The sequence below is a fragment of the Xanthomonas sp. NCPPB 3959 genome, from assembly GCF_056675575.1.
Genome location: NZ_JBWWVR010000004.1, coordinates 1 through 57,671, shown reverse-complemented (window position 1 = coordinate 57,671; position 57,671 = coordinate 1). Strand labels below are relative to the sequence as shown.

45 protein-coding genes (1 of these 45 running past the window's edge) are annotated in these 57,671 nt (G+C 65.3%); 19 read left to right on the top strand and 26 right to left on the bottom strand.

All coding sequences use genetic code 11. The annotated features are described in order from the left end of the window. On the bottom strand, positions 1-1,797 hold the 5' portion of the coding sequence (gene hrpB, locus AC1KVG_RS06305) for an ATP-dependent helicase HrpB (protein WP_481093816.1). The gene continues 705 nt to the left of window position 1, outside the view; 1,797 of the gene's 2,502 nt are visible here — the first part of the coding sequence; the start codon lies at positions 1,795-1,797; the stop codon falls past the left edge of the window. Between the two features lie 183 nt (positions 1,798-1,980). Between hrpB and AC1KVG_RS06300 the strand changes: the two genes are divergently transcribed. Next, positions 1,981-4,098 carry a methyl-accepting chemotaxis protein gene (locus AC1KVG_RS06300; protein ID WP_481093815.1) on the top strand — a complete coding sequence of 706 codons (2,118 nt, stop codon included), beginning with the start codon at positions 1,981-1,983 and terminating at the stop codon, positions 4,096-4,098. Positions 4,099-4,799: 701 nt separating this feature from the next. On the opposite strand, the gene AC1KVG_RS06295 is transcribed toward AC1KVG_RS06300, so the two are convergent. The 8 genes from AC1KVG_RS06295 to AC1KVG_RS06260 form a co-directional block, all read right to left on the bottom strand. After that, complete coding sequence (locus tag AC1KVG_RS06295) at positions 4,800-5,273, bottom strand: YehS family protein (RefSeq protein WP_023902212.1); 474 nt, start codon at positions 5,271-5,273, stop codon at positions 4,800-4,802. A gap of 103 nt (positions 5,274-5,376) precedes the next feature. Continuing rightward, complete coding sequence (gene uraH / locus AC1KVG_RS06290) at positions 5,377-5,736, bottom strand: hydroxyisourate hydrolase (RefSeq protein ID WP_481093814.1); 360 nt, start codon at positions 5,734-5,736, stop codon at positions 5,377-5,379. After that, complete coding sequence (gene hpyO, locus AC1KVG_RS06285) at positions 5,706-7,127, bottom strand: FAD-dependent urate hydroxylase HpyO (protein ID WP_481093813.1); 1,422 nt, start codon at positions 7,125-7,127, stop codon at positions 5,706-5,708. Before hpyO ends, uraH begins: the two co-directional genes overlap by 31 nt. Next, positions 7,124-7,615, bottom strand: coding sequence for a 2-oxo-4-hydroxy-4-carboxy-5-ureidoimidazoline decarboxylase (gene uraD / locus AC1KVG_RS06280; RefSeq protein WP_168958561.1), 492 nt, complete (start codon positions 7,613-7,615; stop codon positions 7,124-7,126). Before uraD ends, hpyO begins: the two co-directional genes overlap by 4 nt. Next, the gene (hpxZ, locus tag AC1KVG_RS06275) at positions 7,612-8,007 is read right to left on the bottom strand and encodes an oxalurate catabolism protein HpxZ (protein WP_481093812.1); all 396 of its coding nucleotides are present in this window, start codon (positions 8,005-8,007) and stop codon (positions 7,612-7,614) included. Before hpxZ ends, uraD begins: the two co-directional genes overlap by 4 nt. Further along, positions 8,004-8,894, bottom strand: a complete 891-nt coding sequence (gene puuE, locus AC1KVG_RS06270) for an allantoinase PuuE (RefSeq protein ID WP_481093811.1) — start codon at positions 8,892-8,894, stop codon at positions 8,004-8,006. Before puuE ends, hpxZ begins: the two co-directional genes overlap by 4 nt. Then, positions 8,891-10,147, bottom strand: coding sequence for a pyridoxal-phosphate-dependent aminotransferase family protein (locus tag AC1KVG_RS06265; protein WP_481093810.1), 1,257 nt, complete (start codon positions 10,145-10,147; stop codon positions 8,891-8,893). Before AC1KVG_RS06265 ends, puuE begins: the two co-directional genes overlap by 4 nt. Then, entirely contained in the window at positions 10,137-11,411 is a 1,275-nt protein-coding gene (locus AC1KVG_RS06260; protein WP_481093809.1) for an allantoate amidohydrolase, read from the bottom strand. Before AC1KVG_RS06260 ends, AC1KVG_RS06265 begins: the two co-directional genes overlap by 11 nt. 444 nt (positions 11,412-11,855) lie before the next feature. Here AC1KVG_RS06260 and AC1KVG_RS06255 point away from each other — a divergent pair, with 444 nt between their 5' ends. Together AC1KVG_RS06255 and AC1KVG_RS06250 are read left to right on the top strand one after the other, a co-directional pair. Next, the gene (locus AC1KVG_RS06255; protein ID WP_481093808.1) at positions 11,856-12,749 is read left to right on the top strand and encodes a LysR family transcriptional regulator; all 894 of its coding nucleotides are present in this window, start codon (positions 11,856-11,858) and stop codon (positions 12,747-12,749) included. Between the two features lie 319 nt (positions 12,750-13,068). Further along, on the top strand, positions 13,069-14,268 hold the full coding sequence (locus AC1KVG_RS06250) for an MFS transporter (protein WP_481093807.1): 1,200 nt from the start codon (positions 13,069-13,071) through the stop codon (positions 14,266-14,268). A 93-nt stretch (positions 14,269-14,361) separates the two neighbouring features. On the opposite strand, the gene AC1KVG_RS06245 is transcribed toward AC1KVG_RS06250, so the two are convergent. Next, the gene (locus tag AC1KVG_RS06245) at positions 14,362-15,252 is read right to left on the bottom strand and encodes a LysR family transcriptional regulator (protein ID WP_481093806.1); all 891 of its coding nucleotides are present in this window, start codon (positions 15,250-15,252) and stop codon (positions 14,362-14,364) included. A gap of 390 nt (positions 15,253-15,642) precedes the next feature. Here AC1KVG_RS06245 and AC1KVG_RS06240 point away from each other — a divergent pair, with 390 nt between their 5' ends. Then, positions 15,643-16,530: an alpha/beta fold hydrolase gene (locus AC1KVG_RS06240; RefSeq protein WP_481093970.1), complete on the top strand. Its 888-nt coding sequence runs from the start codon at positions 15,643-15,645 to the stop codon at positions 16,528-16,530. A 114-nt stretch (positions 16,531-16,644) separates the two neighbouring features. Continuing rightward, positions 16,645-19,170: a S9 family peptidase gene (locus AC1KVG_RS06235; RefSeq protein WP_481093805.1), complete on the top strand. Its 2,526-nt coding sequence runs from the start codon at positions 16,645-16,647 to the stop codon at positions 19,168-19,170. Between the two features lie 151 nt (positions 19,171-19,321). On the opposite strand, the gene AC1KVG_RS06230 is transcribed toward AC1KVG_RS06235, so the two are convergent. From AC1KVG_RS06230 to AC1KVG_RS06190, 9 genes are all read right to left on the bottom strand, one after another. Next, positions 19,322-20,914 carry a hypothetical protein gene (locus AC1KVG_RS06230; protein WP_481093804.1) on the bottom strand — a complete coding sequence of 531 codons (1,593 nt, stop codon included), beginning with the start codon at positions 20,912-20,914 and terminating at the stop codon, positions 19,322-19,324. A 184-nt stretch (positions 20,915-21,098) separates the two neighbouring features. Next, positions 21,099-21,557, bottom strand: coding sequence for a gas vesicle accessory protein GvpU (gene gvpU / locus AC1KVG_RS06225; RefSeq protein ID WP_481093803.1), 459 nt, complete (start codon positions 21,555-21,557; stop codon positions 21,099-21,101). Between the two features lie 331 nt (positions 21,558-21,888). Continuing rightward, the gene (locus AC1KVG_RS06220; RefSeq protein ID WP_481093802.1) at positions 21,889-23,469 is read right to left on the bottom strand and encodes a gamma-glutamyltransferase family protein; all 1,581 of its coding nucleotides are present in this window, start codon (positions 23,467-23,469) and stop codon (positions 21,889-21,891) included. After that, positions 23,469-24,929, bottom strand: a complete 1,461-nt coding sequence (locus tag AC1KVG_RS06215) for an AtzE family amidohydrolase (protein WP_481093801.1) — start codon at positions 24,927-24,929, stop codon at positions 23,469-23,471. The genes AC1KVG_RS06220 and AC1KVG_RS06215 overlap by 1 nt, the downstream gene beginning before the upstream one ends. A 133-nt stretch (positions 24,930-25,062) precedes the next feature. Further along, a complete protein-coding gene (locus tag AC1KVG_RS06210; RefSeq protein WP_481093800.1) occupies positions 25,063-26,226 on the bottom strand; it encodes a nucleoside hydrolase in 1,164 nt (387 codons plus the stop codon). A gap of 146 nt (positions 26,227-26,372) precedes the next feature. Then, on the bottom strand, positions 26,373-27,941 hold the full coding sequence (locus AC1KVG_RS06205) for an adenosine deaminase family protein (protein ID WP_481093799.1): 1,569 nt from the start codon (positions 27,939-27,941) through the stop codon (positions 26,373-26,375). Between the two features lie 117 nt (positions 27,942-28,058). Continuing rightward, the gene (locus tag AC1KVG_RS06200; protein ID WP_481093798.1) at positions 28,059-29,372 is read right to left on the bottom strand and encodes an NCS2 family permease; all 1,314 of its coding nucleotides are present in this window, start codon (positions 29,370-29,372) and stop codon (positions 28,059-28,061) included. A gap of 398 nt (positions 29,373-29,770) precedes the next feature. Then, positions 29,771-30,730 (bottom strand): PDR/VanB family oxidoreductase, encoded by a 960-nt coding sequence (locus AC1KVG_RS06195; protein WP_481093797.1) that lies wholly within the window; start codon positions 30,728-30,730, stop codon positions 29,771-29,773. 17 nt (positions 30,731-30,747) lie between these two features. Further along, a complete protein-coding gene (locus AC1KVG_RS06190; RefSeq protein WP_481093796.1) occupies positions 30,748-31,800 on the bottom strand; it encodes a Rieske 2Fe-2S domain-containing protein in 1,053 nt (350 codons plus the stop codon). A 127-nt stretch (positions 31,801-31,927) separates the two neighbouring features. Between AC1KVG_RS06190 and AC1KVG_RS06185 the strand changes: the two genes are divergently transcribed. Both AC1KVG_RS06185 and AC1KVG_RS06180 read left to right on the top strand, forming a co-directional pair. After that, complete coding sequence (locus AC1KVG_RS06185) at positions 31,928-32,845, top strand: LysR family transcriptional regulator (protein ID WP_043888849.1); 918 nt, start codon at positions 31,928-31,930, stop codon at positions 32,843-32,845. A 259-nt stretch (positions 32,846-33,104) separates the two neighbouring features. Further along, a complete protein-coding gene (locus AC1KVG_RS06180) occupies positions 33,105-33,911 on the top strand; it encodes a TatD family hydrolase (RefSeq protein WP_481093795.1) in 807 nt (268 codons plus the stop codon). A gap of 16 nt (positions 33,912-33,927) precedes the next feature. Here AC1KVG_RS06180 and AC1KVG_RS06175 read toward each other — a convergent pair whose 3' ends face one another. Together AC1KVG_RS06175 and AC1KVG_RS06170 are read right to left on the bottom strand one after the other, a co-directional pair. Next, complete coding sequence (locus tag AC1KVG_RS06175; protein ID WP_481093794.1) at positions 33,928-34,596, bottom strand: VOC family protein; 669 nt, start codon at positions 34,594-34,596, stop codon at positions 33,928-33,930. A gap of 196 nt (positions 34,597-34,792) precedes the next feature. Beyond that, positions 34,793-35,680, bottom strand: coding sequence for a LysR family transcriptional regulator (locus AC1KVG_RS06170; protein WP_481093793.1), 888 nt, complete (start codon positions 35,678-35,680; stop codon positions 34,793-34,795). A 97-nt stretch (positions 35,681-35,777) separates the two neighbouring features. On the opposite strand from AC1KVG_RS06170, the gene AC1KVG_RS06165 reads away from it, so the two are divergent. Beyond that, positions 35,778-37,067 (top strand): MFS transporter, encoded by a 1,290-nt coding sequence (locus AC1KVG_RS06165; RefSeq protein ID WP_481093792.1) that lies wholly within the window; start codon positions 35,778-35,780, stop codon positions 37,065-37,067. 55 nt (positions 37,068-37,122) lie between these two features. Here AC1KVG_RS06165 and AC1KVG_RS06160 read toward each other — a convergent pair whose 3' ends face one another. Beyond that, positions 37,123-37,560: a MerR family transcriptional regulator gene (locus AC1KVG_RS06160; protein WP_481093791.1), complete on the bottom strand. Its 438-nt coding sequence runs from the start codon at positions 37,558-37,560 to the stop codon at positions 37,123-37,125. An 89-nt stretch (positions 37,561-37,649) separates the two neighbouring features. Between AC1KVG_RS06160 and AC1KVG_RS06155 the strand changes: the two genes are divergently transcribed. Then, entirely contained in the window at positions 37,650-38,585 is a 936-nt protein-coding gene (locus tag AC1KVG_RS06155) for an alpha/beta fold hydrolase (RefSeq protein WP_481093790.1), read from the top strand. 117 nt (positions 38,586-38,702) lie between these two features. Here the strand turns inward: AC1KVG_RS06155 and AC1KVG_RS06150 are convergent, their stop codons facing one another. Then, a complete protein-coding gene (locus AC1KVG_RS06150) occupies positions 38,703-39,713 on the bottom strand; it encodes a phospholipase C/P1 nuclease family protein (RefSeq protein ID WP_481093789.1) in 1,011 nt (336 codons plus the stop codon). Positions 39,714-39,815: 102 nt separating this feature from the next. Beyond that, positions 39,816-42,302: a TonB-dependent receptor gene (locus AC1KVG_RS06145; protein WP_481093788.1), complete on the bottom strand. Its 2,487-nt coding sequence runs from the start codon at positions 42,300-42,302 to the stop codon at positions 39,816-39,818. A gap of 466 nt (positions 42,303-42,768) precedes the next feature. On the opposite strand from AC1KVG_RS06145, the gene AC1KVG_RS06140 reads away from it, so the two are divergent. The 7 genes from AC1KVG_RS06140 (at position 42,769) to AC1KVG_RS06110 (ending at position 49,218) form a co-directional block, all read left to right on the top strand. Then, complete coding sequence (locus tag AC1KVG_RS06140; RefSeq protein ID WP_043889642.1) at positions 42,769-43,389, top strand: TetR/AcrR family transcriptional regulator; 621 nt, start codon at positions 42,769-42,771, stop codon at positions 43,387-43,389. Beyond that, entirely contained in the window at positions 43,386-44,267 is an 882-nt protein-coding gene (locus tag AC1KVG_RS06135; RefSeq protein ID WP_481093787.1) for an NAD-dependent protein deacetylase, read from the top strand. Before AC1KVG_RS06140 ends, AC1KVG_RS06135 begins: the two co-directional genes overlap by 4 nt. Positions 44,268-44,327: 60 nt before the next feature. Next, a complete protein-coding gene (locus tag AC1KVG_RS06130; protein ID WP_481093969.1) occupies positions 44,328-45,446 on the top strand; it encodes an NADH:flavin oxidoreductase/NADH oxidase in 1,119 nt (372 codons plus the stop codon). Between the two features lie 82 nt (positions 45,447-45,528). Then, positions 45,529-46,407, top strand: coding sequence for an NAD(P)-dependent oxidoreductase (locus AC1KVG_RS06125; protein ID WP_481093786.1), 879 nt, complete (start codon positions 45,529-45,531; stop codon positions 46,405-46,407). A 213-nt stretch (positions 46,408-46,620) separates the two neighbouring features. Then, positions 46,621-47,013: an XVIPCD domain-containing protein gene (locus AC1KVG_RS06120; RefSeq protein WP_023902251.1), complete on the top strand. Its 393-nt coding sequence runs from the start codon at positions 46,621-46,623 to the stop codon at positions 47,011-47,013. A 68-nt stretch (positions 47,014-47,081) separates the two neighbouring features. Next, positions 47,082-47,933, top strand: a complete 852-nt coding sequence (purU, locus tag AC1KVG_RS06115; protein WP_317061104.1) for a formyltetrahydrofolate deformylase — start codon at positions 47,082-47,084, stop codon at positions 47,931-47,933. A 145-nt stretch (positions 47,934-48,078) separates the two neighbouring features. Next, complete coding sequence (locus tag AC1KVG_RS06110) at positions 48,079-49,218, top strand: MFS transporter (protein ID WP_481093785.1); 1,140 nt, start codon at positions 48,079-48,081, stop codon at positions 49,216-49,218. An 85-nt stretch (positions 49,219-49,303) separates the two neighbouring features. On the opposite strand, the gene AC1KVG_RS06105 is transcribed toward AC1KVG_RS06110, so the two are convergent. Both AC1KVG_RS06105 and baeS read right to left on the bottom strand, forming a co-directional pair. Further along, positions 49,304-49,996 carry a response regulator gene (locus tag AC1KVG_RS06105; RefSeq protein WP_481093784.1) on the bottom strand — a complete coding sequence of 231 codons (693 nt, stop codon included), beginning with the start codon at positions 49,994-49,996 and terminating at the stop codon, positions 49,304-49,306. Beyond that, complete coding sequence (baeS, locus tag AC1KVG_RS06100) at positions 49,996-51,375, bottom strand: sensor histidine kinase efflux regulator BaeS (RefSeq protein ID WP_481093783.1); 1,380 nt, start codon at positions 51,373-51,375, stop codon at positions 49,996-49,998. Before baeS ends, AC1KVG_RS06105 begins: the two co-directional genes overlap by 1 nt. 250 nt (positions 51,376-51,625) lie before the next feature. Between baeS and AC1KVG_RS06095 the strand changes: the two genes are divergently transcribed. From AC1KVG_RS06095 to AC1KVG_RS06085, 3 genes are read left to right on the top strand one after another with little or no spacing between them, the layout of a single operon-like run. After that, the gene (locus tag AC1KVG_RS06095) at positions 51,626-52,903 is read left to right on the top strand and encodes an efflux RND transporter periplasmic adaptor subunit (protein WP_481093782.1); all 1,278 of its coding nucleotides are present in this window, start codon (positions 51,626-51,628) and stop codon (positions 52,901-52,903) included. Between the two features lie 9 nt (positions 52,904-52,912). Continuing rightward, positions 52,913-56,062: an efflux RND transporter permease subunit gene (locus tag AC1KVG_RS06090; protein WP_481093781.1), complete on the top strand. Its 3,150-nt coding sequence runs from the start codon at positions 52,913-52,915 to the stop codon at positions 56,060-56,062. Next, entirely contained in the window at positions 56,059-57,492 is a 1,434-nt protein-coding gene (locus AC1KVG_RS06085) for an efflux transporter outer membrane subunit (protein WP_481093780.1), read from the top strand. The genes AC1KVG_RS06090 and AC1KVG_RS06085 overlap by 4 nt, the downstream gene beginning before the upstream one ends. Positions 57,493-57,671: the final 179 nt, after the last annotated feature.

The window sequence follows — 57,671 nt, the reverse complement described above, 5'->3', positions numbered from 1 at the left end:
CGCGCGCTTGTCCGCATCCCACTGCACCAGATCCTGCTGCACGAAGCGCTCGGGCACGCTGCGGCGCAGATAGCCTTCGTCCACCGGCGCGGCACGCAGCAGCAGTGCGTCCTTGGCCTCGTAACGCAGTTCGCTGGCGACCAGCCAGGGTTCGCCGCGCAGGTCGCTGTGGTCGAACAGGCGCGCGCTGCGGCCGTTGGCGAGCAGGTAACGCAGCGGGTCGGCAGGATGGCGCGCAGCGATGCGGTCGGGGAAGGCGTGCGAGAGCAGATCACCGAGCGCATGTGCCTCCACGCTGGCGGGCGGTGCGCTGTCGCAACGCAGCCGGCGTCGCCATTGTTTGGCGGCGCTGTCGATCGCGGCCAGAGCGCCGCGGTTCGCGTCGTGCCCACTGCGGCCTTGGCGGAATGCGGCCAGCGCACGCCAGCGCGCAGCCAGCCCATCGCCGCCCTGACGCAGCGGGTCGCGCGCTTCCAGCAAGGCGGCCAGGTCGCAGGCTAGCGCCACGCGCGGGGCATCGCCGGCTTGCGCCAGCATTGCGGCCAGGCGCGGATGCGTGCCCAGCGCGAGCATGCGCCGGCCCACGGTGGTGATACCGCCGCTGTCGGTGAGTGCGCCCAGCCGTTGCAGCAATTCGTGTGCGGAAGCGAGCGCGCCGGCGGGCGGTGCATCGACAAAACGCAGCGCGGCGCTGCCCCAGGCGGCCAGTTCCAGTGCCAGGCCGGCCAGTTCAACCTGGGTGATCTCGGCACGCCGCTGCGGTTCCAGCCGTTGCGATTGCGGCCACAGCCGGTACGCCCAGCCGCTGGCCACGCGCCCGGCGCGGCCGGCGCGTTGGTCGGCCGAGGCTTGCGCAATGGTGGTGATGTCCAGCCGCGAGAAGCCGCTGTTGGGGTCGTAATGCGGCTCGCGCGCCAGCCCGCTGTCGATCACCACGCGCACGCCGGGCAGGGTCACCGAGGACTCGGCCACGTTGGTGGCCAGCACCACGCGCCGGCGCCCTGACGGGTCGGGTTGCAGCACCTGGCTTTGCGCCTCGACCGGCAGTTCGCCATGCAGCGGCAGCACCTGCACCGCCGGGTCCAGCACGTCCTGCAGCGCGCTGTGCACGCGCGCGATCTCGCGCTGTCCGGGCAGGAACACCAGCACATCGCCCGGATGCGTGGACAAGGCATGTTCCACCGCACGGCGTGTCTGCGGCTCCAGCGCTTCGTCGCGCCGCGCAGGAAAGTGCGCGATCTCCACCGGGAAACTGCGCCCGGCGCTGCTCAGGCGCGGTGCGTCGAGAAAGCCGGCCAGGCGCTCGCCATCCAGTGTGGCCGACATCGCCACGATGCGCAGGTCATCGCGTACCTGCGCCTGCACGTCCAGCGCCAGCGCCAGGCCGAGGTCGCCGGCCAGATGGCGTTCGTGGAATTCGTCGAACAGCAGTGCGCCGATGCTCTCTAGCATCGGGTCGTCCTGGATCAGCCGGGTCAGGATGCCCTCGGTGACGACCTCGATGCGGGTACGCGGCGAGGTCTTGTTCTCGAAGCGGATGCGGTAGCCCACGGTCTCGCCGACCGGCTCGCCGAGCTGGCGCGCCATGAACATCGCCGCGCTACGGGCGGCCACGCGGCGCGGTTCGAGCATCACGATCTTGCGACCGGCCAGCCACGGCGCGTCCAGCAGCGCCAGCGGCACCTGGGTGGTCTTGCCGGCGCCGGGCGGGGCTTCCAGCACCAGCCGCGGATGGGCCGCCAGGCTGTTGCGGATGTGTGGCAACAGCGGGGAGATCGGAAAAGCGGGGTCGGTCATGCGCGGGAAGGATACGGGGCGGCCCGAATCGGCGCGATGGTCGGGTTGGTGGGTGAAGGCTGTCAGGGAATGCCGAGTGGCGAAGTGCATGCCTAGGCATACCCGACTGTTTTGAAGGCCGAGCTTGCTTCAGACCCGGGCAGGGGCGTCGATAACCGGTGTAATCCCCTCTCTGGATCCACCATGTCTGCTGTCACCCCGAAGTTCGTCAGCCTGCAAGGCAAACTGCTCGGCGCCCTTGCGCTTGGCTTGGCGGTCATCTTGCTGTGTGCGCTCGGCGGCTTGGGGACGGCGTGGCTGAGCCTGTCGGGCAAGGTGCCGCCAGAAGTGGCGCAGGCCTCCAGCAGCGAGGAGATCAGCCGTGATTTCCGCTTGCAGGTACAGGAGTGGAAGAACGTGCTGATCCGCGGCCGCGATCCGGCGCAGCTGGACAAGCATCTGAGCGCTTTCCGTAAGGACGGCACCAAGGTACAGGCAGGCACCGAAGCGCTGATCAAGGCAACCCAGGACCCGCAGGCACGCACGCTGGCGCAGGACTTCGCCAAGGCGCATCTGGCCTTGCAGGGCAATTACGAAGCGGCGCTGGGCAAGTTCGCGCAGGCCGGCTACGACACCCAGGTGGGCGACCAGCTGGTCAAGGGCATGGACCGTGCGCCCAGCCAGACGCTGGAAGCGCTGGTAACGCGCAGCAAGACCCTGGCCGATGCCGCCGTGCTCGCCAGTTCGCAGTCGGCGCAGCACAAGCTGGTGCTGTCGGCGGTGGCCACGATTGTTGCGGCGCTGTGTCTGGTGGTGGTGTTGGGCTGGTGGATCCGCCGCTCGATCGTGCGCCCGATCGAAACGGTTGCACGTGCGGCACGCTCGGTGGCTGCCGGCGATCTGTCGGCACGCGCGGTGGTCAGCAATCGCGATGAAATCGGCTTGCTCGGTCAGGCGATGGGCCAGGTGGTCACCACATTGACCGACGTCTCCACCGCACAGGCCGACATGGCGCAGCGCCACGAAGCCGGGCAGATGAGTTACCGCATGGACGCGCACGCCTTTCCGGGTGCGTACGGCCGCATGGTCGACGACACCAATGGTTTGATCGGCGCGCAGGTGGAATTGATCGGCGGCATGCTGCAGGTGATGCAGCGCTACGCGGTGGGCGACATGTCGGTGGATATGCCGCGCTTGCCGGGCGAAAAGGCGCAGATCACCGAAGCGATGGACGCCACCAAGCGCAATCTGGCAGCGATCAATGGCGAAATCCGCGGCCTGGTCGAAGCCGCTGCGGCGGGCGACTTCGCCACGCGCGGCAATGCCGAGGCCTACCAGTTCGAATTCCGCGGCATGGTCACCGGCCTCAATGGCTTGATGCAGAATGTGGACCAGAATCTGGCCGAGTTGTCGCAGCTGCTCAAGGCGATTGCCGAGGGCGACCTGACCGCACGCATGCACGGCAACCAGCAAGGCGTGTTCGCACGCATGCGCGACGATGCCAATGCCACCGTGCAGCGCCTGACCGATATCGTCGGCGACATCACCGTGGCCGCGCAGACCATTCGCACCGCCTCGGCAGAGATCGCCGCCGGCAACAACGATCTGGCGCAGCGCACCGAACAGCAGGCCGCCAATCTGGAAGAAACCGCCGCCTCGATGGAAGAACTCACCTCCACGGTGCGGCAGAATTCGGACACCGCACAGCAGGCCAGCCGCGGTGCGCAAGCCGCCGCCGAGATCGCCGGCCGCGGTGGCGAGATGGTGGCCAGCGTGGTCGACACCATGGGCGAGATCGAAGTCTCGTCCAAAAAAATCGCCGAGATCATCAGTGTCATCGACGGCATCGCGTTCCAGACCAATATCCTGGCGCTGAACGCAGCGGTAGAAGCCGCACGTGCGGGCGAACAGGGCCGTGGTTTTGCCGTGGTCGCCTCGGAAGTGCGCGCGCTGGCGCAGCGTTCGGCCGGCGCGGCCAAGGAGGTCAAGCAGTTGATCGACGCCTCGGTGGCCAGCGTGGAGCGCGGCAGCGCACGCGTGGATCAGGCCGGGCAGACGATGCAGCAGATCGTGCAATCGGTGCAGCAGGTGACCACGTTGATCGCGGAAATTTCTTCGGCGTCGCGCGAGCAGTCATCCGGCATCGAGCAGGTCGCCCGCACGGTCAACGACATGGACGAAACCACTCAGCGCAATGCCGCGCTGGTGGAAGAAGCCTCAGCGGCAGCACGTGCGATGGAAGAGCAGGCGGTGGAACTGAGCGAGGCGGTGTCGGTGTTCCGCCTGGATGCACGCCGGCCGCGGCTGGCGGCTGCGGCGTAACACAGGACCACGAGTAGAGATGCCCGCCATGCGTTTAGATGCAACCAAAAGCTAGGTCAAACGCCTAGGTGGTCGCTAGTTGGTCGAGGGCGCGGTGCCCTCACCGCTAGCGGGACACGCCGTGAATCCGTCCGTGGAGGCTCGGTGGCGGTATCCATGCCGCCACACGGTCCCGCAATCGGCGAGGACACCGCACCAGAATGTTGGTCGGTCGCCGGGTAAAAAGCTGAGCGTTTCGCAGGTTGCGTGGGCTTGCTGGTGCGGGTCGCAGAACTACACGATAGCTAGCAAATCAGAAGCACGTCATGCAGTGCTTGCAACCCTGCACACCGACCATCTTGACTGGTCCTTGCCCGCCCACCGTCGCGGGACCTTACGCGGCATGGATGCCGCGTAAGAGCCTACACGGACGTACTTGCGGCGTGTCCCGCGATGGTGGGCGGGCAAGGGCCCTGCAGCCAGGCCGCAGATCAGCTGCTCTGCAACTGATCTATCCGCGCTGTCCAACCAGGTGCGATGACAGCGGGATAAGAGCCAGGAAACAAGGTCGGCTGCTCCGCACTCACACGTTTTTGAAGGATTTCCGGCGCTGCGCCTGTACGACATCATGGATGGCCTGCCGGGCGTCGCCCAGCAGGCCACGCCCAAGTTGCACTTGCCACGCATTGCTCGTGACACACAACAGGCCAGTCACACAGGCATCAACCCGCTTCGCGCATCCGGGCGGTCAGGCCTTTGAGGAAGGCGCGCAGTAACTGGTCCAGGCAGGGGCGGAAATTCTTGTGGCCGGGCTGGCGGAACAGCGCAGACAACTCCGGCTTGGACAGCGGGAAGCCGGCGCTGGCGAAGATCGCGTGCATGTCCACGTCCTTCAGCTCGAACGCCACCCGCAGCTTCTTCAGCACCAAGTTGTTGCCGACCTTGGTCTCCAGCGGGCGCACCGGCTGGCTCTCGTCGCGGCCGCGGAAGCGCAGCACCAGGCCATCGAGAAAGCGCGCCATCATCGCGTCGGGGCAGGGCTCGAAGCCGGGCTCGTCTTCCTTCTTCAGCCAGGCCTGCAACTGCGCCTTGTCGAGCGCGAACTCCGGGTCGGCCAGGTGGGTGATTTCCACCACCTTGTCGTCGCTGAGGTCGAGCATGTAACGGATGCTGCGCAGTACATCGTTGTGGATCATGACAATTCCGGGGCCCCGGCCTGTCGCCGGAAAGGCGCCATTCTACGGGGCCGATGCGCAACGCGGCGTGTGCCGAGCCGATCCCTTGCGGACCTGAAGTCGCTCAGCTGCCGCGATAAGTGGAATACCCGTACGGCGAAAGCAGCAGCGGTACGTGATAGTGGCCCTCGCCGGCGATGCCGAAGGCGATCGGCACCTGCTCCAGAAACGGCGGGTCGGTCAACGCTACGCCGGCTGCGCGCCAATACCCGGCCACCTCGAATTCCAGCCGATACCGGCCGGATTGCAGCGTAAGCACCCCCAGCTCGGGACAGCGTCCATCGGCGTTGGTGACCCCCTCGAAGCGCAGCGTATCGCCGGCGAACAGGCGCAACGCGATACCTGCGGCGGGGCGGCCGCTGGCGGTATCCAGCACATGCGTAGAGAGCGTGCTCATGCCACCGCCTGGGTCGGTTGCGGCCATTGGCCGACGAATTCGGGCTGGTCGTAGGCCAGGTAGCTGTCGACGATGGCCTGGCGATCGTCCAGAAACAGCTGATCGGCCACCGCGCGCGCCAGCCGTGGCAACGCGATCTTTAGCCCGGACAATGCCGCCGCCGAAGGGCCATGATTGATCAGCGCCGAATAGTTGAAGGCGAACAGCCCGTGCAGCAGCGCGGCATCCTCGGGCGTACGCGGCAGCAGTTCGAAGCCCGGCCCCAGGTAGGGGTGCGCATCAAGCACCGCATTGGCCTGGCCCGGTGGCGGCTGGTAGCGGTCGGCCCAGCAGGCGATACGGCCGGACAGCGCGGCCAGTTCCGGGCGCAGCTGCGGGTCGGTGACCAGGCCGGTAGCAACGGCGAGAAAATCGAAGCGATGTTCGCCCTGTGGCGTGCGCACCACCACTTCGCCATCGCGCTCGGCCACCTCCAGCCACGGCGCGCCCAGATGCAATGCAAAGCCGGCATGCGCGCAGGCGCGTTGGAAGGTGTCGTTGGTCGGCGGCTGGTTGTGCGCGAAGAAGCTGGCCATCATCCGGTACTTGTCCGCATCGGGCAGCGTCAGAAAGCGTGGAATGATGCCGGCCTGCTCCATGTGGCGGAACGGATTGATACGCGGCAATTCGCTGCGGCGCACGAACACTTCGGCAGTGGCGACGCCTTGATCCAGCGCGAAACAGGCGTTGTCGAATGCAGAGGCGCCGCCGCCCAGAATGCCAACGCGCTTGCCGGCCAGTGCAGCGAAATCGATATGGCCGGAGGTATGCGCGTAGCGCTGTGCGGGCAGCGCGCTGCTGATCCACTCCGGCACCATCCATTGCCCGCCGCCCTGGATACCGGTGGCCAGGATCAGCTTGCGTGTCAGCAGCGGCGCGCCCATCGCCAGATGCAGGCGGTGGATGCCCGGCGCCACGTCCGGTTCCACCCGCGCCAGTTGCGTGGCGTTACGCACCGGCAGGCGCAGCACTGCGCGGTACCAGCGCAGATAGTCCATCCAGCTGCCGCGCGGAATCTTGTCCAGCGCGTCCCAGCCGGCAGTGCCGTGCTGGGCCTCCCACCAGGCGCGGAAGGTCAGCGATGGTACGCCCAGGTCGATCGAGGTGATCTGCTTGGGCGTGCGCAAGGTCTGCATGCGCGCGTAGGTCACCCACGGGCCTTCCTGGCCGGCGGGGTTCTCGTCGATGACCAGCACGTTGTGCACGCGCTCGCGTTGCAGCGCGAACGCCGCGCCCAGGCCGCTCTGGCCGGCGCCGACAATCACCACGTCATAGACATGTCCGGCCGGATGCACGCGCGGCTGCGTCCATGCGTCGCCGCCGTGGGCCAGGCGTTGCAGATCGTGGTGGAGCTCGCGTTCGAGTTGGGCCAGGCTCATGGCAGTGCCTCCAGGCGCAGGTGAACGATCTTGCCGATCTCGGCGAGAGCGGTGGAAATTTCTTCGCTGCGCGATGCGTCCAGTCGGCGTTCCAGCGCGGCCAGAATGCCGGCCTTGTCGTGCAGCCGCACGCAGATCACGAATGGAAATCCGAAACGATGGCGATACGCCTGATTGAGCGCGTGGAAGCGCTTGAACTCGGCTTCGCTGAGCCGGTCCAGCCCGGCGGAGGCCTGTTCGGCGGCCGAGGCGGCGGTGAGCGTGCGATCGATCGCGGCCTTGCCAGCCAGCTCCGGATGCGCGCGGATCAACGCGACTTGATCTACCTGCGATGCCTCCAGCACCACCTGCATCAGCCCGCGATGTACATCGTCGAACGGACGCCGTTGTGCAGCGCGTTCCACCACCCACGGCGAGTGCTCGAACAACTCGCGGTAGCGCGCCACGAAGGCGGCATTGTCCAGCGCGTTGGCATCGACCACGCTCATGCGTGCGTGCCTTGCAGCGAGACATGCGCGGCCACCACTTTCCAGCCATCGGCAAAGCGCACCCAGCTCTGGCTCTGGCGGCCGCGCGCGCTGCTGCCGTCGCGAATGAATTCCGCATGCGTGGTGGCGAAATCACGGCCGAAGCCGTGCACTTGCACATGCGCGAGCCGGCGCTGCGGCGAACCGCCGCGGCCGATGCGAAACGCGCGGATCGCCTCGATGCCGTACAGCACTTCGCCTACGCCATAGCGCACCGTGCTTGGCGCGGCGTGAAACAGCGCGTCCATTGCGGCGATGTCGTCGCCCATCAAGGCATCCTCGTAGGCATGGAAGGCGGCAGTCACTTGTGCGATCACTTCAGGCAGATCGATGTCGGAGGCGTGGATGCTCATGCCGGGTTTACCTGCAGCCAGTGGCGTGCGATGTCGATGCGGCGCGCTACCCACGCATCGCCGCTGGCCAGCACATGATCGACAAAACGTGCCAGTGCGGCCGCGCGTGCCGGCTTGCCGACGATGCGCCCGTGCAGGCCGATCGACAGCATGCGCCCGCCTTCGCTGCGCAGTTGCTCGAAGCTGTCGCGCAGATAGCGGAAGAACGGCTCGCCATCGGCAAAGCCGTTGTAGGCGACGAATTTCATGTCGTTGGCATCCAGCGTGTACGGCACGATCAACTGTGCGTGGCCGTGGCGCGTGTCGTAATACGGCACATCGTCGGCATAGCTGTCGGCGTCGTAGACAAAGCCGCCTTCTTCGGCTACCAGTCGCGCAGTGTTGGGGCTGGTGCGGCCCTGATACCAGCCCAGCGGGCGGCTGCCGGTGACGCGGGTATGCACGGCGATGGCCTCGGCGATATGCGCCCGTTCGGTGGCCTCATCCATGTGCTGATAATCGATCCAGCGCAGGCCGTGGCTGGCGATTTCCCAGTCTGCCGCACGCATCGCGGCGACTGCCTCGGGATTGGAGGCCAATGCCTGCGCCACGCCGAACACGGTCACCGGCACGTTGCGCGCGGTGAACAGCCGATGCAGCCGCCAGAAGCCGGCGCGGCTGCCGTACTCGTACAGGCTTTCCATCGCCATGGCGCGCGCGCCGGGTTGCGATTGTGTGCCGACCATTTCCGACAGGAACGCTTCCGAGCCGGCATCGCCGTTGAGCACGCAGTTTTCCGCGCCCTCTTCGTAGTTGATGACGAACTGCACCGCGATGCGTGCGCCACCGGGCCACTGCGCCGCAGGCGGGGTGGCGCCATAGCCGACCAGGTCGCGCGTTGTGCTCATGCATGCGGCTCCGCATGCCAGGCCGCCAGTGCGGCTTCCACCGCCAGCCCTGGCGTGCACGCGTAACCTTCGGCGCGCAACACTGCTTCCAGCGCGGCCAAAGTAATCAAAACCTTGTGCTTCATCGCGTTGTAGCCCATCGCGCCGATGCGCCAGATCCTGCCTTGCAACGGACCAAACGCGGTGCCGATCTCGATCTCGAAATCCTCGCGCATGCGCCGCCGCACCGCATCGCTGTCGATGCCTGGCGGAATCACCACGCCGGTGACATTGGTCATGCGGTGCGCATCGTCGCCGAACACCTCCAGCCCCAATGCACGGATGCCGGCACTCACCGCGCGCCCGGCCGCAGCATGGCGGGCGAAGCGGGCATCCAACCCTTCCTGCAGGGCCACGCGCGCACATTCGCGGGCGCCGTAGAGCATGGTGGTGGCTTCGGTGTGGTGGTTGAGGCGTTTGTCGGACCAGTAATCCATGATCATCGCCAGGTCGAAATAATTCGAGGCGATACGCGGGCCGCTGCCATTAACGATGTCCTCGCGCACGATGCCGCGTTCGACATGGCGACGCGCGAAGATCGCTTCGGCCGCCGCGTTGGAGACCGTGATCGGTGCCGAGCCGGACGGCCCGCCCAGACATTTCTGTAGGCCGCCGGTCACCACGTCCACATCCCAGCGATCGCTGGCGATCTCCATCCCGCCGATGGTGGCGGTGGCATCCACGTAACTCAGCGCGCCGGCCGCGCGACACAGCGCGCCGAGGCCATCGAGCGGCTGCGCCATCGTGGTGGAAGTGTCGCCGTGCACGGTGGCGACTAACTTGGGTGCCACGCGCTCGATCGCTTCGGCAATCGCGCTTAGCGGCACCACCTCGCCCCAGGGCGCATCCACGGTGTGCACCTCGGCACCGAGCCGGCCCAGGATTTCGGTGAGCAGCAAGCCGAAGCGCCCGAAGTTGATGACCAGCACGCGATCGCCCGGGGTGACCAGCGAGACCAAGGCAGCTTCGATACCGGCGCGCGCAGTGCCGTCGACCAAAAAGGTCCAGCGGTTCTCGGTGCCGAACAACGGCCGGTACAGCGCCATCACCTCGTTCATGTAGGTGGTCATTTCCGGGTCGAACTGGCCGAGCAGATCGGCCGCCATCGCGCGCAGCACGCGCGGATGCGCATTGACCGGGCCCGGACCCATCAGCAGCCGCTGCGGGGGATCGAGTTCGCCGAAGGTATGCAGGTGACGCAGATCAGGTGACAAGGGGATCTCCCAGGTGTTCGATGAAGTGGCGCATGACCGCCAAGGCAACCTCGGCATCGGCCGGGGCGACGTGTTCGTCCGGATGATGGCTGATGCCGCCGGCGCAGCGCACGAACAGCATCGCGGTGGGGCATAGCGCAGCCATCACCATCGCATCGTGGCCGGCACCGGAGACCAGTTGTCGCGGCGCGATGCCTTGTGCGGCGATTGCGTGTTGCAGGCGCGCGATCAACGCCGGTGCACAGGGGCTGGCGGCGAGTGTCTGCAACGGGTCGATGGCGATGGCGATGCCGCGTTCCTTGCTGATCTGTGCGAGTGCGTGTTCGATCTGTAGCACGGCCGCATCGCGGCTGGCATCGTCGCCTGCGCGCACGTCCAGCGTGCAGTCCACCCGGCCCGGCACCACGTTGGTGGCGCCGGGCGCGACCCGCAGTTTGCCGACGGTGGCGACCAGATCGTCGCTGCCGGCGCGGGCGATGCGCTCGATCGCCAGGAGTGCTTCGGCCGCTGCGCTCAACGCGTCGCGGCGCAAGCCCATCGTGTTGGTGCCGGCATGGCCGGCGCGGCCGTCGAAGCGCAGGGCGAAGCGTCGTTGCGCGGCAATGGCGGTGACGATGCCGACCGGCAGACCTTCTGCTTCCAGCACCGGGCCTTGTTCAATATGGGTTTCCAGATAGGCCAGCACGCTGCCCGGGGCGCGTGCGGCGTGGCCGATCGCTGCGATATCCAGGCCCCAGTTGGTGAGTGCCGCCGCCACCTCGACGCCGTCGGCATCGACCACGGCCAGTGTGGTGGGATCGAGTGTGCCGGCTACGGCGCGGCTGCAGAACATCGATGCCGGGAAACGCGAACCTTCTTCGTCGCCGAAGGCGATGACTTGGATCGCAAACGGTAGGCGCCGACCCTGTGCATGCAGCGCGGCCACGCATTCGATGCCGAGCATGATGCCGAGCGGGCCGTCGTAGCGGCCGGCATCGCGCACGCTGTCCAGATGGCTGCCGATCAGCAGCACCGGTGCATCTGCATGTGCGCCGTCGTAGCGGCCGATCAGATTGGCCGCTGCGTCCAGTCGCACCTGCATGCCGGCCTGGCGCATCCACTCGCTCACCTGCGCGGTGGCCGCGCGATGCGCCGGGCTGAGCCAGGCGCGGAACAGGCCGCCGGGTGTGTCGCTGTACGGTGCCACGCCCAGTGCATCGCAGCGCGCCACCGCGCGTGCGCCGGAGCAATGGTCGGTAGTTGCGGTGATTGAAGCGCTCAGCATGTTGCGCCGTGCAGGTACTTTGTTTCACAGGCGCTGCGCGGACCGCAAGGCGAAAGATGCTGACGCATGGAACCTCCGCAGGCGGCGTGGAAAGGGGGCGCGCCGACAGTTGGTCGCCCTTGCAGCGATGGCGACAGGAGCGTGCACGGCAGTCGGCAGCCGTCCAATCGACTATACGAACCGCCCCCGTCACCCCAAAGCGGTTTTTTTAGGGTCAGGCGTTGCAAAAAATGCGACGGACGGTGGCGGCTGCGTTTTGTTCCTTCTCCCATAGGGAAAAGGTGCCCCGAAGGGGCGGATGAGGGTACGGCAGCGTCGAGAATGCTGGGCGGCCGTACCCTCACCCCAACCCCTCTGCCGAAAAAAGGAGAGCGGCAGAAGCGCCGCCGCCTCGCATCCGAACGGCTGCTACAGTCGCCTACATTCCATGAATCGGATTCACCAATGGCCCGCGACAGTTTCAAGGACCTGCTGGCGCTGATCGCCATCGTTCGCGAGGGCAGCTTCACGCGTGCTGCAGCCAAGTTGGGTGTCTCGCAATCGGCGTTGAGTCACACCATTCGTGGGCTGGAAGCCAGCCTCGGGCTGCGGTTACTGACCCGCACCACGCGTAGCGTGGCACCGACCGAAGCCGGCGAGCGCCTGATCCAGACGGTGGCGCCGCGCTTTGCAGAAATCGAAGAGGCGCTGTCTGCACTCAGCGAAATGCGCGACACGCCCGCAGGCACGGTGCGCATCACCGCCACCGACTACGCCGCGCGCGCGATCCTGTGGCCCAAGTTGTCCAAGCTGCTGCGTCAATACCCCGACATCAAGGTCGAGATCGTGGTCGACAACGGTCTGACCGACATCGTGGCCGACCGCTACGACCTGGGCGTGCGCCTGGGCGATCAGGTGGAAAAAGACATGATCGCCGCGCGCATCGCGCCGGACATGCGCATGGCGATCGTCGCGGCACCGTCCTATCTTGCGCGCCGGCCCATCCCCAAGACGCCACAGGATCTCACCGCGCACAACTGCATCAACCTGCGCATGAAAACCGCCGGCGGCATCTACGCCTGGGAACTGGAAAAAGACGGCCGCGAGGTCATTGTGCGCGTGGATGGTCAGCTGACCTTCAACGGCACCTACGAAGCATTGGACGCGGCGGTGGATGGTTTCGGCATTGCGTTCGTGCAGGAAGATCTGGCGCGCCCGCATCTCAAGGCCGGGCGCCTGCGCTGGGTGATGAAGGATTGGTCGCCCACCTGGCCGGGCTTGCACGCGTTCTATCCCAGTCGCCGGCATTCCTCGCCGGCGTTCAACCTGGTGGTCGATGCGTTGCGCTACAAAGGCTGATAGATGCGCGGCTTGGATAGGCGTTCGATGCAAACACGCCGTTGATGAGCGGGCTTCATAAGCCCGTGCGGATCAGCCATCTTTATCGCCGCCCGCTGCCTGCGTAAGCTGCAGCACCTCCAGACACGCGCACGCCCGAGCCGCAGCATCCGTTGCTGCATTGCGCCCGTCGTGCGTCGCTGCAGTGGCATGTCGATGCGTCGCATCGCTGTCTGCAGCGCATCCCTCTCGAACGCCAGGTTCGCTCTCGAGCGGCGCTACATCGCGCGTTTGCGGCGTGGCGTTCTTACCGCATCCACTCTTCGCGCAAGGCCCCCACATGCCAGCCAGTTCGCTCGCCACAGACACACCATCCCGTGCCGCACCTGCAGCAACACGCCAGACCTGGAGCGCGGTCGGTTCGATGTCGCTATGCGTTGCGCTGTTGATCGCCTCCGAATTCATGCCGGTGAGCCTGCTCACGCCGATCGCTGCGGATCTGCACGCAAGCGCTGGCATGGCCGGACAGGCGATTTCGATCTCCGGCCTGTTCGCCGTGGTCGCCAGCTTGCTGATCGCACCGCTGTCGTCGCGCTTCAATCGGCGCCATGTGCTGCTCACGCTGACCACGATGATGTTGGTGTCGCTGTTGTTGATCGCCAACGCGCACAGCTTCGGCATGTTGATGGCCGCGCGTGCGCTGCTCGGCGTCGTCATTGGTGGGTTCTGGGCGCTGTCCACCGCCACGGTGATGCGCATCATGCCCGAGCATGCGGTACCCAAGGCCTTGGGCATCATATTTATCGGTAACGCGGTCGCTGCCGCATTCGCCGCGCCGTTGGGCAGTTATCTGGGTGCAACCATCGGCTGGCGCGGTGTGTTCTGGGGCATGCTGCCGCTGGTTGCGCTCACCATCGTCTGGCAGTGGCGCAGCCTGCCGTCGATGCCAGCGCAAGGCGCCACTTCGCTGAGCGGTATCGTCACCTTGTTGAAGCGTCGTTATGTTGCGCGCGCCATGCTGGCGGTGATGCTGGGGTTTGCCGGTGCGTTCTCTGCGTTCACTTATTTCCGCCCTTTTCTGGAAACCATTGCGCAGGTCGACGTCTCGCAACTGTCGTTGTTGCTGCTTGGCCTGGGTTTGGCTGGGTTCGTCGGGACCTATGCCGCCACCGCGTTGGTGCCCAAGCGCTTGTTCACCCTGCTCACTGTGCTGCCGGTCGCGCTGGGTGTGGCGACCATGTGCATGCTGCTCGCCGGCCATGTGGTGTGGGCTGTGGCAATTGCGATGATCGCCTGGGGCACGCTCAATTCGGCGATGCCGGTGGCCTGGTCCACCTGGCTGAGCCGCTGCATCAAGGATGCACCGGAAAGTGGTGGCGGCTTGATGGTTGCCGCGATCCAGCTCTCCATCATGCTGGGCGGCGCCGCAGGCGGTGTCCTGCTGGATCATGTCTCCATTGGTGCCACGTTCGTGGGTGCCAGCGTGTTGCTGCTGGCATCGTCCTTGGTGGCAGGGCGGGGCGATCGTTTGCAGCCCTGAGTGCTGGTGATTGCACGATGCAGCGCTCATCGCATGGAAGGCAGCTCGCGCCACGCTATGCCGCCAGAGCAAGGGTTCGATCAAGTCATCAGCTCAAACGCCAGCGTAAAAACCCAGATCCTGCCGCAGGGCATCCACGCAATAATCGACAAACGTGTGCACCTTGGATGAGCCCCGGCGTCCTTCCACGTAGACCACGTGCACCGGCTCTGGTGCGATCTCGAACGTGTCGAGGATGCACGTGAGCTTGCCGCTCTGCAGGTGTTCGCGGATCTGGTAAGACGGCACCTGCGTCAATCCCCAGCCCTGCACTGCGGCGATGATGGCGGCGTTGAACGAGGTCACATTGAGGCGTGAGGCGACCTCTACCAGATGCTCATGGCCATCGATGCGGAACGGCCATTTGGGTGGACGCTCGGAAGATGCGGTGGAGATGGTGGCGTGCTGCAACAAATCGTCCGGCCGCTGCGCAGTGCCGTGCTCTGCCAGATAGCCGGGCGAGGCGCAGACCATGCGACGCACGCTGCCGACCGGGATGGCAGTCAGCGACGAGTCGGGCAGTACGCCGATGCGTACCGCGACATCGATGCCTTCGTCCAGTAGCGGCAGAACGCGGTCGACCAGCACGGCGCGCGCAGTCATCGATGGGTATTGACTCAGAAAGCGCGTCAATAGCGGTGTGACATGCAATGCGCCGAACATCTGCGGCGCGGTCACCGTCAGCAAGCCGTTGGGAAGTGCATGCAATCCGGCCGCTCTATTTTCGATGTCGTCCAAATCGGCAAGCAGGCGACGGCAATCGATGGCGTACTGCTGCCCGGCTTCGGTGAGCCGCATGTTGCGTGTGGTGCGCACGACCAGCAGCACGCCCAGGCGGTTTTCCAGCTGCGCGATGGTGCGGGTGACCGTTGCGGTGGAAATGCCAAGACGCCGCGCAACGCCGGCAAAGCTTGTTTGCTCTGCAAGCGCGGCAAACAGTGTCATTTCCTGGATGCGGTCCACGGGCGTCCCAAAGTCGGAGGTGGCGGGAGGGTAGCAGCCTGCCGATGCGCGCTACGCGACCCACGCAATGACTGGCGATCGCACGCAGTGCGCATCTGCGCGCAGCATTGCAGCAACGGCAATGGTGAATTGACACCCTTGGCGGTTCTCGACAGCTGCCTGTGCACCTAGCATGGCCGCCACCTCATCGATCTGGAAATTTCCATGGCGCATACCGATGCGCTCATCGCAGCCACTACCGACAACGCCACAACAGGGATCAGCCGCCGCGCCCCGCTGCTGGCATCGTGCATAGGCACCGCGTACGCACTTGGCGCCGGCGCGCTCGGCGCTGCCGAACCTTCCAACACGATGACACTCAAGGAGAACACCATGCCGAACGACGAAGCGTGCCGCGTCACTTTCCACACGCAACAGGTCGGCGATGTCGAGGTGTTCTATCGCGCGGCCGGGCGCAAGGACGCGCCGGTGCTGTTGCTGCTGCACGGGTTCCCCAGTGCCAGCCATATGTTCCGCGATCTGATGCCGCTGCTGGCAAGCCGGTACCGGCTGATTGCGCCGGATCTGCCGGGCTTCGGCAATACCAAGGCACCGCCGCGCGGGCAGTTCGATTACACGTTTGAGAACCTTTACAAAGTGATCGAAGGCTTCACCGAGGCGTTGGGACTCGCCAGCTACAGCATGTATGTGTTCGATTACGGTGCGCCGGTCGGTTTTCGATTGGCTGCGGCAAATCCGCACAAGGTGAGCGCCATCATCAGCCAGAACGGCAATGCCTATCTGGAAGGTTTCAGCGATCAATGGGGCCCATGGCAGACATATTGGCGTGAGCCAACCGCAGCCAATCGCCAGGCTTGCCGCGGGTCGCTGTTGCCGCAAACCATCCGCGACTGGCAGTACGGCACCGGTGCCGACCCGAGCAGGCTGTCGCCCGATGGCTACACGCTGGACATCGCCTACATGGCGCGTGCGGGTGCCGAAGAGATCCAGCTCGATCTGATCCTGGACTACCGCAGCAATGTGGCCGCCTATCCGCGATTCCACGCGTATTTCCGCAAGCATCAGCCACCGTTGCTGGCGGTGTGGGGCAAGCACGATCCAGCCTTCATTCCACCGGGCGCGCAGGCGTATCGCAAGGATCTGCCGAAGGCCGAAGTGCATCTGCTGGATGCTGGCCACTTCGCGCTGGAAACGCATGCGCCGGAGATTGCGCGCTACATCGGCGAGTTCCTGTCGCGCACGTTCAAGGCATCGGCGTAACTGCGTCGTTTGCACGCGTCCTGCGGACGCAGCGACAGGGCTGCGTTCGCGCGCATATGAGCCGTTGTGTCGGCGTGCTAGGTTGCTGTGATCATTCCCCGGAGAACTACCGAGATGCTCACCGCGTACCGATGGAGCGGGTTACTGGTGCTTGCCAGCCTTTTGCCGGTGTCTGCGGTTGCCGGCACGCCCGATGGCGGTTACCGGCAGCCACCGGAGCCATTGTTGAGCGTGTTGCGCGCACCGCTCAATCCGTCGCCGCGGTTAGACCCCACCGGCAAGACCTTGTTGCTGGTGCAGCGCACCCAGTACCCGCCGATCGCGCGCGTGGCCGAGCCGTATCTGAAGCTGGCCGGCGTGCGTGTGGAGCCGCGCACGCATAGCCGCCACGACATGTCCAACGGTTACGGCATTCGTTCCTGCCTGCAGGGCTTCAGCCTGGTGGATGTTGCAAGCGGCAGGCAGACCGCCGTGAGCCTGCCGGCCGGTGCCTGCCCGGCAGCGCCGGTGTGGTCGCCGGACGGGCGCCGCTTCGCCTTCAACAACACTGCGGCCGATCGCGTAGAGCTGTGGGTGGGCGAAGTGGCCACCGGCAACGTGCGCAGGATCGACGGTGTGCAACTCAACCCGGTGCTGGGCGGCGAGATCCAGTGGCTGGGCGGCAGCGACACCCTGCTGCTGAAGACGGTGCCGCAAGATCTGGGCGCCGCCCCGCGCAAGGCCGCGGTGCCGCCAGGCCCGGAGGTCAAGGAAACCATCCAGGGCAAGGGCGAAAGCAGCACCTATGAAGCACGCGATACGCTCGCCAGCCCCGAAGACGAGGCCTTGTTTACCTACTACGCCACCTCCCAGCTGCTCACGGTGGATGTGGCCAACGGCAGCCAGCGCAAGCTCGGTACGCCTGCGGTCTACAGCAACGTGGATGGCGCGCCCGATGGCCGCCACGTGCTGGTGCAACGGTTGAAGCAGCCGTACTCCTACGTCACCACCTATGCGCGGTTTGCGCATGATGTGGCGGTGTTGGATCTGGCCAATGGCAGAGAGCGCGTGCTGGCCGATCTGCCGGTTGCCGACCGGGTGCCGGTGCAAGGCGTGTCGATTGGCCCGCGTGCGTATTCCTGGCGCGCCAACCAGCCGGCCACGCTGGTCTGGGCCGAAGCGCTGGATGGTGGCGATTGGAAAACCAATGTGCCCGCGCGCGACAAGTTGATGACGCTGGCTGCACCGTTCACCGCCAAACCGCGTGAAGTCACCCGTGTGCAGCAGCGTTATTCCGGCTTGTCATGGTTTGCCGAAGGCGGCCAGGCGCTGCTGGACGAATACGACGAAAACCGCCATTGGCGGCGTACCACCTTGGTGGATGCCGACCGCCCCGGCACTGCCGGACGGGTGTTGTTCGACCTGTCCACCGACGATTTGTACGCCGATCCCGGTCTGACGGAGATGCGTGTGCTGGCCAACGGCCAGGCCGTGCTGCGCGAAGAGCGGGGTGCGTTGTTCCTGAGCGGGCAGGGCGCCTCGCCGGCGGGCGACCGGCCGTTTCTGGATCGCTATGCGCTGGCCAGTGGCAAGACCCAGCGGCTGTTCCGCAGCGATACCAGTGTGGACGAGCTGTTCTTCGGTTTTGCCGGCGACGATGTGTCGCGCCTGTTGACCTGGCACCAGTCGCTGACCGACCCGCCCAACGTGTATCTGCGCACGCTGGGCCAGCCGCTGCCGACGGCGGCCACGGGCGAGGCGGTCCTTGCCTCGACCGCAACGCCGGTCACCCACTTTCCGGATCCGACCCCGCTGGTGCGGCAGATCAAGAAGCGGCTGGTGACCTACAAGCGCAAGGACGGCGTGGAGCTGTCGTTCACCCTGTACACGCCGCCCGGCTATAAGGAAGGCACGCGCGTGCCGGCGATCCTGTATGCCTACCCGCTCGACTATGCAGACCCTTCCAAGGCAGGCCAGGTCAGCGGCGCCAGCGAACGCGACTTCACCCGGCTGAGCTACTACCAGGTGCTGCTGCTGGCCGGTTACGCGATCATCGACGATGCCGCCTTCCCCATTGTGGGAGACCCCAAGACCGCGTACGACACCTACCTGCAGCAGCTGGTGGACGACGCCACCGCTGCGGTGGACAAGGCGGTGGAATTGGGCGTGGTCGATCGCCAGCGGATCGGCGTCACCGGGCATAGCCACGGCGCGCTGATGACGGCCAATCTGTTGGCACAGACCGACTTGTTCCGCGCTGGCGCCGCCACTAGCGGCAGCTACAACAAGACGCTGACACCGTTCGGATTCCAGAACGAGCGCCGTTCGTTCTGGGCCGCGCCGGAGGTCTACGCGCAGGCGTCTGCGTTCTTCCACGCCGACAAGATCAACGAACCGTTGTTGATCGTGCACGGCATGGACGACGCCAACCCCGGGACCGAAACCACTCAGGCACCGCGGTTGTTCCAGGCGATCCGTGGCAACGGCGGCACTGCGCGGCTGGTGTTGCTGCCGTTCGAACCGCATTGGTATACCGCACGCGAATCCACCGAAGACGTGGTCGCCGAGATGCTGGACTGGTTCGACCGTTACGTGAAAAACGCGCCGCCGCGCGATGCGGCTAGCAAGCCAAAGCAGGCGGCTGGCAAGCCAAAGCAGTAAGTGGCGTGCCAATGCAGCGTGTTATTCAAAGCTGGCATTGACATCAGCGCGGGGTTGGAGCGTTCTTTGCAGGCAGATGCTGTCTGGTAAAGGGCGCTCCGGCCCCGTTTGGTGAGTGACTGCATTGGCGGCACACATCGGTGTGCACGCATCACGCAAACATGCCACGCACCACATCGGCATTGCTTTGCCCGTTGGGGTTGCCCACCGTGCTGTCGGAGGCAAGGTTCCAGCAACTCAGATGCGCCAGCGCATTGACCAACGGATAGGACAGATGCAGCTGGGTGACCGTGCCATAGAGCGGAAAATCGTCCACGCTTTGCAGATCCAGCTCAATCTGCGTTTCATCCGGCAATTGCTTCCACCATGCACGCACCAGATCGTTGTACACCCACAGCACCTCGACCGACTGCTGCGCCGGCACGTTGAACCAGCTATTTGCCAGCACGCGCAAGGTCTGCCGTACCAGCAGCGCGCCACCGGATTTTTTGGCTGCCAGCAGCCCCTGTTTCAATGTATCGAATGCGGCGGTGTCGAATACCTGGTTGTGCCGGAACATGCCGTTGGCGTCTTCGCACAATTGCGCATTGGCGTATGCCGGATAGCTGCGCGTTTTCTCGCAGAACGGCTGTAGCCCGAACAGCGGCGGCAGATCGTCGGCAACCACGGTTTCGCCTGATTCCGGGTCGATGTTCACCCCTTGATCGGAATTGACGAACACCAGCAGACGCGCAATGCCGCGTGCCAGCAGCGGCATGATGCCCAGGTTCTCCAGGTTGCCGCCGTCGGCGAAGCGGTAACTTAGCGTCGGTTGGCTCTCACGACCATCGACCGGCCAGTACGGATAACGCGGCACCAGGCCATTGATCTCGGGAAACTTCTCTTCGAAGTCCTGCGCCGGCGCCATGCTGCTGCAACCAGCAATATCGTTGAGGCTGAAGACGCGCGGCGGCACGCTGGTAGTGACTCCGTCGGTACCAGCGTCGGCGATGTAATCGCTGCCCATCGCGAACGACTCGATCAGGCCTCCACCCATGACACCGAGTTGCTCAGGCTGGTTGAAAACGCCACGCACGCCAAGCAACCAGTTGGCTTCGAACGGCACCAGATCCGAGGTCACGCTGTCGTTGATGAAGACAGACGTATTGAAGATCGGCAACGGCCGCCCGTCGCGGATGGTGTAGAAGTTGTCGCTGCTCAACTGCGGATTGCGCAGCAGCGGGCCTTCCGCCAGATACTGCGTCGTGCCGGTGAAATAACGCGGATCCACGCCTGTGGCATCCGGATTCCACAAGCCGAAATCCTTCAATACCAGCTTGCCGATCACCGCCTGCCACATATCCGCCGGCGCGTAGCGTTTGCTCAGCCGGTACTCGGCCAGTTCGGCGACGATCGGCAACGTGCCGAGCCGGTACGGCACCTGGCCGAGATTGTTGCTGCCCATTTTCCCCAACTCGTCCAAGGTGAGTTGCGCTGGATCCAGCACCACCGGCCCCAGGAAGTCGTCGTCGCTGATCGACGTCGGCAGATAGGTGAACAACACATTGGCCCATGTCCCGCCGGACACCGAAGAGATCGCCGCCACCTTGTCCAGAAGCCCCAGGGAGCGCAGCCCGCGCAGTTGACCCAGCGCACACGACAGCGCACGACTGCCGCCGCCGGAGAGACAGATGCCGACCGCATCCGACGAGGTCTCGCTTGGGGCTGCGCCCAGTGGATCGATTGCCACGCTGAATGTCGCCATGGTGTTCTCCCTGTGTGGCGCTTGGCCCTTTCAAAGCGCCGTCAGCAGCCTAGCGTCTGCGGATCCAATCGCCACGTGGCGTTGCGCACAGATCGCGTCGCGCAGCCGTCGCGCTCTTGCCGATCTTTCAGATAGTCCGGTGTGAGATGACGGGCACCTCACACGAAGACCGAGTCTGCCAGGCCTAATCTGCCGAGAGCGATCCCAGGGTAAAGCCGGAGACGGCATTCACTTTGCCGCGCCACAGCACACCACGGTTGCTGGGCAGGGGTTGGCCGCCGGGCGAGAAGCAACGCGACTCGATCAGGTGAAGGAACTGCGGAGGCGTGCTGCTCTGCTGAGCGTCCTCTTCCGTGTCGTAGATGCTGGCATGGCTGGCAAACGCGCGACGGATATCTTCTTTTTCTTCGGCGTTGCCGGGATAGGCGGCAGAAAATTCCTGCGCGAATGCCTCGAAGTACTGCTTGCCGCTGACCAGCTGGCCAGAAACGATGATGCCTTCGACAAACAGCGTAATGCCGAACTGCACGTTCGAACTATTGACGGTAGCGACCAGCTTCTGCAGATACCAATCCAGGCTCTGGCCGTCGAACGCCAGCTTGACGTCTTCCAGGTTCGGTTGATTGTCGTCTTGATCTGTCATGTGGCTCTCCTTGGTGGAAGGTGTAACGCGTATGTTGAAGTAAGCGCAGCGACGTGCCTACGCATCGCCCCGCATGCCCAAGAAAGCAAGTGCGTCCTGTCCAGTGATCGGCGTGGTTGAGTCCGCCATGGTCGCCTTGGAGAGCATGCTCGGAGTCTATGACATGTTTACCCCCGTCGGCTTGCTCTGGTTGGAGTCTTGATCCTGAGCGCTAGCCTCTGCTGTCGTGCAATCTGACGCTCTGACTCTTTGACGCGATGGCTTGATTGGCTGGCAGCAACGCCTGCCCATCACGAATGCAGATGCAGCAAGCGGCAACAAGCCCCAACCATCACCATCCAGCCACCGCACCATCCGAGCGAGGATCACTCGCCCCGCTGATCACGCCATCCACCTCGCGCACCAATGCACCCGCATGCCCCATGACCGAGGTATATGCGGGCAGCAGCTCCACCGCATGCCCGGCATCGCATAGTGCCTGCACCACTGCTGGATCAAAGCGGTCTTCCAACTTCAACGAGGTGCTGTCTTCGCCCCATGTGCGGCCGAGCAACCAACGTGGTGCCGTGATGGCCTGTTGTAGCGGCACGCCGAAGCGGGCGTAGCGGGAGAAGAGGGCGGCCTGGGTTTGTGGTTGGCCTTCGCCGCCCATGGTGCCGTAGGCCATGACACGGCCGTCGTCGAAAGTGGCGAGTGCGGGGTTTAGGGTGTGGAAGGGTTTGCGGCCTGGGGCGAGTGCGTTCCAGCCGTCGGCGGCGAGGCGGAAGCTGCAGCCGCGGTTTTGCCAGGTGATGCCGGTGCGCGGCAGCACCAGGCCGGAGCCGAATTCGAAATACGTTGACTGGATGCAGCTGACGGCGCGGCCGTGCGCGTCGATGGCACCGAACCAGACGGTGTCGCCTGCCTGCGAGGGCTGCGGCCAGGGCAATGCAGTGCGCATGTCGATGCGTGCGGCCAGCGCGTCGAGTGCGGCGTTGTCGTCTAGCAGGGCCTGTGCGTCGAGCGTCATCCAGGCGGGGTCGCCGATGTGTGCGTCGCGAATCAGGAAGGCCTGTTTGGTGGCTTCGATCAGGCCGTGCAGGTGCGCGTAGCTGTCGGGCTGTTCGGCATGCAGGCGATCGAACAAGGCGAGGATCAGCAGCGAGGCGAGGCCTTGCGTGGGCGGTGCGTGGTTGTAGAGGCGTGCGCCGTGGATGGCGACCGAGAGCGGCACAGTGGTTTCGGCATGATGGCTTGCGAGGTCGTGTGCGTTGAGCGGGCTGCCGAGGGCTTGCAGGTCGGCGGCGATGTCGTCGGCCAGTGCGCCGCGATAGAAGCTCTCCAACCCATTGTCGGCGAGCCGTTGCAAGGTGCGTGCGAGGTGCGCTTGTTGCAGCAGCGCGCCTTCGTGCAGGGGCGCGCCGTGTGGCTCGAAGATGCTGGCGTAGGCGCCGGGTTGCACGCGCAGTTCGGCGCTCTTGCTGGCGGCGATGTGTGCGCCGCCTAACGTGACCGGTACGCCATCGCTGGCATGGTGAATGGCGTCCTGCAATAAGCGGTGCAGCGATAAGCTGCCGCCTGCGTGCTGCAGCGCGAGTGCCCAGCCGGAGACGGTGCCGGCCACGGTATTGGCCGCACCGGGGCCGCGCCACGGAATGCTGCTGTGGCCGCGATAGAAGTCCAAGGTTGCCGCCTGTGCAGCGCGGCCGCAGGCATCGATGGCGTGTACGCGGCCGTCGGGTTCGTGGATCAGCCAGAAGCCGTCGCCACCGATACCGGTCATGTGCGGGTACACCACGGCCAGGCAGGCGGCGGTGGCGACGGCGGCTTCGATGGCGTTGCCGCCGTCGCGCAAGATATCGCGCCCGGCTTGTGCGGCCAGATGATGCGGGGCCACGACCATGCCGCGACGCGCGCGCAAGGTGTGCAGCATCAGTGTGTCTCCGCCGGTGGGCTGAAGGCGAGCAGGCCGTCGCGTTCGAGTTGCGCGGCGAGTGCAAATAAACGGTCTTCGCGGCCGGGCGCAGCAATCAATTGCACGCCCAGCGGCAGGCGGCCGGGGCGTGGCAACGGGGCGGCCAATACCGGGCAGGCGGCAAGCCCGAGCGGTTGGGTGAAGATGCCCAAGTTGGCGCGCGCAGACACCGGCAGGCCGTCGATCTGGATGGTGTCCTGGTCGATGCGTGGTGCCACGCACGGTGTGGTTGGTGCAATCAACACATCCACCTCGTCCCACAGGCGTTGCATGGCGGCGCTGAACCAGTGCGCGAAGCGGTGTGCATCGGCGACCGCGCTGGCAGGCAATTGCAGGCCGGCAAGCAGGCGGTCGCGGGTGGCCGGGTCGAACTGCTCGGCATGCGTGCTCAAACCGGCGCGATGACGATGGCCGCCCTCGGCAGCGGTGAGCACGAAGGCGGCGGCGCGGGCGCGTTCTGCTTCGGGTAATTCGATGAGGGTGGTGCTGTTGCAGGCGGTGAGCAATGCGCTGAGGCCGGCATCCAGGTCGGGGTCGAGATTGCGTTGGAACCAGCCGCCAAGGCGTGCGATGCGCAAACTGCCGGGATTGCAGGAGGTAACGGCGTGACCAAGCATCACTTCATAGACGCGGCGTAGATCGGCGATGGAGGTGGCGAACGGGCCGACCACATCCAGCGCATCGACGAAGCCGAACACGCCGTCCAGCGGCAACGCGGCGTGGGTGGGACGCAGGCCGTACACGCCGCACAATGCGGCCGGGACACGGATGGAGCCGTTGGTGTCCGAGCCCAGCGCGAATGGCACCAGACCGGCGGCCACCGCAGCAGCCGAGCCACCCGACGAACCACCGGCCAGATGGCGGTGATCGTGCGGGTTGGCGGTGGTGCCGTAATGCGCATTGACGGTGGCAAACCCGTAGGCGAATTCGTCCATGTTGGCGGTGCCTACCAGCACCGCGCCCGCATCGCTCAGACGTTGCACTACGGCGGCGTCGCGCGCGGCCGGGGCGCATTGCGCGCGCACGACGGCACCAGCGGTGGTGACCTCACCAGCGACATCGAACAGGTCCTTGACCACGAACGGCACGCCGGCCAACGCACCGCCGTCGCTGCCGCCGGCCAGCGCGGCCTGCACGCGCGTGGCATCGGCTGCGGCGCGTGCGGGCAGCAGACGGGTGATCGCGCGCAGGCCGTCGTTGGCCTGGTGGATATGCGTGAGCGTCTGGGTGGCATGGCGTGCGGCCAGCGTGGGCTGGCTGCGGGTGGTGCTGACGATGGAGGCGATCTGCCCGCGCGGAGTGGTGCTGTCCTGTTGCGTTGGGCGCGGGGCGTTGAAGCTGGCGAGCAGCTGCGCGTGGCCGCGCAGGACCTCGGTATTGCGATCGATGCCGGCCTGCCACTGCGCTGGGAGTTGCATGAGGTCACCTTGGGTTGCTGGGAGTTGCGGGTGTGGGTGTCGTCCAAGCCCCTCTCCCGCCGGGAGAGGGGTTGGGGTGAGGGTGCCCCGCTAGTTGGAGATGTATCAGGTACGCGTTTACCTTGCTTGCACCCTACTCAACTGGCGCAGCATTTTTCTCAGTTGCCGCACCCTCATCCGCCCTTCGGGCACCTTCTCCCGACGGGAAAGGGGGTAACGGCAATCCCACTGCCGGCGGCTGCGGCGCAGTGAGGTGATCGACCAGTAATCGCTCGAACGCGTCCACATCCACCGCATGCACTACCGTCTGTGCCTGTTCGCCCAGTCCAGGCTGATAGCCAGGTGCCCACGACAGGATGTCGCCATAGCCGGCATCGAAAGCGGTATTGGTATCGACATAAAGCGTCTCGGTGTGCGTTGCCAACTCAGGGCGCAGCCACACCGCAGTGGCAAGCTCGTCCCACATCGGAAAGCCGGGTTCGCGACGACGCAATGCGTGGCCGATGCTGGTATCGGCAGCGCTCATGCGTGCCAGCAATGCTGGCGTGAGTTCGGTCGCGGTCGATGGGTCCACCGGCACCATGGTGATCTTGCGCCAGGGCGCGCGCATGACGATGCTGGCCGCTTCCGGATCCCAGCGGATGTTGAATTCGCGGCGTGGCGAGTTGACGAATTCGCGCGCGAATTGCTGCGCGCTGATGCTGTTGCGTTGCTGCCGCGGGTTGAGGCTGCCGCCCATATAGACAAGCTCGCGCGCCAGCGTGGCGAAGGCCGGATCCAGCGATTGGGCGAGTGCTAGATTGGTCAGCGGGCCAGTGGCAATGATGCTCACCTCGCCCGGATACAGGCGCACCATGCGCAGCATGAACAACGCAGCCGGTTCGTCGGATGCGCGCACCACGCTGGGATTGCCCAACGCCAGGTCGGGCACCACGTCGTGTGCGTGATAACGCGGCGCGCTCTGCACGGTGTCGCCATCCACCCAGTGTTTGGTCCATGCACCTTTCCAGACCAGCTTGCCGTAGAGCGCTTCCCAACGCTCGGTGGCGAGCTCGCTGTTGAGCAGCGGATGCACCGGGCCGGGTAGTACCGGAATCTGCGGCTGGCCGGCCAGTTCCAGCAGACGGCAGCTATGCGCCAGCACTTCGTCGCGCCAGATGTTGCCGCTGACCGCGCTGATGCCCAGCACCTCGACCTCGGGCGATTGCAACAGCAGCAACTGCGCGGGCGTGAAGCCGTCGATATCGTCTTCGAGAATGACGCGGCGTTTGGATGGGGCGGCGTGTGAGTGGGTCATTGCGCTTTGGTCATGGGGGTGGAATGCATCGCGGCGAAGATGGAATGGAGGCTGCGTTTGATGGAGGTTGCGTTTGTAGGAGCGTGCTTGCGCGCGATGAGGCGTTATCGGTGAAGCCTCTTCGCGCGCTAGCGCGCTCCTACGGGTTATGCGTCAGCTGGTGTTGTCTGCACTTTGCGTTGCTGCAACAGCATGCGCTCGTACTGCGCCAGATCGGTTTCAAGCTGCCATTGCAGCCGTGCCTTCTCGCTGCTCTGGCGGAATGCTTGGCACGCAGCATCATCGGTTTCGCGCTGCAATGCTGTGGCGCAGGCCTGCGCAGCTTTACCGTCTGCGCTCCACACGCTGGTGCCCGGCAGGAAGCTGTAAGTCAGCCCGTTGCGAGCGAGCTGCTTGAGCGTGGGGTAATCGATGCCTTGCTCCTGCATCGCGCGTTGATACTCGTGGGTCATGTCCGCGCGCGAGACGCCGGCATCGTCGGTGGACAGCACCACCGGCACACCGGCGCGCAGATACATCGCCAGCGGATGCGCGCCACCTTTGACGCCCAGAATCACATCGTTGCTGGTGAGGTTGATCTCCACCGCGATCTGATCGCGGCGCATGCGCTGCAGCAATCCATCCACGTCGTCTTCGTAAGGCAGATCCACACCGTGACCGATGCGGCGTGCACCCACGTCCACCGCCTGGCGGATATGCGAGCGCAGTTGCGCGGGCGGCACCAGGCCCAACGCCAGCTCGCCGGCATGCAGGGACAGCGGCACGTTGGGATAGCGCGTTGCGAAGAAACGGAACATCGCCATGTGGCGTGCGTAATCGGCCAGCGCCACCGGGTTGTCTTCGGGCGCAACGATGTTCAACGCCACCGCGCGGCTGCCGCCGGCAGCGATCAGCGCATGCGCAAGCGCCATCTGCCCGAACACCATCGGTTGCGGCAACACGCGCAGCACGTAAGGCACGTAGCGATACGCGACCTGGCAGCCGGGACGCGCATCGGGCTGGTCGCACTGCAGCACGCGGCGCACCTGGGCATCGGTGTCGGCAAGGTCGCGTTGCGCAGCCTGCACCAGAGGCGGCAAGGCATCCTGCAGGGCGCGCAGATTGGCTGCGTCGTCATCGGCCTTCCATGGCAGAGCCTGCATCTGTTTTGCGGCCTGATCCATCTGCGGCGGGTTGGCGATGATTTCCACGTAAGGCACGCGGTCGCGTGCGGCCTGCTCCAGCACCGCGGCCACGGTGTCGGCAACGCGTGCACGCACCACCGCGTCGAACTTGCCGAAGGTGCTGAAGAACTGATCGTGTCCGGTGGGTTGCGATGAGCTGGGCAGGAACTTGCGCATCGACAAGCTATCCACCACCCGGCCATACAGCGCGGCATTGCGCGTTGCCAGGTCGCGTGCAGGCTCCTGGCCTTTAGCGCACGGCGGCGCGCGCAGGCTCAGGTCGTCCAGCTGCACGCAGGCGCCGTCGTCGCTGGCCCATTGCAGATAGTTCTCGGCATAGACCGAACCGGAGAGATGGTTATGCAGGTCGCCGCCCTTGGGCATGGCTTGCAGCCACGCGCGCAATTGCGCAGGTTGCGCGGCCGCGTCGTGAAACAGCTGCGCCACCTGCTGCTCGCGCTGTTGCGCAGGCGCCTGCGCCGGGCGTGCGAGCGTCATGCCCGGTAACAAGGTGCACAAGCTGAGGATCAGACAGCGATAACGATGTGGCATGTGGTGAGCTCTGGGAATGAGACAGCAACGTCGTGGCGCTGTCGGTTGCGGTGCAGCTTGCCGCGCGACGCGGTGGGTGACCAGGGGGCAGGAGCTGAAATAGCTACGGCGACTCGCTCACTCCAAGGCATAGCGCAGCACGAACAGGCCGGCAATCGCCCAGGTGGCCGGATGCACGGCGCGCCAGCGGCCGCTGCCCAGCTTGAGTGCCGCATAGGTGATGAAGCCGAAGGCCAGGCCGGTGGCGATGGAATAGGTGAGCGGCATGGCCAGCATGCAGATCGCGGCCGGTAGCGCGTCGCCGACATCGTCCCACTGGATCTGCGTGCACTCGCGCAGCATCACCGATGCCAGGTAGATCAGCGCCGGTGCGGTGGCATACGCCGGCACCATCGCCGCCAATGGCGAGAACAGCAGCGCCAGCAGAAACAGCGCTGCCACCACCAGCGCGGTGAGCCCGGTACGCCCACCCACCTGTACACCGGCAGCGCTTTCCACGTAGGCGGTGGTGCTGGAAGTGCCAAGCAGCGAGCCGGCCAGGATGGCGGTGCTGTCGGCGAGCAGGGCGCGGTCGAACTGGCGACGGTGCGCCTGTGTGTGCAATAGACCGGCGCGCTGGGCCACGCCCATCAAGGTGCCGGTGGCATCGAACATTTCCACCAGCACGAACACCAGCACCACGTGCAGGACGGCGGTCAGTGCGCCGCTGCCGCCATGGTCTTGCAAGGCGCCGGCAATATCCAGCTGCAGCAGCGTAGGCGCCAGGCTCGGCGGCAGCGACAGCACGCCCTGATAGTGCACCAGACCCAGCGCCAGCGCAGCGACGGTGACCGCCAGGATGCCCAGCAACATCGCCCCGCGCACGCGGCGCACTTCCAGTACGCCGATCAGCAGCAGTCCCGCCAACGCAAGCAATGGCTCGGGCCGATGCAAGTCGCCCAGGGTTACCAGCGTCTGCGGATGCGCCACCACCAGCCCGGCTTTTTGCAAGCCGATCAACGCCAGGAACAGGCCGATGCCCGCTGCAATCGCACTGCGCAAGGTGGGTGGGATGCCATCCACCAGCCAGCGTCGTGCGCCGGTGACGCTGAGCAGCAGGAACACGCAGCCGGACACGAACACCAGCCCCAGCGTCTGCTGCCAGCTGTAACCCAGCGTGCCCACCACAGAGAAAGCGAAAAACGCATTCAAGCCCATGCCCGGTGCCATGCCGATGGGATAGTTGGCCAGCACGCCCATCAGCAGCGAGCCAAGCGCGGCGGCCAGACAGGTCGCCACGAACACCGCGCCGTGGTCCATGCCGGTGGTGGCCAGGATGTCGGGGTTGACGAAGACGATGTAGGCCATCGTCAGGAAGGAAGTGGCACCGGCCAGGACCTCGGTACGCACGCTGCTGCCATTGGCGGACAGCGCAAATCGGGGCCAGCGCATCAGCGTGCGCCCCGGCACGGGCGGGAGGAAGCGATCCCACAAACAACCATTGGCAGGCATCTCATCGGCACAGAGGGGCACGCGCGATTGCAGTGGACGCGCGCGGGCCAAATATCTTGCACTGTGCGACGGCGGTTGCCACGGACCTTGGGCACGGATTGCTGCAAGTGCAATGCGTGTTGCGCGGTGTAATGGCATAACCGCAGGCTTTGTCTGTCTCTGCGCCGGCGGCGCCTTGTGCACACATCGATCAAGCCGTGAAAGAAGATGCCGGGCTCACGTCCGTCCACAGGTGTCCTGCGAGGTTGGCGGCCGCTTCGCGCTGCAGCGTGACCGGCGTCAGCCACCTGCGCGCCCGCTGTTTTCCTGTCTGCGCAGGCGCACGACATACGGAGCGCTCAAAGATCCAGCACCAGGCGTGGCGAACGGCTGCGCGAGCAACACAGCGTGATCTGGGTATTGGCGGCGTGCGCGCTGTCGCTGAGCACGCTGTCGCGGTGATCCGGCGTCCCGGCAACCACGCCGGTCAGGCAGGCACCGCACATGCCTTGCTCGCACGACAGCGGCACCTCGATGCCGGCATCGAGCAACGCGCTGGCGATGCTGCAATCGGCCGGCACCTGCACCACGCGCCCACTGGCGGCCAGCTCCACTTCGAAGGCGCTATCGGCATCGTGCGCCACGTTGGTTTCGGCAGCGGCGAAGTGTTCACGGTGCAGTTGCTCCGACGCCCAGCCGTGGGTTTTGGCAAGCAGCGTGAAGTGGTCCATGAACGCGGCAGGCCCACATAGATACAGCTGGTCGCGCGCACGCGCCTGGCTCAGTTCCTCGGGCACATGCACGCGCGGGCTCTCGCCGCCGTCGCTCAGGTGCACGTGCACCTGCCCATAGGTGAAGCCTTGTTGCAGCCGCTGCACGAAGGCCACATCGGCATGCCGGCGCGCGTAGTAATGCAGTACGAACGGCTCGCCACGCGCTTCCAGCGCCTCGGCCATCGACAGCAGTGGAGTAATGCCGATGCCGGCGGCCAGCAGTACATGGCGTTCGCCTGGATGCAGCGGGAACAGATTGCGCGGGCTGGAGATACGCAGGCGGTCGCCGGTACTCAGCTGTTCGCACAGATGCCGCGAGCCGCCGCGCGACGCATCGGCCAACTTCACGCACAGCAGATAGTGATCACGCACATGCGGCGCACTGGCGATCGAGTATTGGCGAATCAAGCCATCGGGCAGATGCAGATCCACATGCGCACCGGCTTCGAATGCCGGCAATTCCGCGCCCACCGGCTCCAGCCGGATCGCGCGTTGGCGATGGCCCTGGTCGAAGACGTCGGCGACGCGGACCTCGTGCAGTTGCATGGCGTGCTCCTCGGCCGTCAACGCAGAAAGAAGTCGCTATAGCCCTGACTGCGCAGGCCACGGCGGTAAGCGATCGAACTGCGATCGGCCGGGATATGCACTTCCAGGAGCGGGTCCAGCGGCAGGTATTCGGGGCGCTGCGCCTCCACCATGGCGCGGTCTTCCTCGAACACGCGCAGGTTGAAGGCGTGCACGTCTTCAACCGGCAGATGGGTGTCGAAATTGCGCGCGATCGGCACCAGCAGGCGGGTCTTGTGCTTGGACACCGGGCTGGCCGCGTTCATGATCACCAGCCGCTTGCCCGGCACCGGGAAGTGGATGGTGAGCGTGGCGGTGAACGGCAGATGCACTTCGAAATGGCGCAGCCACTGGAAGTTGGGGTCCACGTCCGGCAGCGGCATGTCCACCGAATAATTGGCCACCGAGCTCAGGTAATCGGCATTGAAGCCGGTGGGCGTTTCGGTGGTGGTGTAGGCCGGCACCTCGCGCTTGTCCGGCTGGGCGAAGGTGGCGGTGTGCACGAAGGCGAAATGCGCCACGTCGATGAAACCTTCCAGCTGGCGCGCGGCGCTGCCGCCGATGTCGAAGGCCGGGCAGACGATCTGCTGAAAGCCCTCTTCGTCCCAGCCGGGCATCGGCGGGATCTGCACCTCGGCCTCGCTCACCCCGGCCGGTTTGGACAGGCACACCCAAATTAACCCGTAGCGCTCGGTCACCGCATAGGTGTGCAGGCGCATCTTGGCCGGGATGTTCTGGTTGGGACTGGCGGGAATGTGGTTGCAGCGCCCGCCCGCGCCGAAGCGCAGTCCGTGGTAGGCGCAGACCACACCGCCGCCATCGGCGGTGCCCATGCTCAGCGGCACGCCGCGGTGCGGGCAGACATCGCGTGCGGCCACCAGCTCGCTGCCCAGCCGGTACAGCACCAGCGGCTCGTCCAGCAGGGTGGCCTTGAACGGCGCCTCGCTCACTTCGCTGCTTAGCGCCACCGCGTGCCAATGCTGGGCCAAGCGCTGCCAATCGGCGGCGGCGAAGGTGCAGTGCAGCGGCAAGGCGGGGACGGCGACATCCATGGGTCCAGTCTCTGGCGTAGGGCGGGAGCGGTGCCGGATTGACTCTAGGAAGCCGGGGGTGTGTTATCAAACATCGATTTTCAGCCAAGCCATTGCAAAAAATGCAACGCCAACCGAGCCCCACCGCATGCTGACCTTTTCCCGCTTCACCCGTTACTTCATCGAAGTGGCCCGCTGCGGCAGCATCCGCAAGGCCTCCGACGTGCTGCACGTGTCGGCCTCGGCGATCGACCGGCAGATCCTCAAGGCCGAGGAAGAACTGGGCGCGCAGCTGTTCGAGCGCCTGCCCGGCCGGCTGCGCCTGACCGCCGCTGGCGAGCTGCTGCTGGTGGACGTGCGCGGCTGGGAGAAGGCCTACGCGCGCACGCTGGAGCGCTTCGACGAGCTCAAGGGGCTGCGCCGCGGGCATGTGGAGATCGCCATGATCGACGCGCTCAGCGAGGGCGTGGTGCCGGCGGCGGTCGCCGCGTTGGTGCAGGAGTACCCCGGCATCACCTTCAACCTGTCCACCGCGCGCAACCAGCGGGTGATGGAAATGGTGACCTCGGCCGATGTGGACATCGGCTTGCTGCTGGACCCGGTGAGCAGCGTGGACCTGGAGGTGCGCGCATTCGCCGACATCCCGCTGGGGATTGCGATGCCGGTGGGCCATCCGCTCAGCACCCGCACCGAGCTGCAGCTGAGCGAGACGCTGGAGCACCGGCTGCTGCTGCCGGCCGCTCCGCTGATCGTCGGCGAGCATGCCAAGGTGCTGTACCAACGCCAGCACATCGACGTGAAGCGGCTGACCCACTGCAACGATGTGCGCACCCTGCGTGGCCTGGTGCGCGCCGGTGCGGGTGTGGGGTTGATGTCGTGGCTGGATGCCGCCCCGGATGTGGCGGATGGGCGGCTTGCGTTCGTGCCGTTCCGCCGTCATTTGACCAAGCCGATGACGCTGGCACTGTGTGTGGCCCCGCAGCGGCAGCTTTCACGCTCGGCGCAACTGGCGATCCAGGCGCTGGCGGCGCGCATCGAGGCGATGGCGGTGCCGGTGGTTGGTTGAACCCCTCTCCCTCTTGGAAGAAGGGAGCAAAGCCCCTTTCCTGCGGGAGAGGGGTTGGGGTGAGGGTACGGCGGCGCAGCAGTCGGTGCAGCACTTCTGAAGGCGCGTGGCGAGGCGTTTGTCACTGCAGGCACTGACAGATGCAGGAGGCGCCATCCGGCGCTGCGCGCCACCTTCTCCCGATGGGAGAAGGGAAGCGAAACACATACAACCCCCACTCGTTACACTTGCCCAGCTCTCTCCACACGACACCCGCACCATGCAGTTGATCGATATCGGCGCCAACCTTACCCACGACTCTTTCGACCGCGACCGCGATGCGGTGCTGCAGCGCGCACGCGAGGCCGGTGTTACGCAACTGGTGATCACCGGCGCCAGCCGTGAGCACTCACCACTGGCGCTGCAACTGGCGCAACAACACCCGGGATTTCTTTACGCCACCGCCGGCGTGCACCCGCACCACGCGGTGGAATTCACCGCCGAATGCGAGGCCGAAATGCGCACGCTGCACGCGCACCCGCAAGTGGTGGCGGTCGGCGAATGCGGGCTGGATTACTTCCGCGATTTCGCCCCGCGCCCGGCGCAGCACCGGGCATTCGAACGGCAACTGCAGTTGGCCGCCGACAACGGCAAACCGTTGTTCCTGCATCAGCGCGATGCGCACGACGACTTCCTCTCGATCATGCGCAGCTTCGATAGCCGCCTGGGTCCGGCGGTGGTGCATTGTTTCACCGGCACGCGCGAAGAACTGTTCGCGTATCTGGATCGCGATTACTACATCGGCATCACCGGCTGGCTGTGCGATGAGCGTCGCGGTGCGCATCTGCGCGAGTTGGTGCGCTCGATCCCGGCCAACCGGTTGATGATCGAAACCGACGCGCCTTACCTGCTGCCGCGCACGCTCAAGCCGATGCCCAAGGACCGCCGCAACGAGCCGATGTTTCTGTCGCATATCGTGGAAGAACTCGCACGCGATCGTGGTGAGGACGTGGCGCTGACCGCGGCCAATAGCACGGCGGCAGCACGTGCGTTTTTCCGTTTGCCCGCGCCTGCGGTCGCTGCCTGAGTCGAGCGGCGGCGGATCACGCCGCCAGCAATTCCCACCCTTGCGCGTCGCGTAGCCGCAGCCCCGGTTGCGGTGCATCCACGCTGATCCGTAAACCATCGGCCCAGGGTAGCTGCCGCTGTTGCGGAAACCAGCGCCGCGCCTGGTCGACCACGATCAACAGGCCCTGATCGTCACCCAGCGCCACAAAGCCTTTCAGTGCCGGTGCAAACGGGTGCATACCGAAGTGATTGGCGATGCTGCTAGTGACCGCTTCGACGTTGTTGCTGGGCAGGCCGATCTCGCTCAGGCACAGCAATTCCTCCCCATGAAAATCGCCTTGCCCGGTGGTGGTCTGTTGCAGCGCATTGCGCGCGATCAGTTCCAGCACCGCGCCATCCGGGCCGGCGAAATACACCGACTGCGACTGCCAGACGCCACCCAGTTCAAACTGCCGACGGCCCTGCGGATCGGCCAGCAGCGTTGCGCGCGCGCCGATCCACTGCGCAGCTGCCTCGAAGCGGGACGGTGCCACGTTGAAGGCCAGATGCACACTGCCCACCGGCTGCTGTGCCTGCACGCATTCCAGCGTGCTCCAGCCGATACGCAACGTGTTGCCGTACTGCGGCAGCTGCAGCACATCGCGACAGAACCGCAGGCTGAGATCGGGGTCGAGGCAGGGCAGCAACAGATGGCGAAGATGCATGGCAGGCGCACGTGGCAGAAGGTGCACGTATTGAACGACCTCAATCGCGGTTGAGGTCAAGACGTGTTTAAGCCTGGATGCGGGTAGGAGCGCACTTGTGCGCGACGGGGCGATACCGGGAGAGCCACATCGCGCACGAGTGCGCTCCTACAAAAATCGCGCTGCTTTCACTGCTATCGGCTCCCATCGCTTTCGCTCAAAGCAGCTCCGCCAGCGCCCATAGATGCCGTACCAATGGCGCGGTGTCCAACGCGCCCGGCGAGACCGCCAACGCAAGCCTTGCCAGCGGCATTTGTCCTTCTATGTCCAGATAACGCACGCCGGGCAGTTGCAGTTGCGCAGTGGAGGCGGGCACCACCGAAACGCCGAGTTCGGCGGCGACCAGATTGACGATGGACGACATCTGCGGCGCGTCCTGGGTGATGCGCAAGGTCACGCCGGATGCGCGGCAGGCGGCGAGAATCTCGTCGTACAGGCTCGAACCGAAACTGCGCGGAAACAGGATGAACGGCTCGCCGGCTAGTGCCGCCAACGGCGCGCTGCTGCGTGCAGCCAGGCGATGCGCGGCGGGCACGGCGATCTTCATCGGTTCATCGGCAAAGCGCAGCAGTTGCAGATCGGGCGGCGTGCTCAGGCCGTAACGCACAAACGCTGCGTCCAGCCGGCCATCTGCCAGTGCCACCAGCAATCCAGCGGTGTTGGTTTCTTCCAGCAGCAACTCGACCTGCGGCCACTGCCGGCGAAAGTCGCGGATCAGATGCGGCACCACCGGGTTGAACGCAGCCGAGGCGGTAAAGCCCAGCCGCAGCCGGCCGGATTCGCCACGCGCCACCCGGCGCGCCGTTTCGGCAGCGCGCTCCACATCGGCGAGCACGCGGCGCACCTCGACCAGGAATGCCTCGCCGGCCGGGGTCAGCTCGGCGCCGCTGTGGGTGCGCCGGAACAGCGGCGTGCCCAGATCGCGCTCCAGCGCCTGGATCTGCTGACTCAGCGGTGGCTGGCCGATACCGACCCGCGCTGCTGCCCGAGTGAAGTTGCCTTCTTCGGCAACGGCCAGGAAGTAGCGGAAGTGACGAAGCTCCATGCTATCTGTTCTGCATATGGCAACTGCCAGCATCATATATTGGACAGGGGGTAGTGGCAGGCGAATACTCGCCGTCCCATGTCTCATCATCGCCCCCGTGTCCTGTTCTGATCACCCCTCCGGCACGTCACCGGATACCGCCGCCAGCCGTGCAATCCAGGCGCCTGCCATCGATGCGCCCGCCAGCGGCCGCATCCGGTTGGCATTGTTTCTGGCCGGCTTTGCCACCTTCTCGCTGCTGTACAGCGTGCAGCCGGTGCTGCCCGAATTTGCGCGCGCCTTCGGCGTGGACGCGGCCACTGCCTCGCTGCCGTTGTCGCTGGCCACCGGTGCGCTGGCGCTGGCGATCTTCTGCGCCGGCGCAGTGTCGGAAAACCTCGGCCGGCGCGGACTGATGTTCGTGTCGATCGCACTGGCCGCAGTGCTCAACCTGGTCGCTGCGTTCCTGCCGCATTGGGGGGCATTGGTGTTGGTGCGCACCTTATCCGGCATCGCGCTGGGCGGGGTGCCGGCGGTGGCGATGGTCTACCTGGGCGAAGAGCTGCCGGCCAACAAGATGGGCGCGGCTACCGGGTTGTATGTGGCCGGCAATGCCTTCGGCGGCATGAGCGGGCGCATCGTGATGAGCGTGCTGACCGATCATTACGACTGGCGCACCGCACTGGCGGTATTGAGCGTGTTCGACCTGCTGTGCGCACTGGCGTTCTTCTGGTTGCTGCCACCGTCGCGCAACTTCGTGCGCCGGCACGGCATCAATCTGCGCTTCCATCTGCGCGCCTGGGCCGGGCATCTGCGCGATCGCAATCTGCCGTTCCTGTTTGCGTTGCCGTTTTTGTTGATGGGCGTGTTCGTATGCCTCTACAACTACGCCGGCTTTCGGTTGGGCGGGCCGGAGTTCGGCTTAAGCCAGAGCCAGATCGGCATGATCTTCAGCGCGTATGTGTTCGGCATCGTCAGTTCGTCGGTGGCCGGTGCGGCGTCGGATCGTTTCGGTCGCGGCCCGGTGGTCACCACCGGCATCGTGTTGTGCGTGCTCGGCGTGGCGTTGACCCTGGCGCATGTATTGGCGCTGGTGGTGGCCGGCATCGTGTTGTTGACGATCGGTTTTTTCATCGCGCATTCGGCCGCCAGCGCCTGGGTGAGCCGGCTCGGCGGTGCGCATCGCAGTCATGCGGCGTCGTTGTATCTGCTGGCGTATTACGCAGGCTCCAGCGTGATCGGCGCGCTCGGCGGCTGGTTCTGGCAACACGGTGGCTGGGGCGCGTTGGTGGGCATGTGCCTGACGTTGCTGGCGCTCGCCTTTGCGGCGGCCTACGTGCTGCGCCAACGCGCCGACGACACGCGGCCTTACGGCCGGTTTGCACCGCACCCTGCGCGGGGCGAGTGATGCAGATCGACCAACGCGTCTAAGCGCGACTGACAACACGACTGCGCGGCGTTTGTCAGCTGCTCTGAGGCGCCCGCTTGCTGCGTTTGATCTGCGCTGCAGGCGATCGCGTTGTGGCTGCATCCGCCGCACCCTGGGCCAGGGTTTCCAGCAAACGCGCACGCCGCCGCTCCAGGTCGGCCAGCTGGCGCTCGATCAGCTGCAGGCGTGCCCGATGCGCCTGCGCGGTTTCCGGGCACATCTGCGCGCCTTCCACCAGGCGCATGCAATCGGGGAAGCCGAGAATGTCGTCCAGGCTGAAGCCGGTCGCGATCAACCGCTGGATCTGCCGCACCTGTGCAACGCAGGTGGCGGGAAACACCCGGTAGCCATTGGCGCTGCGCGAGGACGTCAGCAGCCCATGCGCGTCGTAGTGGCGAATCGAGCGCACGCTGGCGCCGGTCTGCAGCGCCAGTGCGCCAATGCTCAGCGATGGTTCGAGAGGTGTAGCCATACGCCAAGCATACGTTGCACGCAACGCTTGACCCTCACATTGGTGTGAGGCTCCAGGATGGCGGCTCCCATTGTCTGGAACTCACTGCAATGTCTGTTCGCTTCCTCCCTGTCATCGGCATGCTGCCGATGCGCTACGCGCTGGCTTGCCTGTTGCTGGTCTCTTCAACAGTGGCTGCGGCGGGCCCGGCGGTCACCCCTGCTGCCCGCAGCTACACCGTGACCGCGCCCGATGGCGTCACCCTGGCCGTGCAGGAGCATGGCGCCACCGATGGTCCGGCGATCGTGTTCGTGCACGGCCTGCTCGGTAGCCGCATCACTTGGGATGCGCAGCTGGCCGATCCGCACCTGCAAGGCTATCGCCTGATCACCTACGACCTGCGTGGGCATGGCTTGTCCGGCAAGCCGACTGCAGCGTCGGCCTATCGGGATGGCATGCGCTGGGCTGACGATCTTGCATCCGTGTTGAAAGCCGCAAACGCGCGCGACGCCGTGCTGGTGGGCTGGTCGCTGGGCGGCGCGGTGATCACCAACTACCTCACGCGCCACGGCGATGCGGGGCTTGCGGGTGTGGTGTATGTCGATGGCGTGATCGAACTGCGTGCGGAACAGTTGGGCGCACATCCGGCGATCTATCGCGATCTGGTCTCCGATGACTTGCGCACGCATCTGCAGGCGGTGCATGACTTTCTGCGGCTGTGCTTTGCCACTCAACCGCCTGCACCGGTGTTCGACACCTTGCTGGCCAACGCATCGCTGGCCTCATGGGACATGCAGCGTGCCGTGCAAGGCATGTCGATCGATGTCGCCGGCCTGCAGCGCACGCGCCTGCCGGTGCTGCTGATGTACGGTGCACGCGATGCGCTGGTGAGCACCGAGCCGACGCTGGCGCGTGCGCGGCAATTGCAGCCGCGTGCGCAGACGCGCGTCTATCCCGATGCCGGGCATGCGCCATTTGTGGAAGACAGCGTGCACTTCAATCAGGATCTGCTGCGCTTTGTCGAACAGGCCGACGCGGCCCACTGACGCCGCGTGACGGCATGCCCGATCTGGATTGCCCGCTGCGCTGCCGACAGGCGCGCAGCGACCATTGGCCGACGCACATCTCGGCACGCCGCTGGCGGCACATGCCGCCAATGGTGGTTACAAGGTTGGCGAGGTGCCGGCAGGCGCAGACCCGGTCGCCGGGTCGTACTGCGGATGGCTCGGGTCCATGCTGCGCGGCAGCGTGGATGTGCCCGGCTGCAGCGCGCTTTCGCGCCAGGCGCGCACCAGCAGATCGCGCAGCATCGCCGCGCCATCGCCGGCAGTGAGATAGACCATCGCGCGGCCGTCGTTGCGGGCGGCATCGTCGAAGGCGCCGGCTTTTTCCAGGCGATACACCTGCTCGACACGGCCGGTACCGGTGTCGAGAAAGCCCAGGATCTGTTCGAACACATCGCCCTGCTGATGCGCCAGGGCCGGCATGCGGCTCAGCAGGTCCTGCGGGGTCAGCGCAATCTTGTCGACGTAGTCGCTCTCGAACTTGCCGTGCACCTTCGGGTCGATGCTGTAGCCGTTCGGGTTTGGCCCTTGCCAGCCATCGTGATGGATGCTGTCGTGTTGCGGCTGCGCGCCATCGCCGATGTAGTGCGCAAACCAGCTGACGAAGAACGCGCAGGTGCGTTCGAGCTCGCGCGTGTCCTGGCCCTTGGCGCGCAGCGTGCGGATCTGACGCATGGTGGCGACGATGCGCTCGTAACCCTCGGTAGCCGCGTACGGCAGGGTACCGGCCCAGCGCACGTTCATGCGCTGCGCCAGTTGCGGGTCGCGCTTGGCGATGCGGCGCTGCTCGTCGTAGAGCGCCAGCACGAAGGCGTAACGCGAACGCGGCGGGTGTTGCATGAAGGAAAACTGCTCGCGGAACCAGCCGTGGTTGGGGTCTTCTTCGATCTTGAGAAACGGCTCGCTTTCGCTGCGCCAGCCATCCGGCAGGGTGGCGCCGTCGGCAATCACCTGCGCGTACTGTTTGAGGAACACCGGGCCATCGTCGGGCAGGGCCTGCACCGCGGCGCTGTTGATGGCGGCATGCGCGCGGTGGCCCCAGGCGGCGGCATTGCCGGAACACGTGGCTGCTGCAAACAGCAGCGCATAGGCAAGACGGGAAGGCGTCATGAAAGTCCTTTGTGGCCTGCAGCGGGCATGCCACGCTGCAGGCGATGCATCGGGAGCGCAAGGCGCTGACATCGAGCGATGCAGCACTCAACGTCAGCGCACTCAGAAGTGGTAAGTCACCACCAGCCGCGAATTGCGCTCGTAGATCGGCCGGCCGTAGATCGGCTCGCGCGTGCCCTGGCCGGAGATGGTGTCGGTGCGCGGGTTGCCTTCGGTCAGCGCAAAGGTGTTGGTCAGATTGTCCACCGACAGCTGCACATCCCACGGCCCGCTGCGTACCAGGAGATTGGCTGCCAATGTGTCGTAGGCGGCCAGCTCGGTGGTGTTTTCAAGATCGGCGTAGCGCTTGCCCACATAGGCGTAGCGCAAGGAGGTTTCCCAATCGAACTTGCCGGTGGTGAAGAACACCGTTGGCCCCGCGTTGCCGTACACCTTTGGCTGCCGGTTGGGCATGTTGCCGTCCACATCGACCACGGCCACCGCGCCGTTGGCCACCACTTCGGTGAGATCGGACACCTTGGTGTCGTTGTAGGTCAGATTCGCATCGAAACGTAGCCACTGCGCCGGTGTCCATACGGCCGCCAGTTCGATACCCGGGTTGGTCACGCTGCCGCGGTAGTCCTTGGACTCGGCTGCGCCGGTCTGAGAGTTCACCGCGCTGGTGCCGATGTTGTACGGGTCGTACTTGGTGTAGAAGGCGGTGGCGAACACGTCCAGCGTGTCGAAATTGAGCTTGGTGCCGAGCTCGAACTGGTCGGCGGTGGGGATGTTGACGTTGCCTTCGTTGGCGCCTTCGCTGGGCGCGCGGTGCGCACGCGAGGCGCGGCCGTAGATGCCGACCATCGGGTTGATGTCGTAGTTGAAACCCGCCGTCCAGTTGGTCACGCCCACGTCCAGCGCGGTGTGTGCGCGGGCACCGGTGAACAGGCGCGCGGCATCGTCGGCCAGGGTGTCGGTCATGCTCAGGTTGCCGGTGCTGCGCAGCATGCTCCAGGCGCGATAGCGGTAGCGCTCGTAACGCACGCCGCCTTCCAGACGCAGCTTGTCGGTCACCTGCCAGGTGTCGGCGATGTAGGGCGCCAGCATGCTGGTGTAGGCCTTGCCCTGCGTGCGGTCGGCGCCGTAGATCACCACGCCGTCCTTGGTCACGCCGCCGACCACGTTGCCGGCCGCGTCGTAGCCGAGCAGGTCGATCGTGCGCGGGTTCTGCCGCATCTCGAACAGATAGCTCTGGTAGCGCGAGTTGTAGGAGCGGGCGTAATAGGCGCCGTAGAGGCCCAACGTGATGTCATGGGTGTCGCCGCCCCAATCGAAGCTGCGATGCAGGCGCAGATCATCGGCAAACGAATCGGCACGCACGTTCATGGCGCGGTACTGGCCCTGGATCACCAGGCCGTCGGTGCTGGCCGGGTCGAAGCGGCTGCCATCGTCGGTGTACGCATAGCCGAGCGAGGTCAGGCCGGGAAATGCTGCCGTGGCGGCAGCGCGGCGGCTGTTGGCATAGGCAGTGGCATCCTGCGGCGCATTGCTGGAATACAGCGCATCGAAGGTCATGTCCAGGCGATTGACGATGGCCTTGTTGGACAGGCTCCAGCCATTGTCGAAAGCCAGGTCCAGATTGGCACCCAGATGATTGAACTTCATGTGGCGGCCATCGGAGAGATCGCGCAACTCGCGCTGCGGCGCGCCGTTGGCATCGCTGGAAATAATCGTGGCGCGTTTGAGTTGCGCGGTGCTCAAGGTGCCGGTGAAGCGGTCGATCAACGGGTCCAGCGAGCGCGTGGTGTCACGCGGGTCGTACAGCGGGATCGGCATGTAGAACGCGTTCTTGTCGTCCAGATGCTTGGCGGTGAAGGTGATCTTGCCGTTGTCCAGCGTGTGCGTGAGGTTCATGCGGAACTGCCCGCCCTCGTCGGCCGGAAAGCCCACATCGCGGTAGCCGTCGTTGCGCCGCATGAAACCGCCGGCAGCCAGATACCAGCCTTCGGCCAACTTGCCCGACCAATAGCCATCGAGCCGATACAGCCCGGTGTCGCCGACGGTGGTGCGCACCGCGCCTTCTGGCGTGTCGCCGCCCTGGCGGGTGACGAAATTGACGATGGCCGCGGCATTGGAGGCGAAGATCGGCGAGGGCCCGCCGCGCACGGTTTCCACCGATTCGACCATCAGGTCTGGGCGCACCAGGCCTTCGGTCTTGTAGAAGTAGCCGTTGTTGTCCGGGTAAGGGCTGATGCCGTCTTCCTGGATGACCGCAAACGAGCCTTCGTCGGGAATGCCGCGGATACGGTAGACGTTCTGCACTTCACCGCCGGTGGATTCGGCATAGATGCCGGGCATCGAGCCGATCAGGCTGGCCAGGTTGAGCGGGGCCAGTTTGTCGATCTGTTCGGCGGTCAGCGCGGTGATCGCATACGAGGCGTCGAATTGATTCTGGGCCTGGCCGGCGCCGGTGACGATCATCCGGTCCAGCGAGAAGATGCCGTCCTCGCTCTTGCGTGTGGCAGGCGTGGAGGGCGCGCCGGTTTCCTGCGCAAATGCGGGTGTGGCCAGGGTCAGTGCAAGAACGATGGCGAGTGGACGACGCGACACGGCACGACGCACTCCGGAGCGTGTCCAGATGTGGGTGTAGGGCATGGCAAGGAGTGGGGGCAGCGGGGGAGTTGCCCACTGTCGCGGCGCCATGTTTCCGCAGCGTTGCGTGTGCGCCCGATCACGCTAGCTTGGCGGACCCGCATGCCAATCTGTGATGTGGTGCTTGTTTTCAAGCGGTTTCAACCGTGCGCAGCAGGTTGCCGGCTGTGCGTCGTTCGGTGCGCATCACCAAGCCAATCGTCCGCTCCGGTGTCATCGCGTCGGTGCCGAGCTCGGACATCGCAAGCTGCGTCACGCAGCTCCCTTGCCAGCAGCACGGTGAAGGCATCGGGCGCGGTCGGCGCCGTCGCGCAGCGCAACAGGCGCGGAGCTGGGACAGAAGGCGCTTCCTTGGAATCACCAAGAAGGCCCCCAGACTATGTGCCATCCGTCAGTGTGTACATTCGCATTCGTGAGCACCTCCTTGCCGCTGCAAAAAACGCGTAAATCCCCGCAACAAGCGCGTTCGCGCGCCACCGTGGAGGTCATCCGCCAGGCCAGCATTCAGGTTTTGGTGGCCGACGGACTGCAGGGTTGCACCACCACGCGGGTGGCCGAGCGCGCCGGTGTGTCGGTGGGCAGCGTGTATCAGTACTACCCGAACCGTCAGGCCATGTTGACCGCCTTGCTGGACTGGCATCTGCAGGCGGCGATCCACGCGGTGGAGCAGGCCTGCGCGCAACACCATGGGTGCACGCTGGCGCAGCAATGCGAGGCGTTGGTGCATGCCTTCGTGCAGGCCAAATTGCAGCATGTGGATGTCTCGCGCGCGCTGTATGCCATCGCCGAACTGCATGGTGGCGCGGCATTGGGATCGCAGGCGCGCAAACGCTCGCAGCAGGCGTTTGCGGCTGCGCTCGCCACCGCATCGGATGTGCGCTTCGATGACTGCGAGGCAGTGGCCAAGATCGGGATGGCCGCCATTGTCGGGCCGGTGAGAAACCTGCTGGAAGATGGTGCGCCTGCGGCGCGTGTTGCACCGCTACAGGCGCAACTGGTGCTGTTGCTGCACAGTTATCTCATCGCCACCGGAGTTGCACGATGACTGCGGCACTCGTTCAGGACAGCTACGTGCTGCAGGACTTCATCGAGCGCCATCGGCGCCTGTTCGTGCTCACAGGCGCCGGTTGCAGCACCGATTCGGGCATCCCCGATTACCGCGATCTGCAAGGCGGCTGGAAGCGTCCGCAACCGGTGACCTTCCAGGCCTTCATGGGCGAGCTGTCCACGCGGCAGCGTTATTGGGCGCGCAGTCTTGTCGGCTGGCCGCGCTTCGGCCTGGCGCAACCCAATGCCACCCATCACGCACTCGCCGCGCTGGAAGCGCGTGGCCAGCTGGAGCTGCTGCTGACGCAGAATGTGGATCGCCTGCATCAGGCCGCCGGCAGCCAGGCGGTGATCGATCTGCATGGCCGGCTGGATGTGGTGCGCTGCATGGGTTGCGAACGCCGCATGCCACGCACCGAGTTTCAGGTGTTGCTCGAACAGGCCAACCCCGGTTGGGCCGAGCTGGACGCCGCGCAGGCGCCCGATGGCGATGCCGATCTGGACGATGTGGCCTTCGACCATTTTATGGTGCCGCCGTGCCCGGTGTGCGGCGGCGTGCTCAAGCCGGATGTGGTGTTCTTCGGCGAGAACGTGCCGCGCGAGCGCGTGGAGCGCGCGTTTGCGCATCTGCAGGCGGCCGATGCAGTGCTGGTGGTGGGCTCGTCGCTGATGGTGTATTCGGGATTTCGTTTCGTGCAGACCGCCGCGCGCAACGGCTTGCCGATCGCCGCGCTCAACTTCGGGCGCACCCGTGCCGACGAACTGCTCAGTCTGAAGGTGGAACAGTCGTGCGCGCAGGCCTTGGCGTTCCTGCATGCGCCGGTCGACCCGCCGCGTACGCGCGGCGTCAATGACGTGAGTGCGCGTTCGGCATGACGCAGTGATCCATCGCAGCGGTTGTGCGCACGCGCGCGGCGCAGTGCAATGGGCATCCCCGTGTCATGTGTGGATGCCCTCTTGAGCCAGCTGTTCTCCCCCATTCGCTTCGGTCCGCTTGCGCTTGCCAACCGGATCGTCATCGCCCCGATGTGCCAGTACTCCGCACAGGACGGCCGCGCCAGCGACTGGCACCGCATCCATCTGGGCACCTTGTCGCAATCCGGTGCCGGCCTGCTGATTCTGGAAGCGGCCGCAGTGCAGCCGCAGGGGCGCATCTCTTACGCCGATCTGGGCTTGTACGACGACTCCACCGAGCAGGCGTTGGATGAAGTGCTGCAATCGATACGGCGCTGGTCGCCGATGCCGATCGGCATTCAATTGGCACATGCCGGGCGCAAGGCCTCCACCGATCTGCCGTGGAAGGGTGGCGAGGCGATTGCGCCGGATCACACGCATGGTTGGCAGACCGTGTCCGCATCGGCGCTGGCGTTTCGCGAGGGCCAGCCGTTGCCGCAGGCGCTGGACGAGGCCGGTATCGATGCGGTGGTCGATGCATTTGTCACCTCGGCACAGCGCGCCGAACGCCTGGGCCTGGAGTTGATCGAGCTGCACGCCGCGCATGGCTATCTGATGCATCAGTTCCTGTCGCCGTTGAGCAATCGGCGCAGCGATGCGTATGGCGGTTCGTTGGACAACCGCATGCGGTTGACCCTGCGCATCTTCGATGCGGTGCGTGCGGCGGTGTCGGACAAGATCGCCATCGGCGTGCGAATTTCTGCCACCGATTGGGTGGAAGGCGGTTGGGATCTTACGCAGAGCATCGCCTTGTCCAAAGCGCTGGATGCACGCGGTGCGCATTACATCCATGTCTCCAGCGGCGGGCTGGATCCGCGCCAGCAGATTCCGGTGCAGGCGGGCTATCAGATTCCGTTTGCGCAGCAGATCAAGGCACAGGTCAACACGCCGGTGATCGGCGTGGGCCTGATCACCGAGCCGGCGCAGGCCGAGGCGATTGTGCAAGACGGCCAGGCCGATGCCATCGCATTGGCGCGCGGCATTCTGTACGACCCGCGCTGGCCGTGGCATGCGGCCGCTGCACTCGGTGCCTCGGTCACGCCTGCGCCGCAATATCTGCGCTGCGAGCCACGTGAGGCGCGCGGTGTGTTCGCCAGCTGATTTACGCTGGGAGTGGTAAACAAGCAGAGCGGGCCGGTGTTTGGATCGCCGCTCTTGACGCAAGATCGCATAAGGAAAACAGATGCCGATAGGATTTCTGGGCTTGGGCACGATGGGCCTGCCGATGGCACACAACCTGCTGCGCGGCGGGTTCGAGCTGAGTGTGTGGAATCGCTCGCCCGAGCGCGCGCAGTCGCTGCGGCAGGCCGGTGCAACGGTGGTGGACGCACCACGCGACGCCGCACACGGCCCGCTGTTGTTCTCGATGCTGGCCGACGACAACGCGGCGCGTGAAACCCTGCTGGAACGCGGTGTGCTGGATGCGCTGCCGGCCGGCAGCGTGCACGTCAACATGGCCACCATCTCGGTGGCATTGGCGCACGAGCTGACCGCCCTGCATGCCGAGCGCGGCGTGGCCTATGTGGCCGCACCGGTGCTCGGCCGCGTCGATGTGGCCGAAGCCGGCAAGCTCAACATTCTGGCGGCCGGCGACGAGGCGGCATTGGCGCGCGTGCAGCCGATGTTCGATGTGCTCGGCCAACGCACCTGGGAGATCGGCCGCACTCCCGAGCAGGCCAATGCGGTCAAGCTGGCGGCCAACTTCTGCCTGGCCAGTGCGATCGGCGCCATGGCCGAAGCCAGCGCGCTGGCACGCGGCCACGGCGTGGAGGCCACCCAGTTCCTGGGCATGCTCACCAGCACCTTGTTCGCCGCGCCGGCGTATCAGGGCTACGGCCGCTTGATCATGCAACGCGAGTATTTGCCGGCCGGCTTCACCGCCACGCTGGGCCGCAAGGATGTGGATCTGGCGATCCAGGCCGGCGCCGACAAGCAGGTGCCGATGCCGCTGGGCGAGTTGCTGCGCGCCGGCCTGGACGAGGCGATCGCCCATGGCGACGGCAACGCCGATTGGGCGGTGCTGGCAGAGGTGTCGGCGCGCCGGGCAGGGCAGGTGGCCTGATCGCAGCGCAGGGGCGCAAGTGGGTTGCGCGCATCGCGCTTCGCTTGAAGGCGATGCGCGATGCATCTTGCTCACCCCAACATGCAGCAGACCTTCTAAAATGCCGGCTCGTTATAGCCGCCGCTCCAGGGAGGATGCGATGCGACACCTGCATATCACGCTCGGTTCGACCGAGCGCACACCGCGCGCACTTGTCTGCGCCGGTGCTACACGATGACCGCCGCACCGGTCGTCGACCAGGGCCCGGTAGGCCCGGACCATCCCGAGCATCCGGACCATTATCTGTTCGCGCAGATCCGCGAAGCGGTGGCGGTGCTCGATGCCGAGTTGAACAAACCCACCGACGAGGCCAGCGTGCGCATGGCCGCGCGCCTGTTGCCGCTGGCCAAACAGCACGGCTTCGATCAGGTGGACTACGTGGTGCTCAGCCGGCATGTTGGCGAAGTGGGCGAGAACGTGTTCCTGGTGCGTGGCGAGCTCTCCGACCCCGCGCATCTGCGCGCGCACATCACCACGCACGAAGCGATGGAAACCTCGGTGGAGGCATCGATGGCGCAACTGGACGAGATCAATCGGCGGCTGATGCTGCGCCTGCCGCCGCGCTGAGTCGGATGTAAAAGTTACGGGCGCAAGCACCGCGCCCGCAGCTGCGCGCATTGGCTATCATTGTGCAGATGCGCTCCGACTACATCCTTACCCTGTCCTGTCCCGACCGTACCGGCATCGTCTATCGCGTGACCGGGCTGTTGTTCGATCTGGCCTGCAATATTCTCGACGCACAGCAGTTCGGCGACGACGAAAGCGGCCGCTTCTTTCTGCGCGTGCACTTCAACAAGCCGCAGGCCACCGAGATCGCTGGTCTGGAGCGGCGCTTTGCGCTGCTGGCCGACGAATTCCAGATGCAGTGGCAATTGCACGACGCGCGCCGTCGTGCGCGCTTGCTGGTGCTGGTGAGCAAGCAGGGCCATTGCCTCAACGATCTGCTGTTCCGCATGCATAGCCGGCAACTGCCGGTGGACATCGCCGCGGTGGTCTCCAACCACGCCGACTTCGCGCCGCTGGCGGCCTCCTACGGCATCGCCTTCCATCATCTGCCGGTAACGGCAGACACGCGCGCTGCACAGGAAGCGCAGCTGCTTGCACTGGTCGAGGCCTTGCAGATCGATCTGGTGGTGCTGGCGCGCTACATGCAGATTCTTTCGCCGGAACTATGCCGCGCATTGGCTGGGCGCGCGATCAATATCCATCACAGCTTTTTGCCCAGCTTCAAGGGCGCGCAGCCGTACCACCAGGCGCACGCACGCGGGGTCAAGATCATCGGCGCCACCGCGCATTACGTCACCGAAGACCTGGACGAAGGCCCGATCATCGAACAGGACGTCGCCCGCGTGGACCACGCAATGACGCCGCGCGATCTGGTGCGGCTGGGCAGCGATACCGAATCGCTGGTGCTTGCGCGTGCGGTGCGCCGTCATGTCGAACATCGCGTGGTGCTCAATGGCCATCGCACGGTGGTGTTTCGCTAGCGATTGATGTGTCTCATCCCATCGGCCAGGGACGGTTGCAGCAAGCGTGGTGGAGCAGTGGTCATGCCACGTTTCAACCAGCGAGCGCGCCGGCTTGGCGGCCCCGTTGCCGTTTCTGTTCGCCGCTCCTATTGGAATTGTTTGCATGTCGCTTGCACCTATCTCCAGCGCTCCCGCGCAGCAACACGCCACGCGCGCAGCGTTCTTCATCCCCGGATTTGCTGCGGCCATCTGGGCGGTGCTGGTGCCGTTCGCCAAGGCCAGGACCGGCGTGGACGATGGTGCGCTCGGGTTGATCCTGCTGTGCCTGGGCGCAGGCTCGTTTCTGGCGATGCCGCTGGCCGGCGCCCTGTCGGCACGCTTCGGCTTTCGCACGGTGATGGCGGTGACGACTGCATTGATCTGCATCAGCCTGCCGTTTCTGGCCGTTGTCGCCAACCCGTGGATGCTGGGCGCGGTGCTGTTCGTGTTCGGCGCCGGCGTGGGCGCGATGGATTGCGCGATGAACATGCAGGCGGTGGTGGTCGAACGCGATGCCAAGCGCGCGATGATGTCCGGATTCCATGCGTTTTTCAGCATCGGCGGCTTTGTCGGTGCCGGTGCGATGACGCTGCTGTTGTCGGCGCGCATTGGTCCGCTGAGCGCTGCGATCGCCGGTGTGATTGCCATGCTGCTTGTCGGTGCACTGTCCGTTCGGCATTGGCGTGCCGAGCGCATCTCACAACAGGGGCCGTTGCTTGCGCTGCCCAAGGGCATCGTGCTGTTTATCGGCATTCTGGCGTTTGTGGTGTTTCTGGCCGAGGGCACCATTCTGGACTGGAGCTCGGTGTTCCTGGCCGATGTGCACCAGGTCAAGCCGAGCACCGCCGGGCTGGGATATGTGGCGTTTGCGTTGACCATGACGGTGACCCGTTTGTTGGGCGATTCGGTGGTGGAGCGGCTGGGGCGCATCCGCTCAATCGTGCTTGGCGCGCTGCTGGCCAGCGCGGGGTTTCTGGTGCTCACGTTGGTGAGCCCGTGGCAGGCCTCGTTGGCCGGTTACGTGTTGGTGGGGCTGGGTTGCGCCAATATCGTGCCGGCGTTGTTCTCGCTGGCCGGCAACCAGACGCGCATGCCGGAGAGTATCGCCATCACTGCAGTCACCACGTTGGGTTACGCCGGCATTCTGGCCGGGCCGGCATTGATCGGGTTCGCCGCCCACGGCATCGGCCTGGTCGGTGCCTTGATCGGCGTTGCGGTGTTGATGGTGGGCGTGGCGATTTCCACGCGGTGGTTGAAGGTGTAAGTGATGGGTGTCACCCGCCTGTCGTTGGTGGGTGATCGGTAAAGCGTCGCGCGCGGGCGCGCTCCTACCAAGGGCGGGGCAGGGACTACGCCTCGGTGGGTAAATACTCGAAGCGGTAGCCCACGCCGTACACCGAGCGCACCCACTCTTCGCCGCCCACATCGGCCAGTTTGCGGCGCAGATTCTTGATGTGGCTATCGACGGTGCGGTCGGTGACGATGCGGTGGTCCACATACACACGGTCCATCAGCTGTTCGCGCGAATACACGCGGCCGGGCGACGCGGAGAGCGTACGCAGCAGGCGGAATTCGACCTGTGTGAGATCCAGGTCGCGTCCGGCCACGCTGGCCCGGCAGGCGGCGTCATCGATGACCAGGCCGTGCGTTGGCTCGCTGTTGGGATCATGCCGGTGCCGGCGCAGCACCGCGCGTACGCGCGCGATCACCTCGCGCGGGCTGAAGGGTTTGCAGATGTAATCGTCGGCGCCGATCTCCAAGCCGAGCAGGCGGTCGATCTCTTCGGCGCGCGCAGTCACCATGATCACCGGTACTGCGCTGATGCTGCGCAGTTCGCGGCAGATGTCCAGACCATCGCGATTTGGCAGCATCAGATCGAGCAACAGCAGATCCGGCGCCTGCGCGCGAAATGCTGCGATCGCCTGCGCGCCATCGGCCACCCAATGATGCGAATAGCCGGCCGCGTGCAGATACTCGCCCAGCACCGCGGCCAGTCGCGGTTCGTCTTCGACGATGAGCACATGTGCGGTCTGGGTGTCCATTACGCCTCCAATGCCGGCAGCCGCAGCGTCACGCGCAGGCCGCCCAACGGCGAAGCGGTCGCGTGGATCTCGCCATCGTGCGCGCCGACGATATTGCGGCAGATCGCCAGGCCCAGCCCGCTGCCACCGCTGGCGCGATTGCGCGAGCCTTCCACACGATAGAAGCGCTCGAACAGGCGTTCCAGCTTGTCTGCCGGCACGCCGGGCGCGCTGTCTTCCACCACGATTTCCACTGCATGCCCGCGTCGTGCGCAGTGCACAACGAGTTGGCCGCCGGCATCGGTATAGCGCAACGAATTTTCCAGCAGATTGGAGAGCAACTGCTGCAGGCGGCGCTCATCGCCGTTGACGTGCAGTGGCGCATTGATGCCGTCGACCTGCAGCGTGAGCCCGGCTGCAGCGATGCGCATCTGCATGCCGGCCAGTGTGGATTGCAACACCACACTCAGATCGATCGGTGCGTGCCGATACGCCAACGCGCCCACATCGGTCAGCGACAGGTCGTAGAGATCTTCGATCAGCTTGCCGAGTTGGCCGACCTCCTGATGCAGCGAGGTCAGCGACTCACGCGTCATCGGCCGGATACCGTCCTGCAGCGCTTCCAGTTCGGCGCGCAGTACCGCCAGTGGCGTGCGCAGTTCGTGCGAGACATCGGCCATGAAATCGCGGCGTGCGCGTTCGTTGTTGTCCAGTGCCTGTGCCAGTTGGTTGAAGTCGCGCGCGAGCTGGTCGAGTTCATCGCGCATGCCCGCGTGCAATCGCGTGCCGTAGTCGCCGGCGGCCAGGCGATGGGTTGCCACTGTCAAGCCACGCAGGCGGCGCAGCAAGGTGCGCGACAACAACCAGCCAAACAGCGCAGCGACACCGATCGATGCCGCGCCCACTGTCCACCACACACGTTGCTGGGCTTGAAAGAAGCGTGCGTCGTTGGCCGTCAGCACCCTCTCGAACGGCAGCATGCCCATCCAACCCACCGTCTGCCCGCGCACCACGACCGGGCGTAGCGTGTCGGTGCGGCTGACATCGGGGTTGCCGATGATCACGCGGTAATCGCGATCCAGCAGCGCGAAGCGAAACACTGCGCCGGTCTGGTCGGAGATCGGCGGCGCGCGCGGTGGCAGATTTTGCGCCAGCTCCGGGCGCATCAGCACGAACCAGGCATCGGGATTGTCGCGGATGAAGTTCCAGTCGCCATGCTTGGCGTAATCGGCCTGCACGCGCGGCAACACTTCCATCATCCGCTCGATGCCTTGCTCGCTGAGATAGTCGAGAAACTGCTTTCTGAGTAATAGCTGCCCGGCCAGGCCATTGATCAGCAGCACTGCGATGCACGCGCTCAGGATGGCGAGAAAGAGTTTGGCGGTGATTCCGAGTTTCATCGACGTTGGGAAAACCTTGTTGCGAATGAGGTCACGCACGTGCGCTTGCTGTCATGACTGCTTGCATTGAATGGCGACTGCAGCGGCGTCGACTGCAGACGCCAAGTGCGCCGCCTGTCTTGCACACCCGTATTGGGACTTCATTAAACCCCGAAAGCAAGCGGCTGCTGTCTGTCAAAGCAAATCTTCAAATTTGCTCCATATTCGCAGCGTAGCGTGCGCATCCTCCGATCATTCCCGAGTGCGCCGCATGCGTTCCGTCGCTTCTTCCCGTTCTGCCATGGTGCCGCGCCAATGGCTGCTGGCCGCCATGATCACCGTCGCGCTGGCGGCCTGTTCGCCTGCACAAGCGCCGCAGCAGCGGCAAGTGGAAGTGGGTGTACAGCGCGTGGACGTGCAGCGCCTGGCGCTGGACCAGACGCTGCCCGGTCGCACCGTGGCCTATCAAAGCGCGCAGGTGCGCCCGCAGGTGGGCGGCATCCTGCGCAAGCGGCTGTTTACCGAAGGCGAGCAGGTGCAGGCCGGCCAGGTGCTGTACCAGATCGAGCCGGCCGCGTTCCAGGCCGCGTATGCCTCCGCGCAGGGCGAGCTGGCGCAGGCGCAAGCGGCAGTGCTCTCGGCCAAGCCCAAGGCGCAGCGGTATCAGACGCTGGTCAAGCTGGATGCTGTGAGCCAGCAGGATGGCGATGATGCGATCGCCACGTTGCGTCAGAACGAGGCCGCGGTGACCGCCGCAAAGGCCGCGTTGCAGTCCGCAAAACTCAATCTGGATTTCACCCGCATCACCGCGCCGATCAGCGGCCGTATCGGCACCTCGAGCTTTACCCCGGGCGCACTGGTCACTGCCGACCAGACCGATGTGCTGACCACCATCAACCAGCTCGACCCGATCTATGTGGATGTCAGCCAATCCAGCGCGCAGCTGCTGCAGTTGCGGCGCAAGCTCGATGCCGGCCAGGTCAAGGCGGTGGACGGCAAGGCCGAGGTCAAGTTGCTGCTGGAAGACGGCAGCGCTTACGCGCGTACCGGCACGCTGGAAGTGGTGGACACCGCGGTGGATGCCACCACCGGCACGGTGAAACTGCGTGCGGTGATTCCGAATCCGGACCATCTGCTGTTGCCCGGCATGTACGTCAAGGCGGTGCTGTCGATGGCCGTCAACGAGCAGGCGATCCTGGTGCCACAGCAGGCCGTCACCCGCAACAGCAAGGGCGAGGCGGTGGCGATGGTGGTCGGTGCCGACGGCAAGGTGGCGCAGCGCGTGCTCAAGACCGGCGATGCTGTGGGCGATCGCTGGGTGGTCAGCGAAGGCCTGTCTGCAGGCGAGAGCGTGATCGTGCAGGGTCTGCAGAAAATCCAGGTCGGCATGCCGGTGAAGACGCGCGAAGTAAAGGCCGCTGTGGCCACACCAGCTGCAGCGGCGCCGGTTGCACCCACGGCAGTGACGCCGAGTGCACCTGCCGCAGCTACGCCCAATGCCAAGCCAACGCCCGCAGCGCCGGCCAGCGCCACGCCCAAGGCCGACTGAGGAACTCTTATGGCTCGTTTCTTTATCGACCGCCCCATCTTCGCGTGGGTCATCGCCATCGTCATCACGCTGGCCGGCGCGATCTCGATCTTCTCGCTGCCGCTGGAGCAATACCCGGACATCGCACCGCCCTCGGTGACGGTCAGCGCGACCTACACCGGCGCTTCTGCAGAGACCGTGCAGAACTCGGTGACACAGATCCTCGAGCAGCAGATGACCGGTCTGGACAATCTGCTCTACATGTCCTCCAGCAGTAGTTCGGCGGGCACCGCGCAACTCACGCTCACCTTCGACTCCGGCACCGACCCGGACACCGCGCAGGTGCAGGTGCAAAACAAGGTATCGCAAGGCGAGGCGTTGCTGCCTGACGAGGTCAAGACCAACGGCATCACCGTGACCAAATCGGCTAGTGGCAGCATGTTCATGGTGCTGGCCTTCACCTCCGAAGACGGCAGCATGGACAGCACCGACATCGGCGACTACATGGTGTCCTCGTTGCAGGACCCGATCAGCCGCCTCAACGGTATCGGCAGCGTCAACGTGTTCGGTGCCGAATACGCGATGCGCGTATGGCTGGATCCGGAAAAACTGCACACCTACGCGTTGATGCCATCGGATGTCAGTACAGCGATCGCCGCGCAGAACGCCGATGTGTCCTCCGGCGCGCTGGGTGCCTTGCCGGCGCTGCAAGGCCAGCAGTTGAATGCCACGGTGACCTCGCGCAGTAAGCTGCGCACGCCGGCGCAGTTCGAGAACATCGTTCTCAAGTCCGATGCCAGCGGCGCCACCGTGTACCTGCGCGATGTCGCGCGGGTGGAGCTGGGTTCGGAATCCTACGGTTCCAGTTCCAAGTTCAACGGCAAGGCTGCCTCGGGCATGGGCCTGCAGCTGGCGACCGGCGCCAATGCGCTGGACGCCGCCAAACTGGTGGAAGCCAAGCTCGACGCGCTCAAGCCGTACTTCCCGGCCGGGCTGAAATACGAGGTCGCCTACGACACCACGCCGTTCGTGCGTATCTCCATCGAGGAAGTGGTCAAGACCCTGATCGAAGCGATCGTGCTGGTGGTCGTGGTGATGTATCTGTTCCTGCAGAACTGGCGCGCCACGCTGGTGCCGGTGATCGCGGTGCCGGTGGTGTTGATGGGCACCTTCGGCGTGTTGTCGCTGCTGGGCTTTTCGATCAACACGCTGACCATGTTCGCAATGGTGCTGGCGATCGGCTTGTTGGTCGACGATGCCATCGTGGTGGTGGAAAACGTCGAGCGGCTGATGGCCGAGCAAGGCATGTCGCCGCGCGAGGCCACGCATACCTCGATGGGCCAGATCACCGGCGCCCTGGTCGGCATCGCACTGGTGCTTACTGCGGTCTTCCTGCCGATGGCCTTCTTCGGCGGTGCCACCGGCGAGATCTATCGGCAGTTCTCGGTGACCATTGCCGCGGCAATGATCCTGTCGCTGGTGGTCGCACTGACCTTGAGCCCTGCGCTATGCGCCACCTTGCTCAAGCCGATCGACAAGGGCGGCCATGTCTCGCGCAAGGGCGTGCTGGGCAGGTTCTTCACCTGGTTCAACACGCGCTTCGATCGTGGCACCGAGAGCTACGGGCGCGGTGTGGAGCGTATCGTCAGCCATCGCAAGCTCGGCTCGCTGATCTATGTGGTGCTGCTGGTGGTGCTGGGCGTGCTGTTCTGGCGCCTGCCCAGCGCGTTCCTGCCAGAGGAAGACCAGGGCATGCTGATGGTGATGTTCAGCGCACCGGCCGGCGCCACGCAGCAACGCACCCAGCAGTCGATCGACCAGGCCACCCAGTTCATCCTCAAGCAACCGGAAGTGCAGGGCATCATGACCATCTCCGGCTTCAGTCTGGCCGGTAGCAGCCAGAACTCGGGCATGGGCTTTATCCGTCTGAAGGACTGGGCCGACCGCGACGGCTCGGCGCAGGAAGTGGCGCAACGCATTACCGGCGCGATGATGATGACGCTGCCGGATGCGCAGGTGTTTGCGTTGACGCCACCGGCCATCAACGGCTTGGGCACCAGCTCCGGTTTCACCCTGCAGTTGCAGGATGCCGCCGGCAACGGCCACGAGGCCTTGGTGGAAGCACGCAAGCAGTTGCTGCAGCTGGCCAACGGCAATCAGAGCCTGAGTGCAGTGCGTTTCAACGGGCTGGACGACGCGCCCACCTACCGCGTGCAGATCGACGATGCCAAGGCCGGTGCGTTGGGCGTGGCCGCCGCCGACATCAACACCACCTTGTCCACGGTGATGGGCGGGCGCTACGTCAACGACTTCCTCAACAACAACCGGGTCAAGCGCGTGTACGTGCAAGGCGAGGCGTCCGCACGCATGTTGCCCAGCGATATCGACCGCTGGTACGTGCGTAACAGCGATGCCGCGATGGTGCCGTTCTCGGCCTTCGCCAGTAGTGCGTGGGCCTACGCGCCGCAAGTGCTGACGCGCTTCAACGGCAGCGAATCGATGGAAATCACCGGCAGCGCCGCACCGGGCATCAGCTCGGGCGATGCGATGACGGCGGTGGCCGGCGAAGTGGATGGCATGGGCAAGGGCGTGGGCTACGCCTGGTCGGGCATGTCATATCAGGAGCAGGCCGCCGGCACCCAGACCTGGATGTTGTATGCGGTATCGCTGGTGTTCGTCTTCCTGTGCCTGGCGGCGCTGTATGAAAGCTGGTCGATCCCGATCTCGGTGATGCTGGCGGTGCCGGTAGGCATTGTCGGCGCGTTGCTGGCGACCTGGATGCGCGATCTCTCCAACGACATCTACTTCCAGGTGGGCTTGCTGGCGACGATGGGCCTGGCCGCCAAGAACGGCATCCTGATCGTGGAATTTGCCAAGGAGCTGGAAGAAAAAGGCCAGCCGTTGATCGAAGCCACCCTGCATGCCGCCCGCATGCGTTTGCGCCCGATCCTGATGACCTCGCTGGCCTTCATGCTCGGCGTGCTGCCGATGGTGATCAGCAGCGGCGCCGGCTCCGGTGGGCGTCATTCGCTGGGCACCGGCGTACTCGGCGGCACCCTGGCCTCCACCGTGCTGGGTATCTTCTTCGTGCCGTTGTTCTACGTGATGGTGCGCAGCCTGTTTCCCGGCAAGGTGTCCGATCACACGACTATCGTTCGTACGTCCGAGGTGACCCCGTGAAGCGCAACCTGTCCGTAAGTCTGGCGGTGGCCTGTGCCATCGCATTGAGTGGCTGCGTCAGCATGGCGCCGCGGTATGCACGCCCGAATGCGCCGGTGCCCAGCATAGTCGGCGACACCGGCAGCGCGGATAGCACTACGTCCAATGCAGCTGCGCTGGATTGGCGGCAAGTGCTGGTCGACCCACGCCTGCAGCAAGTGGTCGCACTGGCGCTGGACAACAACCGTGATCTGCGCGTGGCGGTGCTCAATATCGAACAGGCGCGTGCGCAGTACCGCATTCAACGTGCGGACCTGTTCCCGGCGGTGGATGTCACCGTCTCGCACAGTGCGCAACGTGCTGCGGCAGCGACCAGTTTCACCGGTGCGCCGCAGATCATCCGCAGCGCCACCGGGCAAGTGGGCATCACCAGTTGGGAGCTGGATCTGTTCGGGCGCATCCGCAGCCTCAAGAACGAGGCGCTGGAAACCTATCTGGCCAGTGAGCAGACCCAGCGCAGCACGCGTCTGAGCCTGGTGGCCGAAGTGGCCAGCGGCTGGCTCACCGTGGCTGCCGATCAGCAGCGGCTGGCACTTGCCCAGCAGACGCTGGAGAGCCAGCGCAAGACGCTACGCCTGACCGAGTTGCAGCACGATAACGGCATCGTCTCCGGGTTGGATCTGGCGCAGATCCAGACCAGTGTGGAAAGTGCGCGTGCCGATGTGGCCAGTTTCACCACCCAGCTGGCGCAGTCGCGCAATGCCTTGAATCTGGTCGCCGGCACGCAGGTGCCAGCGGCGTTGCTGCCGGCTGCCGATGCGATCGATACCGGTGTGGCATTGGCACCGCTACCGGCCCAGCTGGAATCGCGCGTGCTGCTGCAGCGCCCGGACGTATTGTCGGCCGAGCACACGCTCAAGGCCGCCAACGCCGACATCGGCGCCGCGCGCGCCGCGTTCTTCCCCACCATCTCGCTCACTGGCAACGTCGGGCGCGGCAGCGATGCCTTGTCCAGCCTGTTCGAGGGCGACCACACCTGGTCGTTCTCGCCCAGCGTCAGCGTGCCGATCTTCCGTGCCGGCGCCTTGAAGGCCGAACTGGACGTGGCCAAGCTGCAGAAAGACATCACCATCGCGCAGTACGAACTGGCGATCCAGACTGCCTTCAGCGAAGTGGCCGATGCACTAGCCGAACGCACACAACTGGACGAGCGCATGGACGCGCAACGCGCCCTGGTGGATGCCGCACAACGCGGCTTCACCCTCTCGGATGCGCGCTACCGCAATGGCGTGGACAGTTATCTGGTGGCGCTGGACGCACAACGCACGCTCTATAGCGCGCAGCAGACCTTGATCAGCCTGCGTCTGACCGAGGCGAGCAATCGGGTGAGCTTGTACAAGGTGCTCGGCGGCGGCGCCGATGCGCAGCCGCAACCGGTGGCGCAGCAGTAGCCCTGCATGGATGCGCGAGCGTCGGTGAGTCGAGTGCGCGGTGCCCTCGCCGCTTGCGGGACACGCCGCAAGTACGTCCATGTAGGCTCGGTGGCGGCATCCATGCCGCCACACGGTCCCGCAAGCGGCGAGGACACCGCACCAGAGAGTGAATCGGTTGCTTTGAGAAGAGCTACGCG

Coding starts and splice junctions, on each gene's coding strand:
- AC1KVG_RS06250 (WP_481093807.1), top strand. CDS start 13,069: ATGCCAGCCAGTTCGCTCGCCACAGACACACCATCCCGTGCCGCACCT.
- uraD (WP_168958561.1), bottom strand. CDS start 7,615: ATGAGCGTGGTCGATGCCAACGCGCTGGACAATGCCGCCTTCGTGGCG.
- AC1KVG_RS06235 (WP_481093805.1), top strand. CDS start 16,645: ATGCTCACCGCGTACCGATGGAGCGGGTTACTGGTGCTTGCCAGCCTT.
- baeS (WP_481093783.1), bottom strand. CDS start 51,375: ATGAAACTCGGAATCACCGCCAAACTCTTTCTCGCCATCCTGAGCGCG.
- AC1KVG_RS06185 (WP_043888849.1), top strand. CDS start 31,928: ATGCTGACCTTTTCCCGCTTCACCCGTTACTTCATCGAAGTGGCCCGC.
- AC1KVG_RS06175 (WP_481093794.1), bottom strand. CDS start 34,596: ATGCATCTTCGCCATCTGTTGCTGCCCTGCCTCGACCCCGATCTCAGC.
- AC1KVG_RS06155 (WP_481093790.1), top strand. CDS start 37,650: ATGTCTGTTCGCTTCCTCCCTGTCATCGGCATGCTGCCGATGCGCTAC.
- puuE (WP_481093811.1), bottom strand. CDS start 8,894: ATGAGCACAACGCGCGACCTGGTCGGCTATGGCGCCACCCCGCCTGCG.
- AC1KVG_RS06170 (WP_481093793.1), bottom strand. CDS start 35,680: ATGGAGCTTCGTCACTTCCGCTACTTCCTGGCCGTTGCCGAAGAAGGC.
- hpxZ (WP_481093812.1), bottom strand. CDS start 8,007: ATGAGCATCCACGCCTCCGACATCGATCTGCCTGAAGTGATCGCACAA.
- purU (WP_317061104.1), top strand. CDS start 47,082: ATGCGCTCCGACTACATCCTTACCCTGTCCTGTCCCGACCGTACCGGC.
- uraH (WP_481093814.1), bottom strand. CDS start 5,736: ATGGCCGCAACCGACCCAGGCGGTGGCATGAGCACGCTCTCTACGCAT.
- AC1KVG_RS06210 (WP_481093800.1), bottom strand. CDS start 26,226: ATGACCCACTCACACGCCGCCCCATCCAAACGCCGCGTCATTCTCGAA.
- AC1KVG_RS06245 (WP_481093806.1), bottom strand. CDS start 15,252: ATGACACTGTTTGCCGCGCTTGCAGAGCAAACAAGCTTTGCCGGCGTT.
- AC1KVG_RS06095 (WP_481093782.1), top strand. CDS start 51,626: ATGCGTTCCGTCGCTTCTTCCCGTTCTGCCATGGTGCCGCGCCAATGG.
- AC1KVG_RS06135 (WP_481093787.1), top strand. CDS start 43,386: ATGACTGCGGCACTCGTTCAGGACAGCTACGTGCTGCAGGACTTCATC.
- AC1KVG_RS06255 (WP_481093808.1), top strand. CDS start 11,856: ATGGCCCGCGACAGTTTCAAGGACCTGCTGGCGCTGATCGCCATCGTT.
- hpyO (WP_481093813.1), bottom strand. CDS start 7,127: ATGAGCCTGGCCCAACTCGAACGCGAGCTCCACCACGATCTGCAACGC.
- AC1KVG_RS06200 (WP_481093798.1), bottom strand. CDS start 29,372: ATGCGCTGGCCCCGATTTGCGCTGTCCGCCAATGGCAGCAGCGTGCGT.
- AC1KVG_RS06300 (WP_481093815.1), top strand. CDS start 1,981: ATGTCTGCTGTCACCCCGAAGTTCGTCAGCCTGCAAGGCAAACTGCTC.
- AC1KVG_RS06125 (WP_481093786.1), top strand. CDS start 45,529: ATGCCGATAGGATTTCTGGGCTTGGGCACGATGGGCCTGCCGATGGCA.
- AC1KVG_RS06215 (WP_481093801.1), bottom strand. CDS start 24,929: ATGCAACTCCCAGCGCAGTGGCAGGCCGGCATCGATCGCAATACCGAG.
- AC1KVG_RS06220 (WP_481093802.1), bottom strand. CDS start 23,469: ATGCTGCACACCTTGCGCGCGCGTCGCGGCATGGTCGTGGCCCCGCAT.
- AC1KVG_RS06240 (WP_481093970.1), top strand. CDS start 15,643: ATGCCGAACGACGAAGCGTGCCGCGTCACTTTCCACACGCAACAGGTC.
- AC1KVG_RS06150 (WP_481093789.1), bottom strand. CDS start 39,713: ATGACGCCTTCCCGTCTTGCCTATGCGCTGCTGTTTGCAGCAGCCACG.
- AC1KVG_RS06090 (WP_481093781.1), top strand. CDS start 52,913: ATGGCTCGTTTCTTTATCGACCGCCCCATCTTCGCGTGGGTCATCGCC.
- AC1KVG_RS06195 (WP_481093797.1), bottom strand. CDS start 30,730: ATGCAACTGCACGAGGTCCGCGTCGCCGACGTCTTCGACCAGGGCCAT.
- AC1KVG_RS06160 (WP_481093791.1), bottom strand. CDS start 37,560: ATGGCTACACCTCTCGAACCATCGCTGAGCATTGGCGCACTGGCGCTG.
- AC1KVG_RS06105 (WP_481093784.1), bottom strand. CDS start 49,996: ATGGACACCCAGACCGCACATGTGCTCATCGTCGAAGACGAACCGCGA.
- AC1KVG_RS06295 (WP_023902212.1), bottom strand. CDS start 5,273: ATGATCCACAACGATGTACTGCGCAGCATCCGTTACATGCTCGACCTC.
- AC1KVG_RS06120 (WP_023902251.1), top strand. CDS start 46,621: ATGACCGCCGCACCGGTCGTCGACCAGGGCCCGGTAGGCCCGGACCAT.
- gvpU (WP_481093803.1), bottom strand. CDS start 21,557: ATGACAGATCAAGACGACAATCAACCGAACCTGGAAGACGTCAAGCTG.
- AC1KVG_RS06260 (WP_481093809.1), bottom strand. CDS start 11,411: ATGCTGAGCGCTTCAATCACCGCAACTACCGACCATTGCTCCGGCGCA.
- AC1KVG_RS06190 (WP_481093796.1), bottom strand. CDS start 31,800: ATGGATGTCGCCGTCCCCGCCTTGCCGCTGCACTGCACCTTCGCCGCC.
- AC1KVG_RS06230 (WP_481093804.1), bottom strand. CDS start 20,914: ATGGCGACATTCAGCGTGGCAATCGATCCACTGGGCGCAGCCCCAAGC.
- AC1KVG_RS06205 (WP_481093799.1), bottom strand. CDS start 27,941: ATGCCACATCGTTATCGCTGTCTGATCCTCAGCTTGTGCACCTTGTTA.
- AC1KVG_RS06110 (WP_481093785.1), top strand. CDS start 48,079: ATGTCGCTTGCACCTATCTCCAGCGCTCCCGCGCAGCAACACGCCACG.
- AC1KVG_RS06180 (WP_481093795.1), top strand. CDS start 33,105: ATGCAGTTGATCGATATCGGCGCCAACCTTACCCACGACTCTTTCGAC.